Origin of the sequence: Alicyclobacillus acidocaldarius subsp. acidocaldarius Tc-4-1 (assembly GCF_000219875.1) — a bacterium.
Taxonomy (GTDB): Bacteria; Bacillota; Bacilli; order Alicyclobacillales; family Alicyclobacillaceae; genus Alicyclobacillus; species Alicyclobacillus acidocaldarius_A.
Map to the genome: position 1 here is coordinate 1,376,989 of NC_017167.1, position 57,671 is coordinate 1,434,659.

Consider the following 57,671-nt stretch of genomic DNA (forward strand, 5'->3'; position numbering starts at 1 on the left):
GGGCGGCGTGCTCCGGGGCGCCGTGAACTGCGCCGGGATCGCCGCGGTGGAAAAAATTCTCTCGAAGCGTGGCGTGCATGCGCTGGAGAGCTTCGCGCGCGTGATCCAGATCAATCTCGTCGGTACGTTCAACGTGTTGCGCCTCGTGGCGGCGCGCGTAGCCGAGGCGCCAGCGCTTGAAGACGGCGAGCGGGGGGTGATCATCAACACCGCGTCCATCGCGGCGTACGAGGGTCAGATTGGCCAGGCGGCCTACTCGGCGTCCAAGGGCGGCATCGTCGGGCTCACGCTTCCCGCGGCGCGAGAGCTGGCGGCGTACGGCATTCGCGTGGTGGCCATCGCGCCGGGCATCTTTGAGACGCCGCTTCTCATGGGCCTGCCCGAGGCCGCGCGCCAGTCGCTCGGGCAGCAGGTACCGTTCCCGCAGCGGCTGGGACGGCCGCGCGAGTACGCGTTCTTGGCGCGGCATATCGTGGAAAACCCCATGCTGAACGGCGAAGTCATCCGCCTGGACGGGGCGCTGCGGATGCAACCGAGGTGAATGGGCGGATACGAAAGGCGCGGGGTAGGTCCCCGCGCCTCGCACTTTTTTAGGTCAGCGCCCGCGACGCAGCGGTTCGTGATGACCCAAGTGCGTGCTCCGGACCTGCCGCAGGGTTTCGATGCGCTTCATGGCCATCTCGTCAGCGGCCCGATGCGTCGGAATGCGCCGCTCGGCCGAGAGCTTGTACAGGTTGAGCATAATCTCGTAAATTCGCTCGACCTTGGACCGAGCGCGATCCGGATGATACCCTTCGAGCTCGTCCGCCACGTTGATAAGTCCACCGGCGTTGATCACGTAATCCGGTGCGTACAAAATACCTCGCTCGTGCAACATGTCTCCGTGCCGCTCCTCGGCCAGTTGGTTGTTCGCTGAGCCTGCGATGATCTGCGCCCGGATCCGCGGAATCGTCTCGTCGTTCAAGACCGCGCCCAGTGCGCACGGCGCGACGATGTCGCAGTCAGCGCTCAGGATGTCTTGAGGAGCCAGCGCCTGTGCGCCGAATTCGTTGACCGCCCGTTCTACCTGCACAGGGTTGACGTCGGCCACAAGCAGTTGGGCTCCGGCCCCTCGCAGGAGGCGAGCTAGTTCGTACCCGACACTTCCCAGCCCCTGAATCGCGACGCGGCGCCCGGCGAGATCGTCCGTGCCGTAGAGATACTTGGCACTCGCCTGGATCCCGCGAAAGACGCCAAGGGCGGTCATGCCGCTCGGGTTGCCGCTCGAACCGTAACTCGGCGAGATGCCGCACACGTACGGCGTCTCGAGGTGAATGAGATCCATGTCCTGAACGGTGGTGCCGACGTCTTCGGCGGTGATGTAACGCCCGCCCAGGCTGTGGATATACCGCCCGAGGGCGCGAAACAGGGCCTCACTCTTGTCCTTGCGAGGATCTCCCATGATCACGGTCTTGCCGCCGCCGAGGTTCAGTCCGGCCGCGGCCGCCTTGTAGGTCATGCCACGCGCCAGGCGCAGCGCGTCGACGACCGCATCTTCTTCGGACGGGTAGGTCCACATCCGGCACCCGCCGAGCGCAGGGCCGAGCGTCGTGTCGTGGATGGCAATGACGGCGCGCAGGCCCGAGGCCTCGTCGTAGCAGAACACCACCTGTTCGTAGTCGTATTGGGCCATGCGGGTAAACAGTTCCATGTCGTTGAAGACCTCCCCACTGGAGTATACCGCTCCGGCGGTCCTACCAGAACGATAGGGCGGCGCTCGCGTAATTGCAATCGCTTTCAATCAAACTCAATTGTAGCATGATTTCTGATTCAAGACTACATCTTGTGGGCGACGCCGCGGTCGGTCGGATTCCTTGTTCGCGCCGTAGGCGGCGATGGATGGTTGTATGAGGATCCGAACGGGAGTATAATGACAATGATAGTGACATGTGCGGCTTATTCGCGCGAGGGGCGTGCGAACCCTGGCGCGGAGACAACGAATGGCGTGAAAGCGGATGGAACGGGTCGGGTGGTCCGTTTGAGCGCGTTCGATGCACAGAAAGACACGGCCTTGGTCTGAGCGGGCTTTTTTTGCATGTTGAGGGAAGTGCGAAAAGAGACCGGGCGGGCGGGTCGTGATCGTGTCGCTGAATTCCATAAGTGTGGCAACGGAGGTGCAAAATGCCAAGATCCAAATCGAGACTTTCCATCATCCCGCTCGGCGGAGTCGGGGAGATTGGAAAGAACATGACGTTGTATTGGTACGGGCAGGACATGATTGTGGTCGATGCGGGGCTGAAGTTTCCCGACGAAGATATGCTCGGCATCGATATCGTCATTCCGGATATCACGTTTTTGGTCGAGAATCGCGAGAAAATTCGCGGCATCTTTCTGACGCACGGACACGAGGACCATATCGGCGGGCTTCCGTACGTGCTTCGGGAGATCAAGGTGCCAGTGTACGGGACGCGGTTGACGCTCGGTCTCGTCGAGAACAAGCTGCGCGAGGCGGGCGTTCACGACGTGAAGCTCGTGACGATGGACGGCAAGTCGCGCGTTCAGCTCGGCCAATTCGCAGTGTCTCCGTTTTACGTGAACCACAGCATTCCGGACACGGTCGGGTTTGCCATCGAAACGCCGGAAGGTATTGTCATCCACACGGGCGACTACAAGTTCGATCAGACGCCAATTGACGGGCGGCACGCGGACATTCATAAGTTGGCGCAGTGGGGGGCGCGGGGCGTGCTCGCGCTCGTCGGCGACAGCACGAATGCAGAGCGGCCCGGTTACACGCCGTCCGAGATGACGGTCGGGATTCGAATTGACGAGATCATCAGTCAGGCCCCTGGGCGCGTCATTCTGTCCACTTTTGCGTCCAACATCCACCGCCTGCAACTGATGATTCGGGCGGCGGAGCGACATGGCCGCAAGGTCGCCATTGTCGGCCGCAGCATGGTCAACAATGTCCAGACGTCGCTGCAACTCGGGTATTTGGAGGCGCAGCCGGACACGCTGATCGATCCCGACGAGGTGAACAAGTTGCCGCCAGAAAAGGTGGTCATCCTCTCCACGGGCAGTCAAGGAGAGCCCATGTCCGCGCTTACGCGCATGGCTCGCGCCGCGCATCGGAAGATCGAAATCGTGCCGGGCGACACCGTGGTGTTAGCGAGTTCGCCCATTCCGGGCAACGAAAAGTTCGTGGCGAGGACCATCGATCAGCTGTTCCGCGCGGGAGCTCACGTGATTTACCGCGGCGTGCACGCCTCAGGGCACGGAAGCCAGGAAGAGCTCAAGTGGATGCTCCAACTCGTGCGCCCGAAGTACTTCGTCCCGGTTCACGGCGAGTTTCGCATGCAGCGAATTCACGCCGATCTCGCCATGCAACTCGGCATTCAGCCGGACCACATCTTCATCACGGAGATTGGCGATGTGGTCGAATTTGAAGACGGGCGCGCCCGACTCGGCGGCAAGGTGCCGGCTGGATCGGTGATGATCGACGGGCTCGGCGTGGGAGATGTCGGCAATATCGTGTTGCGAGATCGCAAGTTGTTGTCGCAGGACGGCATCCTGGTCGTGGTGGTCACGCTGTCCAAGACGACAGGACACATCCTGTCGGGTCCCGACATCATCTCGCGCGGGTTCGTCTATGTGCGCGAGTCAGAGGCGCTTTTGGACGAGGCGAATCGCCTCGTGGAGAGCACACTCAGCAAACTGGTCTCGGACAACGTGAGCGAGTGGTCTTCGCTGAAGACGGCGGTCCGCGATACACTCGGCAGGTACCTGTACGAACAGACGCGGCGCCGCCCGATGATCCTGCCCATCATTATGGAGGCGTGATGGCCAAGGGCTGCATCCGCGAAGTCAGGGCTATCCTCGGTCCGCACGAAACGCGGCGAGCGGGGATAGCCCTCGTCGTCTTTCAGCAGGACCGCCGTTCTAAGCCGGACCGAATCGGCGGTTGCGTATGGACGCGCTTCCCTTTGCCGATACTGGGACGGCGGGAGGCGGATGCGAACATGGAGACAAAGTCCACCTACGATGCGGTGATGAACGCGAAGACTACGGGCGGGGCGGATGCTCAGGAGACGAAGGACGCTCCCTCGTCCGTCGAGTCGCTCGGCGCGAACGAACCCGCCGCCGTGGTGACGGGCGACATCTATTGTTTGACGGTCATCGGCCAGATCGAGGGTCACATGGTGCTGCCGCCGCAGAACAAGACCACGAAATACGAACACGTCATCCCGCAGCTTGTCGCGGTGGAGGAGAGCGATAAAATCGATGGATTGCTCATCATCCTCAACACGGTGGGCGGCGACGTAGAGGCGGGCCTCGCCATCGCAGAACTGGTGGCGTCGATGTCGAAACCCAAGGTGTCCGTCGTGCTCGGCGGAGGCCACTCCATCGGCGTCCCCATCGCGGTAGCAGCGGATTACACGTTCATCGCTGAGTCCGCCAGCATGACCATCCATCCGATTCGCTTGAACGGCCTCGTGATTGGCGTGCAGCAGTCGTTTGAGTACCTCGAGAAGATGCAGGATCGGGTGATCCGTTTCGTGGTTGAACACTCGCGAATTTCGGAGGACATGTTTCGCCACTTGATGCTCAACACCGGCGAGATGGCGAAAGACATCGGCACGACGGTGGTGGGACGGGATGCCGTCAAGTATGGCCTGTGCGACGAAGTGGGCGGCCTGGGGCATGCGATGAAGAAACTGAAAGATCTCATTCGGGAACACAAGGAGTCCCGAACAGGTGCGGTGCTCGCGCAAGTTCCTCGGCCGGGGGTGATCCAGTGATGCTTTGGACGATCTTGGCAGAGAGTGAAATTTATAGCGGGTGGTGGGGCAGTGGGCCGCGCTTCGAAGAGTGGAAGGATGGACACCGCACGCTCATCGTCGCCCGGGACGAATCCGGCACGCCGAGACTTGTGCGGCTGATAAGCCCCATTGCAAGTGACTATCTCAGGCCTGAGTGGCAGCCGGGCACCGCGCTTCGCTGAAGGCGGAAGGCAGGAGTTTGAGCGCCCGGGTCGAATCATCAGTCTAAGGAAGGGACTGGTGAGGATTGGCTCGCAAGCAGCAGCAAAAGAATGTGCTGAAGTACGAAGTCACCGGTCTGGCGATGCTCACGGCCTGTGCGCTGGCGCTCGGGCGCCTGGGACTCGTGGGCCAGTTCCTGGCCGTCGTGAGCATCTACCTCGCTGGGAGCTGGTATTTTCTCATTCCCATTTTGGTGGGCTACGCGGCCGTTTACATGATGGTGCGCAGGAGTCGCTTCGTGTGGGACGGCCGCCATCTGGGTCTCTTGATCCTCCTCCTGTGCATGCTCGCTCTCATTGAGATGAATTTTTATTCCAATCTCGCGGATCAAGGGCTTCAGTCGTACTTTTGGTCGAGCGAGTGGAACGCGCTGCAGGCCTTGCGCGCCTACGTCTTTCATCCGACGTCCGGTGCGCCTCCGAGCGCCGGAGGGGGACTCATTGGCTTTTTCGTCTTTCAACTCTTACATCTCTTGTTCAATTCGCCGCAGACCTACGAGCTGGGGCCGCGTCTGGTGATTGTCGCGGGGGGGCTTATCGGGATTGCCCTCGTCTTCCAGGTGTCGCTCGTGAGCGTGGTTCGTCGCGGTTCTCGGTATACGGAGCAGGCTTTAGACCGCATGTGGTCCAACATCCGTCGGCAGGCTGGGCAGGTGTTTAGACGGGAGAAAGATCCTGAGCCCGAAGTGGTGGAGGATGCGCCGAGGGCCACACGGCCTGCAGTGGTGATTGACGGCGACGTGCTGGAGGAAGCGGAGCCGGAGGCTCCTCAGGTGGAGGCGGAGCCCATCATCCATGACTTTGCGGCTCGCGCCAGCCGGTCGGAGAAGGCCGACGACCTCCCGCCCTGGGGAGAGCCCGACGAACCTGTGGTCGAGACCGATGCCAAGGGACTTGTGGTCCGCTTCCCGTCGAAAGGCGAGCGGAAAAGGCCATCGCCCACGCGTGAGGAGGAGCGAAATTCGACCGTTGTGCCCGAGTACGAGGTGGGGCCGATGGTCCACGACGAGTCGTATCAGCTTCCTCCGCTCACGCTGTTCGATCCACCTTCGGGCAAGCACGCGCCTGTGGCGACGGCGAACGTGCAAGAGAATGCGCACAAGCTGCAGTCTACGCTCCAGTCGTTCAACGTGCAGGCTCGGGTCGTGGAAATTCACCGCGGGCCCACGGTGACGCGATACGAAATTCAGCCTGCGGCCGGCGTGAAGGTTGCGCGGGTCCTGTCGCTTCAGGACGACATCGCGCTCGCGCTGGCGGCCCGGGATATCCGCATCGAGGCGCCGGTGCCGGGCAAATCCGTGATCGGCATCGAGATTCCCAATGACGAGATCGCCGTGGTGACGCTCCGCGAGGTCCTGGAGTCGCCCGAATTTCAGAACTCGCCCGCGAAGCTCGCGCTCGCGCTCGGGCGCGACATCACCGGTGCACCGATTGTCGGGGATCTGCAGAAGATGCCTCACCTCCTGGTGGCGGGCGCCACGGGATCGGGCAAGAGCGTCTGCATCAACGGGATGATCGCGTCCCTCTTGGTGCGCGCCAAGCCCCACGAGGTCAAGCTGATGATGATCGATCCCAAGATGGTCGAGCTGAGCATCTACAACGGCATTCCGCACCTTCTGACGCCCGTCGTGACGGACGCGAGGCTGGCCGCGGGCGCGCTCAAGAAAATCGTGCAGGAGATGGAGAACCGGTATCGGCTGATGGCGGAGCGGGGCGCGCGCGACATCGATCGGTTCAACGAGATCATGCGCGAAGAAGGTCTCGAGCCGCTGCCATATATCGTCGTGATCGTCGACGAATTGGCCGATTTGATGATGGTGGCGCCGCACGACGTGGAAGACGCCATCTGCCGCTTGGCGCAAATGGCGCGCGCGGCAGGGATTCACCTCATTGTGGCGACGCAGCGCCCCTCGGTCGACGTCATCACCGGTCTCATCAAGGCGAACATCCCCAGCCGAATTGCGTTTGCTGTTTCGTCCATGGCGGATTCCCGCACCATCCTCGACATGGGCGGCGCGGAGAAGCTGCTCGGCCGCGGCGACATGTTGTACTATCCCGTGGGAGCGGCGAAACCGACGCGCGTGCAGGGCGCTTACGTGTCGGAACGCGAGATTGAGCGGCTCGTGGAATACGTGAAGAGTCAGCAGCACGCGGTGTATACGATGGATCTGAGTACCGCCATCGAAGAGGAACCGGAGGACGAGGGCGAGCCGGAACTCGACAGCCTGTTCATGGACGCGGTCGATCTCGTCGTGGACATGGGGCAAGCGTCCGTCTCCCTTTTGCAGCGGCGGTTTCGCATCGGATACTCGCGCGCCGCACGCATCATCGATCAAATGGAACAAAGCGGAATTGTAGGACCATACGAGGGCAGCAAGCCTCGCGAGGTGCTGATCACGAAAGAGCAGTGGCTGCAGGCCAAAGCCTCGTTCATGCGCCAGCATCAGGCCGAGTGAGGCATACACCCGTCCGCCCTCCCGTATACATGTCCTAGTCCAATACAAGGAGAGGACGACGGGTGGTACGCCAAAAATCGTCCATCACGCTCATGGCCGTGGCTTTTCTCGCGCTGTGTGGATACATGGGTTTGGAACACGCGTTGTCGGAGCGGGGAGCGGATCGCAACGCGTCTGGCGTTCGTGGCGCCGGCGAGGTCGTCATGTCCACTGAAGCCGCGCCGTCGGATGCCGAGATGGACACCATCGCCGCGAGTCTGGCGGACATTCCGGGGCTGTATGACCTCGCGGTGTTGCCCGACGATCGCGGCGACGGCCAGTTCGTCGTGTCGGCGATGGTGGAAGTGGAGACGGCCTCTGGGCAGTTGCCAGACCCGACGGTCGCGTTTCGCGATATGCGCGCGGATACGGACGCGTATTTGAGCGATCTGTACTTGTTGAAAGAGCCGATTGCGGAGGCCGAGATCACCTTCACAGAGGGAGGAACCATCGTGGGAACGGCCGGGCTGGGGCGGAGCGCCTACGCGCATTTGGCGGCCCGGACAGCCGGGGAAGATCTGGCTGGCGCGATGGAGGGTGCACATCAAGACGATACGAGCGTGGACGAAGCGTGCTGGATCGAACTGAAGCCCCTGGCGAACTGAGGACCTTTCGCTCCGAGCCAGAAGCAGTCAGAAGACAAAAGGGACGCCTAGGGGCGTCCCTTTTGTCGGCTTGCGCCGTCGATGAACCGCTGGGTGACGGAGATCTGCTCGCGGCGAAACGATCGCATCAGCGCGCGAACAACCGGCTCGTGACCTGTGCGCAGAAGCGCATCCACGATGGTCTGCAGCGTAAAATTCTCGTCGAGCGACTCACGCACATGCGGGTGGTCCTCGAGATGATCGAGCCAGGTCTCGTCGTAGTACTTCCCGCGCAGCTCTCGATAGGCCTCCTCATAGAGGTCGTAAATGTCGAACGGCGCGTCGATCTGCTCTAAATAAAAGTCAAGCTGGTACAGCGCTTTGGCTACGGACACGTGGTCTCCGCTGATATCCCCCACGGCGCCATCATCCTTTCGTATACCCTTATCATGTGAGAGAGACGCGTGAAAGGCAAGCGTGGAGATCTCCCTGGGATGAGACAAGCCGATCGCGAAGGTTTACAATAGGGTGAAGCGATGCTGGCGGAAGCCCGCGCAAAAGGAGTGGAGTGTCGACGGTGAAAGGAAAGTGGCGGTTCGCGGTGGCGATTTGCACTGTCGCGGCCAATGTCGCGGGCTGTGGTGCGCCGGATCTTGCGGCGATGCGCCCGACCGTTCACAAACCCGCCGTGCTCGTGGAGATCGTAGGTTCGCCTCCGTTTGCGCCGTCTGCATCCCAACTGGGAACGGCAGGCGCCACGGCAGTTGAGGTGGTGCACGTATCTTCGAGCACATGGCGGTCGGAGGCGGAGAAGGAGCTTGCGAGACGGAGACTGACAGGTCTCATGCTCGTATGCGACGACGCGAGCGTCGTCACGCCGGGCCTCGACGAGTTGGCGTCTTCAAATCCTTCCGTGCGCTTTCTGGTCGTCAGCGATTGGCCAGCTCCTCTAACGGAATCAAGCAATGTCGCGGAAGTGGCACAGGATCCCGTCGGCATCGCGTACAGCATCGGTGCGCTCTGCGGGGATTGGATGGTGGCCCTGGCGCCGGGATCGACGAGCGGCGCCGTATACAGCGGCGTGCCGAGTCTCGTGTATGTGCCGGAGGGGGCGAGCGCTGCTGAACAAAAGGCGTTCTTCGTCGGTCTGTACCAGACGAACGCGAACGTCCGGGTGGTTCCGCTTCCACAACAGGCCGCGCCTAGCTTGTCGAGCTATGGGTACGCGGTGGAACTCGGTGTTCTTGGGGGCGACGCATCTCCTGCGGCAATTCAGTCGCTTCGTGGTGTGACGCCCAACTGGGGCTGTTTCGGAACGGCGACGAATCCAGGCTGCGCCATTGCGCCGGGTCACCTCGACCCTTCGGAGGTGCTTCGGGCGTTCAAGGTCCTCGCATCGCCGGCGTCCTGGCGGTCTGGCGAGCACCTTGTGCTCGACTTGTCATCTGTCGCGCTATACGACAAGGGATTGCCGGCTTCGGTGATCACCGCGTGGGCCGCACTGCAGGTTCGAGCGGAGTTGGAAGCGGCGCGCGCGGACGCCGCCTTTTCCTCGCTGCCGGCCAACGTGAGATCGAACCTCGAGAATACATTTCACCTGTCGTAGGATGCGAGAAAGGTTGAGACGATTTGGCCGAGTATTACTTCCAGTATCACATTCGCCGAGATCGACCGGGGTTGTTGGGCGACATCGCTTCCCTGCTTGGCATGCTCGGGGTCAACATCGTACAATTATCGGGAGTGTCCGAGTATGGAAGAGGATTCCTGATCGACGTGGATCGGCCTGACATCCTCGATGTGCTTCGGACCATGCTCGAGTCCATGGAAGACATCGAAGTGACAGCGCTCCGGGAACCGACGCTTCGGGACAGGCTTGCGCTGCGCCACGGGCGATTTATCGAGCGGAGCGACACGGAGAAACGGACGTATCGGTTCGTTCGAGACGAACTCGGCGTTCTGGTCGACTTTTTGGGTGAAATTCTGAAGCGCCCCGGTCGACAGGTCATTGGCGTCCGTGGACAGCCGCGCGTGGGAAAGACCGAGGCGGTGGTGGCGGCGAGCGTCTATGCGAATAAGCGTTGGCTGTTTGTGTCGTCCACGCTGCTGAAGCAGACGATTATGCGCGAGCTTCCATCCGCCACGTTTCGCGCCGAACCCTTCGTCTACATTATCGACGGCGCGGTCTCCGTGATGCGCGGCGGCGAGGACCATATGCGCTGCGTGGACGAAATCCTGCGCATGAAAGCGCCGGTCGTGATCGAGCATCCCGACATTTTTGTCCGGCGGACGCGCTACACGTGGGATTTGTTCGACATGTTGATCGAATTGCGCCGAGATCCGCAGGAAGAAATTCGCTATGATATGTTCGAAGACGAAGCGGCCACGTGGGCTCAAGAATAGAGACGCCACAGGACAAGGGAGGGCGACGCGTGCACGAGCATTTGGGGCAAATTCTGCGCGCCAGGCGCGAATCGCTCGGACTCTCGGTCGAAGATATCGAGGAGCGGACGAAAATCCGGAAGCGCTATATCGAGGCGCTGGAATCAGGGCAGTGGGATGTCCTGCCCGGCCGCGTGTATGCGCGCGGTTTTGTCCGGAGTTATGCCGAAGTTCTCGGGCTGGACGGAAGCGAGCTTTTGGAAAAGTACGTGGACGGCGGTGAAGCGGGCAGCAGTGAGCCAGGCGTGAGGGCCGAGCCCTCTTCGCAGACTTCCGAAAACCGGGCCGCGGACCGAAAGCCAGCGGCGCGGATGGTAGAGCCGAGATCGCTCAACGAGATGGAGCGGACAAGATCCCGGGCCTATGAACGCACCGGGGCATCTCGACGGGAGACGTATGACCGGCCCGTCCGATCGGTGGGATCCTGGATCGGACAAGGACTTCTCATCGGCGGGGCGCTTGCGGTGGTTGGAGGGCTGTATGTTCTTCTGCATCAGCACCACGGTCAACCGAATCATGGAGCGAATACCACTACGCCGAGTCCGCAGAAGACGGAGGCGACCAAGCCTGCCACGCATAAGACGGCTCCGCCCAAGCACGCGACGCAGCCTGTCAAGAAGGCACAGCCTATGGTGGTGGCGTTGCCGTACGCCAACGGGACGTACTCGTACAAAGTGCTTAACGCCACGAGCCTCCAGGTGGTGGTGAGCGTCAATTCGGGCGAGCTGTGGTTCAGCGCGACTGCAGACGGACAGGCGGTGGCGCCGAACGTCATCCTGAATCAAGGACAGTCGAAATCGATCTCGGCGCAGAACAACGTTACCTTCCACCTAGGGCATGTCGAGGGGGTATCCATCACAGTGGATGGGCAGCCCATCCAGCTTCCGAACATCACGTGGGCGCCCGTGGTGGTCATCGAGCGAGGGTGACGAGGAATGGTCAGAAGCGTACACTGGAGGATGTAGAGGAGCGGGAACATGGCCAAAGAGGCTTCGTTCGACATTGTGTCCAAAGTGGATCTTCAGGAGGTATCGAACGCCGTTCAGCAGGCTCGGCGGGAGATTGAGACGAGGTTTGATTTCAAAGGTTCGAAGAGCGAGATCCGACTGGAGGGCGACAAGCTGACACTCATTTCGGATGACGAGTACAAACTTGAACAGTTGATGGACGTGCTCAAGACCAAACTTGTCAAGCGGAATGTGTCGCTGAAGGCGCTGAGGCCGGGCAAGGTCGAGCCTGCCTCCGGGGGCACGGTTCGCCAGGTGGTTGAGCTTGTGAATGGCCTCGACGCCGATCACGCCAAGCAGATCACCAAGCTCATCAAGGACTCGAAGATCAAGGTCCAGGCGCAGATTCAGGGAGATCAGATCCGCGTCTCCGGCAAAAGCCGCGACGACCTTCAGGCGGTCATTCAGATGTTGCGGAACGCCGATTTGGATGTTCCGCTGCAATTCACGAACTATCGCTCGTGATGGGGTGCCCGTGCGCAAATTGGACAAGAGGGGCGTGGGCCGTTGAATCTGGCAAATCGGATTACACTGGCCAGGATTCTGCTGGTGCCTGTCGTCTGCGTCATCCTGTTGGTCCCGTTCCACATCGGTTCGGTGACATTTCACGGACAGACCACCACCGCAAACGAGGTCCTGGCTGCGCTCGTCTTCATTGCGGCGGCGGCCACGGACGCACTGGACGGACGCATCGCGCGGAAGCGGAAGATGATCACAAACTTCGGCAAATTTCTCGACCCGCTGGCGGATAAGCTGTTGGTGTCGGCGGTGCTTATCATTCTGGTTCAAATGCAGCGCATGCCGGCCTGGGTCGCCATCGTGATCATCAGCCGCGAGTTCGCGGTCACCGGGCTCCGCCTCATCGCCGCGGGAGACGGGGTGGTGGTGGCGGCAAGCCAGTGGGGTAAGTGGAAGACGACTGCACAGATGGTGGGAATCGTGCTTTTGATGTTGAATAATTTCCCTTTTCCGTCATCAATGTTCCGATTGCCCAGGTGATGATCTACGTGATGGTGATCATGACTGTGGTGTCGGCGATCGACTATTTCTTGAAAAATCGAGAGATGATTTTGTCGCGCGCCTCGTGAGGCGCTTGTCAGGATGGAGAGGGTGGCTGTGTCCTTGGCAGAGCCTTGCCGCGCCGAATTGATTGCGGTCGGTACAGAAATTGTCATTGGGCAGATCCACAACGGGCATGCCCGAGAGATTTCGCAGGAACTTGCGAAGCACGGAATGTACGTGTACTATCACAGTGCGGTAGGAGACAACGAGGCGCGGATTATGGAGACGTTCTCCATCGCGTCCCGGCGCTCGAACGTCGTGATCGCGACGGGAGGACTGGGGCCGACGCAGGACGACTTGACGAAGGAATCGCTGGCGAAGTTTCTGGGAAGACGACTCGTACTTTCCCAGGAGGCGCTCGCCGAGGTCGAGTCCTATTTCAAACGAAGAGGCAGGCCCATGCCGGAGCAGAACCGGAAGCAGGCCCTCGTCATCGAGGGCGGTGAATGGATTCCAAACCCGAACGGGACCGCACCGGGACAGTATGTGTTTCACAACGGCGTGCATTACTTTCTTCTTCCGGGTCCGCCCCTCGAAATGCGTCCCATGCTGCAAAATTACGTGATTCCTCGCCTGGTTGACCACTTTGGCGGCACGCGCAAGTTGGTTTCCCGGATTCTCCATTTCTGCGGCATCGGCGAGTCGGATGTGGATGCAAGCATCGCCGATCTGACATGCAAGGACAACCCGACCGTGGCTCCGTACGCCGGGGAGGGCGAGATGGTGCTCCGCATCACGGCATCGGGTCCCACGGAAGAGGCGTGTTGGGAACTGATCCGTCCGGTCGAGGACGAGTTGCGCAAGCGGTTCGGGCCGTTTATCTACGGCGTCGACGACGACTCGCTGGCCTCCGTCGTCTTGCGGCGGCTCCACGAGACCGGCTCGACGTTGGCCGTGGCGGAAAGCTGCACCGGCGGCATGCTGGCCGAGATGATCACGGACGTGCCCGGCAGCTCAGCCGCGTTCGTGGGCGGTGTCGTGGCGTACGACAATCGGATCAAGGAGTCTGTGGTGGGTGTTCGCGCCGAGACCTTGGCGGCACACGGAGCCGTGTCGGAACAAATGGCGCGCGAGCTGGCGGAGGGCATCCGGGCGAAACTCGGGGCGACGTACGGCATTGGCGTGACGGGCATCGCGGGCCCCAGCGGCGGTACGCCGGAAAAACCGGTGGGTCTTGTGTACGTGGGGCTCGCGGGACCACGTGGGTCGCAGGTGTATGAGCTCAGACTGCGCGGTTCGCGCGCCCAGATTCGCATCCGCAGTTGCAAACAGGCGCTCTGGAGACTGTGGCAGGAGTTGAATGGAGATTCTGATGTGGGAAGAGACAAGACAGGCAGAGGAGAGAAAGGTTGAGAGTATGTCATCGTTTGAGTCTTTTGGGTTGAACCGCCGCGTACTGCAGGCGATTCACGATATGGGGTTTGAAGAGCCATCGCCGATTCAGGCGGCGTGTATTCCGGTCGTGCTGGAGGGCCGGGACGTGATCGGCCAGGCTCAGACCGGCACAGGGAAGACGGCGGCGTTTGGAATCCCGCTGGTGGAACGGGTGTCGACGGAGCCGCGCGTGCAGGCCATCGTGTTGACCCCTACGCGCGAGCTGGCGATTCAAGTGGCGGGTGAGATCCGCAAGATCGCGAAATACAAGCGTGTCCGATCCGTCCCGATTTACGGCGGGCAGTCGATTGTGCACCAAATCCGCGCTCTGAAGCAAGGCGTGCAGATCGTCATTGGTACCCCGGGACGGGTGTTGGACCACATCCACCGCGGCACGTTGTCGCTGAGCGATGTCCGGATGGTCGTGCTCGACGAAGCCGACGAGATGCTCGACATGGGCTTCATTGACGACATCGAAGCCATTTTGCGCGAGACGCCGAGCGAGCGGCAGACCATGCTGTTCTCGGCCACCTTCCCGAACGAGGTCAAGCGTCTCGCGCTGCGTTACATGCGTGATCCGCAGCACATCACGGTCAATCGCGGCGAGGTGACCGTGCCGCAGATCGATCAAGTGTGCTACAAGGTGCTCGAGCGCAACAAGCTCGACAGCCTCTGCCGCATCGTGGACAGCGAGGACATCCAGCTCGGGATCATCTTCTGCCGGACGAAGCGCGGCGTGGACGATCTCGTCGAGGCCCTGCTTGCGCGGGGGTACCTGGCTGACGGACTTCATGGCGACCTGAGCCAGGCCCAACGCGACAGAGTCATGCGGAAGTTCCGCAAAAACGAAATTGAGCTGTTGGTCGCGACGGACGTGGCGGCTCGCGGCCTGGACGTCGACGACGTGACGCACGTCATTAACTACGACGTCCCGCAGGATCCCGAGTCGTACGTGCATCGCATTGGCCGCACCGGGCGCGCTGGCAAGCGAGGTCTCGCGATTACGCTGGTGACGCCGCGCGAATACAAGCTGTTGAAGCAGATTGAGCGGGAAATCAAGCAGAAGATCACGGTCCGCGAGGTGCCGTCGCTGGAGGACGTGGCCGAGCGGCAGGCGGAGATGTGGCGCAGCAAAATCGTGGACGTCATCCGCGAGGGCGGCCTCGCGCCGTATCGCGCGATTCTGAGCGGCCTCGTGGACGAGCACGATCCCATCGATATCGCTTCAGCCCTGCTGAAACTTGCATCCTCAGGAGATGGGAACCGGTCGGAGGCGGACGAATACGACTTCGGAGACACGGGCGCGCGGCCGGGGATGGTGCGGTTCTTCGTCAATGTCGGCCGCACAGCTCGGATGAGCCCGCAGGACTTTGTGCGTGCCATTTCCGAAGAGGCCGGTGTGCCGGGCGACGCGGTTGGGCGGATCGACATGTTCGAGAAGTTTACGTTCATCGAGGTGGAGGAAGAGAGCGCGCCTTTCGTCTACGAGGCGCTGCGCCAAAGCCGAATCAATGGCACGCGGGTGAATTTGGAGCCCGCGAAGCCGCGCTCGTCGCGCCGCTGAACGCAGGTCGAGCAGGGGGAGAGCCGGACACGCGAGTGTCCGGCTCTTGCTTCGCCTAGGGGAACGGAAACGTCAATGCGAACGTTTGTTTGCGTTTTTCGCAGGAACGTGTACAATCGGATCGAAGGATTCCTGCGAGCGTTCGCGAATAGGTTCTCGTGTTCGGGAGCAAGCCGAGAAGAGGCTCACGGGCATACGCGCTTGAAGAAATTGAGGGATGGTGTGCCATGGGAGACAAAAAAGCGGCTTTGGAACAAGCCCTGCGAAAAATTGAAAAGGAGTTTGGGAAGGGCTCCATCATGCGGCTCGGTGAAGCGGCCGCAATGACGGTGGAGACCGTGCCGACGGGATCGATTGCGCTTGACATTGCGCTCGGCGTCGGAGGACTTCCTCGTGGCAGAATCGTGGAAATCTACGGGCCGGAGTCGTCGGGCAAGACGACCGTGGCGCTGCACGTTGTCGCGGAGGTGCAGAAGCTCGGCGGTCAGGCGGCGTTCATCGACGCGGAACACGCGCTGGATCCGGTGTACGCCCAAAAGCTTGGGGTCAACATCGACGAACTCTTGATTTCTCAGCCGGACACGGGGGAGCAGGCGCTCGAAATCGCAGAGGCGCTCGTTCGAAGTGGCGCGGTGGACGTGATCGTCGTAGACTCCGTGGCAGCCCTGGTCCCGAAGAATGAGCTGGAGGGCGACATGGGCGATTCGCACGTCGGATTGCAGGCGCGCCTAATGTCGCAGGCGTTGCGCAAGTTAGCGGGCGCCATCAGTAAATCGAAGACCATTGCCATCTTCATCAACCAGATCCGGGAAAAGGTCGGCGTCATGTTTGGAAATCCCGAGACCACGACAGGCGGGCGCGCGCTGAAATTCTACGCCTCTGTGCGGTTGGAAGTTCGGCGCGTTGAGGCCATCAAACAGGGGAATGACGTGGTGGGATCGCGGACGCGAATCAAGGTTGTGAAAAACAAGGTCGCTCCGCCGTTCCGCCAGTGCGACGTGGATATCATGTTTGGGGAAGGGATCTCGCGCGAGGGCAGCCTGATCGATATTGCTACGGAAATCGACGTCGTTCAGAAAAGCGGAGCCTGGTATTCCTTTGGCGAGGAGCGCCTTGGACAAGGGCGTGAAAACGCCAAGCAGTACTTAAAGGAGCATCCGGAGATCGCGGAGCAAATCGAGGCGGCGGTTCGCGAGTACTTCCACGTGAATCCGGCAAAACCGCTGGTGGCCGCCGCTGCGGAGGATGCGGACGATGGTGCAGACGCCTTCGACGACTTCGACGCCTTCTGATGATGAATCGTTCGTTCTCATTCGCCGCACGGAGGCCACGGGCAAATGGCGCTCCCTCATTTGCGCGGAGTTCGAAGGTGCGCCCTCTCTGTACCTGACAGCCGAGGACTGGGTCGATTGCGGGCTCAAGGTCGGGATGAGGATCTCCGTGAAGCAGTACGCGGATCTGGAGAGGAGATCGAAGGTAGCGCGAGCCCTGCGTGAGGCGCTGAAACTGTTCGAGGTTCGCCCGCGCTTGGAAGGTGAGTTAAGTCGGGCGCTCCTGCGCAAGGGCTGGGAGCGTGAGGTCATCGAGGGGGCGATGGCCCGCCTGCGCGAGAAGGGGCTTCTCAATGACGAGAAACTCGTCCGGGATCTCGTGGATGTTTGGGGAGGGACGAGAAGCCGCCGGGAAATTCGCGCGAAATTGAGATCTCGGGGGGCGCCGACTGCGCTCGTGACCCAAGCCCTGGAGTCGTGCGTCGACGATGAACGAGAGCGAGAGGCCGCGCTCAGGCTCGCGGAGAAATCCTTTCGCCGCGCGGCTGGCCGCCTTGCGGACGTGGATGAACGCCGGATCCTGATGCGCCTTGTGCGGAAGGGATTTTCACCTTCCCTTGCGCGCTGGGCGGTGCGTGAAGCCATCAGACGGCTGGGTGAGCAGGAAGTCGACCCACGAGCGTAATCGCCTTTTCTTGACACCGTTTTGAAACAACACGTAGAATAAAAGTGCGTATCACCTACGGCCTCTAGCTCGAAGACGTCATGGTTCCGATGCGAACAGGTGATCGTCGACCGGAGCAAGGAGGCGCCTCATTGGAAGTCGCAGTCTGGCTGTTGATTGTGGTTTCGCTGGTTTGTCTAGGCTTGGGCTTAGGTGTAGGTTACGTGGTCCGGCGTATGGTCGCCGAGGCCAAGATTGGCGCCGCAGAAGCGCGCGCCTTGGAAATTATAGAAGCCGCGCAGCGGGACGTCGAGGCTCGGCGCAAGGAAGCGGTCCTTGAAGCCAAGGAAGAGGCTCACCGCATCCGGCAGGAGGCCGAGAAGGAACTGCGCGAGCGACGCAACGAGATTCAACGGATGGAACGCCGAATCCTGCAAAAAGAGGAGGCGCTCGATAAGAAGCTCGAAGTCCTGGAGCAGAAGTCGGAGGAGCTTCGCCGCGAAGAACTAGCCATCCAGGCGCTCAAAGACGAGGCTGAGGCTCTGCGTCAGGAACAGGTCCGGGAGCTCGAGCGAATTTCCGGTTTGACGCGAGAAAGCGCGAGGCAGCTCATCCTGGAACAGGTTGAGCGCGAGGCGCGCCATGATGCGGCGGTCATGGTCAAGCAGATTGAACAAGAAGCCAAGCGCGAGGCGGATCGGCGGGCGAGGGACATTGTCGCCAACGCCATCCAGCGGTGTGCGGCGGATCATGCTTCCGAGATCACCGTGACGGTGGTCAACTTGCCGAATGACGAGATGAAGGGCCGCATCATCGGACGAGAAGGCCGTAATATCCGAACCCTCGAGTCGCTTACGGGCGTGGACTTGATTATCGATGACACGCCGGAAGCGGTCATTCTGTCAGGGTTTGACCCCATCCGTCGCGAGATCGCCAAAATTGCACTTGAGCGACTGGTTGCCGATGGGCGCATCCACCCTGCGCGGATCGAGGAGATGGTAGAGCGGGCTCGCCGGGAAATCGAGGACGTCATCCGCGAGCAGGGAGAACAGGCCACGTTTGACGCGAATGTCCATGGCCTGCATCCCGACCTGGTGAAACTTCTCGGTCGCCTCCGCTTCCGCACGAGTTACGGGCAAAACGTGCTGAAGCATTCCATCGAGGTTGCGCATCTCGCAGGGATGATGGCTTCCGAGCTCGGGCTCGACGCTGCCCTTGCGCGCCGAGGTGGATTGCTGCACGACATCGGCAAGGCGGTCACGCACGAGGTGGAGGGGTCGCACGTGGAGATCGGCGTTGATCTTGCGCGTCGATACAAAGAGCATCCCGTCGTGATCAACTGTATCGCCGCACACCACGGCGACGTGGAGTTCACCTCACCGATTTCCGTGATCGTCGCGGCGGCAGACGCCATCTCGGCGGCTCGCCCGGGTGCGCGCCGCGAAACACTGGAAGTGTATATGAAACGTCTGGAGAAGCTCGAACATATCGCGGATTCGTTCGCGGGTGTCGAGAAGAGTTATGCGATTCAGGCGGGTCGCGAGATCCGCATCATTGTAAAACCCGAATTGGTCGACGATGCTGAGTCTGCGCTGGTTGCGAAGGAGATATCCAAGAAGATCGAGAATGAACTCGACTATCCCGGCCAGATCAAGGTGACGGTAATTCGAGAAACTAGAGCCGTTGAATACGCAAAATAGGGCAGCCTGGAGGCTGACCCTATTTTTATACATCTGTTCGCGTTTCCAGCGAGCCGTGCGCTGTTGGGCGACGTTTGACCCCTCTTGTCCGTTGGCATAAAGGGCTTTCTGGCGAATATCGTATAGTGTCCTACTGCCGACGGAACAGAGGAGGTCATCTCACCGTGGATGTGTTAAAAGTCTCGGCAAAATCCAATCCCAATTCGGTCGCAGGCGCCCTCGCCGGCGTCGTGCGCGAGCAAGGTTCGGCAGAGATTCAGGCCATTGGCGCGGGCGCCCTCAATCAAGCCGTCAAGGCCGTCGCCATCGCGAGGGGGTTCGTCGCACCAAGCGGAATCGACCTGGTCTGCGTACCTGCCTTTACGGACATCAAGATTGATGGCGAAGACCGAACTGCCATTCGCCTCCTCGTAGAGCCTCGTTGAGAAAGGATGAACTTCAGTGGCGCGAATGCTTGTGGCCGACGCACACGTAGACGTCCTGATGAAGTTGGCGGAGGGCAACGTGGCGTTTCTGGACGACTCGCCCCATCTGCGCGCGAATTATCATTCCCTGCGCGAAGGTGGTGTCGCCACACAAGTGTTCGCGCTCTACGTCGATCCGTCCTTGGACTCGTACACGCAACTCGCGCAAGTTTTACGGCAGATCGACGCCTTCTACCAGCAAATTGCTATCCTGGCCGACGTTCGGGCGGTGCGTTCCAAGGAAGATCTACGCATCGCCCGCCAACAGGGACAAATGGCCGCCATCTTGTCACTTGAGGGCGGCGGCTGCCTGCGCGGGCGCGTCGAACTCCTTCGCGTACTGTACCGGCTCGGCGTTCGAGGCGTCGGTCTGACGTGGAACGACGCGAACGAGTTGGCCGACGGATGCGGCGAGTTGCGAGGCGCTGGGCTCACCCGCGCTGGGCGCGATGTGCTGCGTGAGATGCAGCATCTGTCGATGTGGATCGATCTCGCCCATCTGCATGACGCGGGTGTGCGCGACGTGCTCCGGCTCACGGATGGACCCGTCATGGCGTCGCACGCGAACGCGCGTGCTGTCCATCCTCACCGCAGGAATCTGACGGACGATGTCATTCGCGAAATCATCCGCCGGGACGGGTGGATGGGGTTGACGTTTCATCCATCATTCGTCGGACCGGATCCGGTCGGGGTGGACGACGTGTTCCGCCATTTGGATCACGTGCTCGATCTCGGAGGGCACCGCCACGTCGGCTTTGGATCGGATTTCGACGGCACGTCTGCGGACATTCCCGGCCTCGCGGCCAGCCGGGACTACCGCACGTTCGCGGAACGCCTGTGCGACCGGTACGGCCAAGACCTCGCGCAGGACTTCCTCTTCCGCAATTTTGAAGCGTTTCTGTTGCGTCAGCTTCCTTCTACGTCGCTGCTCTGACGGAATCGCCAAATCGCCGCCTGAGGCGGCCTATGGTTGGATTGCGCCACCGACGTTTGCGGCAAAACCGAAACCTCTGCAAGTCTGGGAGAACCCTCCGGAAATCCTCCGCTTAAACCCTGTGGGCCATCGCCCAATTTTTCCCCTCCCGTGTTCATCTCGGCGCACCTCCATTCGCCCATGCATACGATGTGCTGTGAGCGCGACTGGGCAGAAGCCGCCGGGCGCGATGCCCGCTGGCTCCTTGCCTCGCAATCGGTCCGATCCCTGCGAGCGCAGGTCCGCTCGATTTCTGCACAGAGGAGGTAGCCGCATGGTGCTGTCCAGTAAAGACCTCAGCTACCGGGAAATCATGGCCAATGCTGTGTGTGGCCGCGGCAACAAGTACTCTCAGACCACGTACACGGTTCGCCCGGCCCACCGCCCGAGCACAATCGGAGGCTGCTGGGTGATGAACCACGTGTACGAGGCGGAGTTGGTCGGCGACTACGTCGAGGTCCGGGGCCGGTTTGACATCAATGTATGGTACTCGTACAACGGCAACACGGACACGGCGGTCGCCAAGGAGACCGTCACGTACACGGAACAGATTGCCCTTCGCGACATCGACGACGCCTGTGTGCGCGACAGCCGCGAGGTGTGCGTGCACGTGATCCAGAGCCCGAACTGCCTGGACGCCACCCTGACGGGCAACGGCTCCGAGGTGTTGGTGCGCGTCGAGAAGGAACTCGGCGTCGAGGTGATTGGTCAGACCAAGTTGTGTGTCGTCACGGTCGACCTCGCGGACAAGAAAGACGCCGACTTCTTCGAAGAGGAGAGCCAGGTCGAGGAAGTCGAGATTGAAGACTGAAGCCGCGACCGCATTCGAGGGGGCAGGCGCCCCCTCCCTTTGTGTCCGGAGGAGGTGCGCGCATGGGGGATGACGTTGCACGCGCACAACTGACCATCTACGCGGACGGCCCCTTTCCGGGGTCGCGGAAGTTCGGCGAACAGACGCGGTTGTTCCAAGATCTCACCCTCCTCGGGCGCGGTGGGGGCGTGGACGTACAAGTCCTGACGCCAGGCGATCTATCGGCCGGACGCGCGCATGTGTTTACGGGCGCCGAGTGGGAAGTAGCGCCACGCAGGGACGTCGGCATGGTGTTGCGCCGGTCCGGCGTCTTCCACCGCCAACCAGCCGTCGCCGTAAGGGAATTAGTCGCGCTTCGCCGACAGGGGCTTCTACATACACTCCCTCGACAAAGTGGGCATAAATGGAAACTGTACACCTGGCTTCGCGTACACCAGCGCCTACGACCTCATCTCCCGCCCACCTGGTTGTGCGCTCGGATGGAGGACCTCGTGGCGCTTCTCACCAGGCAGGATGACATGTATGTCAAGCCGCTCAACGGGACGCAGGGCCAGGGCGTCCACCGCGTGCGGAGGCGAGCGGGCCGCATCGAGCTATGGCCTGCGTCGGGCTGCGAACCTATCGTGGTGGCGACGCCGTCCGATCTCTCACGCGCTTGGCCCACTCGTTCGTGGCTGCCATCCGTGGCTCAGCAAACCATCCCCCTCGCTCGTACGGGAAACAGGCCATTTGACCTTCGATGGCTCGTCTGCGACGGTGACCAACCGCGGATCATCGCCAGGGTCGCGCGCGTTGCCAAGCCTCAGGCGGTCACCACCAACATTCACACGGGCAGTGAACCGCGGGCCGCGGATGCTGTCCTCGCCGAGGTGTTCGGGCCGCAGCCGGCGAGCGATCTCGTCGACCAGTTGGACGAGATCGCCATGACCATCGCGCAGCTCGCTCGCGAGCGATTTGGGCCGTATGCCGAACTGGGGCTGGATCTCGCGGTGAGCGAGGACGGCCACCCGTACTTCATCGAGCTCAACCCCACGCCCGGCCGCAAAATGCTGCGCCGGCTGGATCCCAAGGTGCATCGTCTGTCACTCCAAGCGTTACTGGAATATGCTATCCAAGTTCGACAGCGGCGCGGGGGATGACTGCGGGGGTGAGGAAGATGGTGCAGCGGCCGCTCATTGGCATTCTGGATCACCCGCGATGGGACGTACGCCGGGAGACCCTCCGAGAGAGTGATCAAATGGCAGGGATTCGACGGATGGTCGAGATCGCGCAATCGCTGGGGGCGGAGGCGTTCGTGTTTGGCTTAGGGGACGTCGATCTCCAGGCGAGGCGCATCCGCGGCTTCTCTCGTGCAAACGGCCAATGGGTGGAGCGCGTTTATCCGTTTCCCGACGTGATCTACGACCAGCTGGTCTCTCGCAAAATCGAGCGAAACGAGGCCTATCGATCGATTCGACAGGCGCTTTCATCCGCGTACAGGGATCGGTTCTTCAACGACGGCTTCTTTGACAAGTGGCAGATCTACGAATGGTTGCGGCGCTCTCCCGTGCGTTCGCACGTGCCTGAAACCATTCGTCACAGGTCTCTCGCTCAGGCGGCGGCCTTTGTCGCCCGCCACCACGTCACGTTTCTCAAGCCCCTTCACGGGAGCCTCGGTCTCGGCATCGTTCGCTTTGCGCTCGAGAAAGACGGGTCCGTTTCGTACGAATGGAAGCGATCGCGGGACGGCGTCGTCCGCGGCACCGCCGCTTCACCCGCCGAGGCCGTGCAACTGTTCCGCACGCAATTGCGAAGGCGGCCGTATATTTGGCAGCAGGGTATCGATCTTGTCGCGCTCGACGGACGGCCTGTCGATGTTCGCATCCTGCTGCAGCGCGACGGCACCGGCGCTTGGAAGCGCACCAAGATGTTTGCCCGGGTCGCGAAATCCGGGGACTTCACTTCCAATCTCGCGACGGGCGGCGGCGCCATGCCTGTGGACCGCGCGATTCTCGGCGCCTTTCCTGACGAAGCGAAGAAGCGTGTGCGCGCTTCGATCCGCCGCATCGCCGAGGCGGTGGCGGAGGCGGTTGAAGCGGGCGCGGGACGCACCTTTGGCGAACTCGGTATCGATCTCGGCGTCGATCGGCGCGGTTTCGTGTGGGTCATTGAGGTCAACTCCAAGCCGCGCAAAGCACCTGCGTCGGCGAGCGGCCGCGACGACCTGGTCGAACTTTCGTTCAGGCGACCGATGGAATACGCGCTGTTCCTTGCGCGCCGGCCGTCGTGAGTCGCGCCGAACCAGGGGGGAGTGCAGATGGCGTACTATCTGTTGTTTAAAAACCAGCCCTCGGCCAGACGGCTCATGGCAAGCGTGCCTCGCCTCTCCAGGTACACGGCGAGCAATCGAATGACGGATCGCGACGTATTGGTTCGATGGGGAATGATGGAGGAGAGCGATCCGGCCCACGGCACCGTGCTGAACAGCAGCGAAGCCCAGCGCCGCATCGCTTCGCGCGCGCAGATGGCGAAGTTTTAAGGCGGGTGGGCGTGCGCGTCGCGCCGCGCGTGAATCGAGACGGGCTTCCCACGACGTTCAGCCGTCAATACCGCATCCCGATTTTCGACTTTGTGCCCATCGGCTGCTTTCGCTCGGACTCGGGGGTGGACTGGACCTCATCCCGCATTTCGCGGATCCACGATTCGTTCGAGGAGGTGCCGCTCGACAGCGATGGACAGACGCGCCGTGCCACCTACTTGGCGACGCGCACGCTGCACGCGCTGGGGCTCGACTTTGGCCTCGTCTCCATTGGCGTCTCCGATCGCGGCTTTCTCCAGGTACTGGACGTGAGCGCCGCGCCCATCTTGGAGGGCCGCTTACTGGAGTTATACCGGGATGCCATCCAGCGCTTCGTCGAGCGGGAAGAAGAGTGGCGCCGCCTAGGTCCGCCGACCGTCACGCTTGGCGCCGATGTCGAAATCATGCTGAGAAATGGGCAAGGGAAGATGGTACTTGCAAGCAAGTATTTTCCTAGAAAGGGCCGGATAGGATGCGACGACCGAAGCGTCCAATTCGACGGCCGGCGCTTGCCCCTGATGGAGCTTCGACCGGCACCCGATTCATCACCCGAGGGTCTCTTGCTGAACCTGCGTGCGTTGATGCAGGAAGCGAGCGAGATCATCAATCGACCTGGCGTCGAATGGCGAGCGGGCAGTGCTCCGTTTCGGCCGTACTGCACGGGAGGGCACATTCACATCTCCGGGGTGTCGCTCGGCGCGCGGTTGGTCCGGGCGCTCGATCACTACGTCGGGTTACCCCTCATGGCCGTCGAAGACCCCGTCCGCGCTCAGTGGCGTCGGCCCAAGTACGGATTTTTGGGCGACGTGCGCCAAAAGTCGCACGGCGGATTCGAGTACCGGACGCCCGCGAGCTTCGTATGTAGTCACGCGGCTACCCGTGCCGCGTTTCACCTCGCTCACCTGGTCGCTCGTCATCACCGCGAACTTCCTTTGTACGACATCTACTCTCCGCAACGTCAATTGGCGTTTTACAGTGCTGACCGCGAGGCGCTGCGGCCCATCCTGCTGCGCAACATCGACGCCATCCGTGCGCACCCCGAGTACGCCCAGCATCAGGACGCCATCGAACCGCTGTTTGCGATGATCGAACGTGGCGAGACCTGGGACGAGACGGTGGACGTTCGCCAGGAGTGGGGAGTACCCCTCCGCCGCGCGCAGGGGCCGAAACGGACACATGTCTCCGCAGCCCGAAGCGTGTAGATTGCACGTCGCGTGAGGTGGGGGTCATGAGTGAGGCATTCCGTGGAAATGTCCACAACGGCCAGGCGAGAGACGTCTCGTGGCGGCATGATGGCCCGGCCTTTGCCATTCTCACCGCGGAACATCCAACTGGATTCGCCGGATCGCGGCGTTATTTCCGTGATATTCTTGCAGCGGGACAAAAGCGAGGATTCCTCGTGTACGTGATCACGCCAGAATATGTTTCGGAAGAAGCTTACTGGAAAGGGTACGTGAGGTTGGGTTTTCGCAATTGGCAACGGATGTGGTTGCCTCGCCCGCTTGCAGTGTACAATCGCATCCCAAACCGGGCGCTCGAAGCGAGCGCTCCGGTGCAACAGGCGCGCGCCACGCTCCAGGCGATGGGCATCCCGTTCTTCAATCACCGTTACTTCAACAAGGCCAAGATTTACGAGGCCGTTCGCCGCGCAGGGCTCGGCCAGCACCTCCCGGAGACAAGGATGTTTGCGGGTGCGGACTCGCTGATGGACCTTTTGAGCCGCCACCAAGCGGTCTATTTGAAGCCCGTGGGCGGCAGCATCGGGCGCGGCATCGTGCGCGTGGAGCGCCGGGGCGACACCTTCGAGGTGTGGGCGCAGCGCGCCCATCGGGCGGAGCATTGGACGGTTCACGAGTTTCGAGAGTTGGACGAAGCCCTTCGTCGAGCGCGTCTCCCAGGCGCCTACGTGGCGCAGGCTGCCGTGCCTGTCATTCGCTTCGAGGGGCGACCGTGCGACGCGCGCGTTCTCCTTCAGCGCCCAGGGCCGAGCTGGCAGGTTGTCGGTTATGGGATTCGCGTCAGCGGTGCAGAAAGCATTACGAGCCACGTCCCGAACGGCGGCCATATCGCAGACCGGTGGACCGTGCTGCGCGAAGTGTTCGGGTCCCGCAGTGAAGAAGTCGATGCCAGGCTCGTCTCGTTCACCCGATCCGCCGCAGCAGCGATTGAGCGGTCGATGCCAGGGCACGTGCGCGAAATGTCCATCGACGTCGGCCTCGACGAAGCCGGACACCCATGGTTGTTCGAAGCGAACGCGAAGCCGATGCGATTTGACGAGCCCGACATCGCTCGCCGCGCGAGCGCGGGCGTGATCGAGATCTTGCGGGACCTCGCCGGCATCTCGCGTTAGACGAGCGGCCACGGCAGCAGAAAGCGCTGCTTGCCTTTGGTCACATATTGAATTTGGTGCAGGGGAATATAGTGCCACTTGCTGTCGTACACCAGCAGAGCTCGATGGGATTGGAGAATCTCGTCGATCTCAGGGAAATCGCTGGCGTACGATTTTTTATTGGGCGCGACCACGGCGCCGTCCAGCGGGTGCTCGCGGAAGGCCACGTGCACCTCGAAGGTAGGAACGTTCACTTTCTCCGACATGACGAGTTCCTCACCACGTTTATACACTTTACTGCTTATGGTATCATGTGAGATTAGATGTGCAAGACGCAACCATCATTCCAGACGACGGAGTGTTGAGATATGGAGAACTTGATTCGCCTCGCGCGCGAGGGAAGGCTCGAAAAGGGCCTCGGCCTCGTGTTTGGACAGACGCATCGGCCCAATCAGTCGGTGCGCGTGTCGTACGATGCCGATGCGCTCACGCGCGCGTATCGAGTGGGTCGGAAGCCAAGCGGAGAGCCGTACCGGTTTTTGATCCGGACGTACGGCTGCCAGATGAACGAGCACGACACGGAGGTCATGGCGGGCCTTCTGACCGCCATGGGCTATGAACCGACGCAGGATGTGGAGGAGGCCGATTTCATCCTCTTCAACACCTGCGCGGTTCGGGAAAACGCGGAGGAGAAGGTGTTTGGCGAGATCGGCCGGCTGCGGCCCCTCAAGCGTCAAAACCCCGAGCTCATCTTCGGCCTGTGCGGCTGTATGGCCCAGGAGAAGGGCGTGCAGCGAATGGTGCGTGAGAAATATCCGTGGATCGATCTTGTGTTCGGCACGCACAACATCCACCGCCTGCCGGCGCTCCTCTATGCCGCCCGCGCGTCACAGGAGACGGTGATGGAGGTCTGGGACAACGCCCCAGAGACGGTGGAGGACTGGCCGAAGCTGCGCAAGGACCGGGTTCGCGCGTGGGTCAACGTGCAATACGGGTGCAACAAGTTCTGCACGTACTGCATCGTCCCGTATACGCGCGGCGTCGAGCGCAGCCGCCTGCCCGAGGACGTCCTGCGCGAAGTGGCGGAGTTGGTTCAGGAGGGGTACCAGGACATCACGCTGCTCGGGCAAAACGTGAACGACTACGGCGTGGATCTCGGCACGACCAACTTCGCTCGCCTCTTGCGTCAGGTCAATGCGGTGCCAGGGATCGGCTGGATCCGGTTTACGACGTCCAATCCGTGGAACTTCACGGACGAGCTCATCGACGCCATCGCCGAGTCGGAGAACGTCGTCGAACACATTCACCTGCCCGTGCAGTCCGGCAACAACGAGATTTTGCGGCGGATGAACCGCTCGCACACGCAGGAGTACTATCTGCGCCTGGTTGACAAGATTCGCCGAAGAATTCCCGGCGTTTCGATCACGACCGATCTCATCGTTGGCTTCCCCGGCGAGACGGAGGCGCACTTCCAGGACACGCTGCGGCTGGTGCAAGAGGTGGAGTTCGACAACGCGTTCACGTTCATCTACTCTCCTCGGGAGAACACCCCGGCGGCGCGCTGGAAGGACGACACGCCGCTCGAGGAGAAGAAAGAACGCCTCCTGCGGTTGAACGAGGTGCAGAACGAGATCAGCCGGCGGCATAACGAGAAGCTGCGCGGCGCGCTCGTCGAAGTGCTCGTCGACGGCGAGAGCAAGACGAATCCGGACGTGCTCTCGGGTCGCACGCGGACGAACAAGTTGGTCCTGTTCCGAGGCGACAAGTCGCTCATCGGGCAGCGCATCCGCGTGCGCGTGACGGAGCCGCAGACGTTCTTGTTGAAGGGCGAGATCGCGCAGGTGGAAGAGGTGGTCTCGTGATGGCTCTTGCTACGCATGTCGGCACGGACACCATTCTGGCTGTCGCGGATGAACTCGCGGAGATGATCCGGCAGTCCGACGAGTGTCGATCGTACTGGCACGCGAGAGAAAAGATGGAGCGCAATCCGCGGGCGCAGCGCCTGTTTGACGAGCTCAAGAAGAAGACGAATGGGCTATGGACGCTCAGGGACAGGCTCGGGGAATCGCATGAAAAATACCTGCGCATGAAGCGGGAGATCGATGACCTCTGGGAGCGCCTGTACGAGATTCCCGTTGCGCTGCAATACAAGGCTGCTCAGGACGAGTTGAACGCCCTCGTGCAGGAGGTCGTCGAGGTGATTTTGGCGAATTTGCACGGGACGCTCCCTGTCGAGCGGGGGCCGCGCATGTGCGGGAGCGGCGGGTGTTCAGGAGGCTGTGGCGGATCCTGCCACGCGAGGGCGGGAGCGTGAGGAGGTCGACTCGTGAGCCTGACGCCGATGATGCGGCAATACCGTGAGATCAAGTCGAAGCTCGGCGGCGATACGCTTTTGATGTTCCGCCTGGGAGACTTCTACGAGCTGTTCTTCGAGGACGCCGTCATCGCGAGCCAGGCCCTCGACATCACGCTCACGGGGCGCGACGCGGGCGAGGCGGGGCGGGTGCCGATGTGCGGCGTGCCTCATCACGCGCTGGACGGGTACCTCGAGCGGCTCATCGAGCAAGGGTTTCGCGTGGCGATCTGCGATCAGGTCGAGGATCCGAAGGCGGCGAAGGGCCTGGTGCGCCGCGAGATTGTCCGCATCGTCACGCCGGGCACGGCGGTGATGGAGGAGTCGGACGCGCGCTACCTCGCGGCGCTCGCGTTCCAAGGCGACGAAGTCGGCCTTGCGCTCGTCGACGTCGGCGCCGGCGACGTGTGGTTCGGGGCCGGGAGCGCCGAGGATGTGCGCGATCACGTCGCCAGATTTCGGCCGCGCGAGATCCTGCTCGAAGGCGCGCAGGCGTTTCCCAGTTGGCTCGAGGAGACGGTGAATCGGCACGGAGCCATCGTGACACGCGTCCCCGCCCCGTCGGGCGACGCGTTTCTCATGCACTATGATGTGACGTCGCCGGAGGCGCTCGGCCTGCGGGCGGGATCGGCCGCGGTATCCGCCTGCAACATGGCCTTTCAATACCTGAGGGACACGCAGATGGCCGCGCTCCGCCATCTTGCCCCGCCGCGGCCGCTCCTCGAACCGGGGCGGATGTGGCTTTCGGAGCGCACGGTCGAACATCTGGAACTCGTGCCAATGGGAAGCGGCCGGGATCGGAGGACCTCCCTGTACGACGTCATCCGCGAGACGGTGACGGCCGCCGGATCCCGCCTGTTGCGCACGTGGATTCTGCGGCCGCTCACCGACCGCCGGGCCATCGAGGAGCGGCTCGACGCCGTGACGGCGCTCGCCGACGACTCGCTCCTTCGCGCGGAAATTCGCGAGGCGCTGAAGGGCATGCACGACCTGCCGCGGCTTCTCGCAAAGTGCTCCATCGGCCGCGCCACGCCCCGCGATTTGCTCTCACTGGCGCACGCCATCGAGAAAGGCGAGGCGGCCGTGGCGCTTTTGCCTCTGGAGGGCCCGGCGCTTTTCAGCCGCCTGACCCGAGATCTGCCCGACTTTCGGCCGCTTGCCGAACACATCCTGGGCGAACTCGTTGACGATCCGCCCGCAACGGCCACCGAGGGCGGCATCTTCCGGGACGGCGTCGATGCCGAGATCGACCGCCTGCGTTCGCTGCAATCGGAGGGCCGCAGCTGGCTGCGCGACTTCGAAGCGCGAGAGCGTGAGCGCACGGGGATCAAGTCGCTCAAAATCGGGTACAACAAAGTGTTTGGCTATTACATCGAGGTGTCCAAGGCGAACTTGTCGCTCGTGCCCGCGGATTATGAGCGCAAGCAGACGCTCGCATCCGGCGAGCGCTTCACGCACCCCGAGCTCAAGGCGAGGGAGGCCGACATGCTCACCGCCGCGGAACGCGTGGTGGAGCTAGAGCGCGCGCGCTTCGAGTCGTGGATCCATCGCGTTCGGGAGCAGGCGAGCGAACTTCAACAGTTTGCGGAGGTCGTGAGCACCGTCGACGTGCTCGCGGGGCTGGCCGAGCTGGCCGTGAAACGCGGCTATGTCCGGCCCGAGGTGACCGAGGACGTCGGTATGGAAATCCGTGAGGGCCGCCACCCGGTCGTGGAGGCGTCGCTCGGAGCGGAATTTGTGCCGAACGACCTCGTGCTCACGCCGGATGCGCCCATCGTCCTCCTCACGGGCCCGAACATGGGCGGCAAAAGCACCTACATGCGCCAGGCGGCACTCATCGCCATTCTCGCGCAGATGGGCTCGTACGTGCCCGCCCGCTCGGCCCGCATTGGCCTCGTCGATCGCGTCTTCACGCGCATCGGCGCGTCGGACGATCTCAGCCGCGGCCAAAGCACGTTCATGGTCGAGATGACGGAACTCGCGGAGATCCTGCGCGAGGCGAGTGGGAGGAGCCTCGTCCTGCTCGACGAAATTGGGCGGGGCACGTCGACGTATGACGGATTGTCCATCGCCGAAGCCGTGCTGGAGGATTTGGCCGAGCGGCGCCATCGGCCGCTCACGCTCTTCGCGACGCACTACCACGAGCTCATCTCGTTTTCGGAGCGGTTCTCCTGCGTCCGCAATCAGTCCATGGCGGTGGAGGAGACGGACACGGGCATTCGCTTCCTGCACACCGTCGTGATGCGCCCGTCCGACCGAAGCTACGGCATCCAGGTGGCTCGGCTCGCGGGCTTGCCGGATCGAGTCATTCGGCGCGCCATGGAATTTTTGGCCGCGCGGGAGGTCACACCCGAGGTGGCGGCGGCTCGGGACGACCGGCGCGAGCGGCGCCGAGAGCCGCAGGTGCGTGAAGACGGCCCGGTCGCGCTCGATTTGTTTGCCGCTCCGTATCGCGATCTCGTCGATTGGCTGGCCGCGCAGGACGTGATGCGCATGACGCCGCTTGAGGCGATGCAGGTGTTGCACGAGGCCGCGGAGAAAGCGAGGGATCTCGTCGGATGGGCAAAATCCAGGTAATGCCGAAGGTGATGGCAGACCAGATTGCGGCCGGCGAGGTCGTTGCCCGGCCTGCGTCGTGCGTCAAGGAGCTCGTCGAGAACAGCCTCGACGCGGGTGCCACGCGCATCGAGGTTGCGCTTGCCGAGGGCGGGATCGCCTGTGTGACCGTCGTGGACGACGGGGAGGGCATGTCAGCCGAGGATGCCGCCTTGGCTTTCCACCGCCACGCCACGAGCAAGGTGCATGAACCGCGCGATCTCGCCCGCATCCGCACGCTCGGCTTTCGGGGCGAGGCGCTCGCGGCCATCGCGTCGGTCGCGCGCGTTCGCCTCATCACGCGGGCCCGCGGGGAGGAATCGGGGGTCCTGGTGCGCGTGGAAGGCGGTCACATTCACCCACCCGAGCCCATCGGTGCGCCGTTTGGCACGACCATGGAGGTGCGGGATCTGTTCTTCAACACGCCTGCACGTCTCAAGTATCTCCGCAGCGCGCACACGGAGCAGGCGCGATCGGTGGAAGTCGTGCAGCGCGAAAGCCTCGCACATCCCGAGGTGGCCTTTGTGTGCCGCACCGAGCGCCAGGTTCTGTTCCAGACGCCGGGGCGCGGCGATGCGCGCGAAGTCTGGGCGGCGCTCTACGGGGTGGGCGAAGCGCGCATGCTTCTCGAGGCGCGCGGCGCGACGGATGATTATACCCTGCACGGATACGTGGGCCGACCGACGCAGGCCCGCTCCTCCCGGCAGCACGGTTACCTCTTCATCAACGGCAGGCCCGTGCGCAATCTGGTCGTACAGCAGGCCGTGGAGCGCGCCTATGGCGAGCGGCTGATGGTGGGGAGATATCCCGTCTATGCCCTGTACCTCGAGATGGACCCGGCGCTGGTCGATCCCAATGTCCATCCACAAAAATGGGAGGTCCGCCTGAGCGAGGAGCGCGACGTCTGCCAACTCGTCGAATCGGCCGTTCGGGAGGCCCTGGATAACGCGATGCTCACGGCGTCTCCACGCGTGCGGACGAGCGCTCCGATCGGGTCCCCCGTGCCACTCAAGTTGCCGGAGGAGCCAGAGCGCTTGCCGGAGGTGCCGGAGCGCACGCGCGAGATGCAGCAGAGTCCGTCGCCCGGCGCAGATCCCAAGGAGCCCCCGCGTCACCTGGCGCGCTCGCTTTCATTCGGCCAAGGCACAGGCCGAACGGCCGCGCCGAGAGAGGTTTGGGAGTCTGCGCTCGCGGTGCGCGAATCGGCGGCTTCGCAGCTCGAGGCTGAGCCCAAGACGGAGGCAAACCACGCCGAGGACAAGCGCGAGGTCCAGCAGGAGCGGCCCACGGACTGGAGGCTTCGCCCTATCGGGCAGGCGCTCCGCGCCTACATCCTGGCTGAAGATGGGAATGACCTGTATATCATTGATCAGCATGCCGCGCACGAGCGCGTGCTGTACGAGGATCTGCTCGACGCATGGGAACACGGCGACATTCAGCCCATGCCGCTTCTGACACCTCTTGAACTTTCGCTTAGGCCGTCGGTTTTCGAGGAGGTCATGGCCTGCCGAGAGGAACTCCTCGCGCTCGGAATCGAGATCGACCCGTTCGGCGCCCACACCGTGCTGGTGCGCACCATTCCCGATTCGTGGCAGGGGCTCGACTACGCCGCGCTCCTTCGCGACGCGCTGGATGACCTCGCGTCCATGGGGGCAAAGGCGACCGCCCCTGATATCATGCACCGGCTAGCGACCCGGGCGTGCAAGGCGGCCGTCAAAGCGCACGACGTGCTCACCATGCCGGAGATGGAAGCGCTCTGTCGAAGATTGACCCGCGCGCGGGATCCCTATCATTGCCCGCATGGTCGCCCCGTGTTTCTGCGCATGACCGAACGGGAATTGGCGAGATCGTTTCGGAGGATCGTATGACACAGGCTTGCAAGGAGAATATGCGGATCCTTGTGACCACGCCGCTTCGCCCCAAAGCCGATCAGGTGACGCGCGCGTCGGAGATGGCGGCTTGGTTTGGCGGCGTCGCTGTGCCAAGACGCGGCCAGAGCATCGCCCATTTCCTCGCCGACGCGGACGCCGCCGTGGTGGTGGCCGATCCGGCCGTCGTGCACGTGCGCGGCGTCGAGCACCCGCTCTTTTTCCACCCGAGCATGGCCCATCAACGGCTGAGGAGGCTCGAGCAGGGAGAACATGATCGCCTGCTCGCACTTGCCGGGGTTTCGCCGGGCGACGTGATCGTCGACGCCACGTTGGGGCTTGGCACCGACGCACTGGTCTTCGCCGCGGCCGTCGGGCCGGAAGGGCGCGTCATAGGTCTCGAGCGCTCGCCAGTGCTCTACGGCTTGCTCCGCGCCGTGCAGGTTTACGGGTGTGAGGCTCATCCGCGCGAAGCCGCGCTCCTCAAGCGGGTGGCGCTCGTTCCTGGCGATCACGCCGATTGGCTGAAGGCCCAGCCCGACGACAGCGCGGACGTCGTGTACTTTGACCCGATGTTTCGCGAGCCCGTGCGCCAGTCCGCGCACATGCAGCCCATTCGGCCCGTCGCCTGGGAAGCGCCGCTGTCGCGTGAGGCCCTGGAAGAGGCCAAGCGCGTCGCACGGAGGGCCGTGATCGTCAAGGAGCGGCCCAAATCGGGCGTATTCGAGGCGCTGGATCTTGAGCCCGACCGCACCGCGGGCCGATTCGCGTACGGTGTATGGAGGAAGCCACGATGACCGACAGGAAACCCATTGTCTGCGTGGTCGGGCCGACGGGCGTCGGCAAGAGCGAACTCAGCGTCGAGATCGCGCTGCGCTACAGTGGAGAGGTCGTCTCGGCGGATTCCATGCAGATTTATCGGGGCATGGACATCGGGACGGCGAAGCTTCGCCCGGACGAGATGCGCGGGGTTCCCCATCACCTGCTTGACATCGCCGACCCTGCGGAGAAATTCACGGTTGCGCAGTGGAAGCGGCAGGTGGACATGGTCATCGACGAGATTGTCGCGAGGTGCCGCCTTCCCGTGGTGTGCGGCGGCACGGGATTGTATGTCCGGGCCCTCCTCGACGATCTCGACTTTTCGCAGACGCCGGAGGACGCCCATCTGCGCGAGGCGCTCGAGCGGCGCGCGGACGAGGAAGGCGTGGAGGCGCTGTACGAGGAACTGCGCGCGAAGGACCCGGAGCGAGCCCGGATGATTCATCCGAACGACCGGAAGCGGATTGTTCGTGCACTCGAGGTCGCGATGGTGCGGGGCACAGGCATGTCGGAAGACTACGACTGGACGCCGCGGCAAGGGCGGTACGAGGCGCTGGTCATCGGTATCACGATGCCGCGCGAGGCGCTGTATCAGCGCATCGACCGGCGGGTGGAAATGATGTGGCGCCTCGGGCTGGTGGACGAGGTCAAGCGCCTGCTTGCGGCCGGCGTGCCGATGGATGGGACGGCCATGCAGGCCATAGGCTACAAGGAAGTGGTCGCGTATCTGTCCGGTGCTGTATCGGAGGAGGAGGCAATTCGCATCATACAACAGAACACAAGGCGGTTCGCCAAGCGGCAGTGGTCATGGTTTCGGCGCGATCCGCGAGTGCACTGGTTTGCAAAAGGCAGCGATGGACTGTTTTCGACGGACGAGATCGCGCGATTGTGGGCACATGTCGACCACTTTTTGCAGGATATCGGATGGTCGACTGCGAATAGATCCAGCACCTGCAGATTGGAGAGTGAATCGTAGCATGTCGAAGTCGTCAGTCAACATTCAGGACACATTTCTCAATCAGGTGCGCAAAGAGCGAATACCGGTCATCGTGTACCTGGTGAACGGTTTTCAAATCCGCGGACTGGTCCGCGCGTTCGACAACTTCACCATCGTCGTGGAGACGGACGGCAAGCAGCAGCTCATCTACAAGCACGCCATCTCCACGTTCGCGCCCATGCGGGCGGTATCGCTCGTGCAACCCGAACCAAGTGCGGAGGCTGATCAGCCGGCGGAATAACGAGGATTGGGCGAGGACTGTTGTGCGTCGGTGGGTGATGGATTTGGCGACGAATAAGGGTTGACAATCCGAAGCGCCCCGTGCTATATTGATCCTCGCCGCGACAATGCCAGCGTAGCTCAGTAGGTAGAGCAACTGACTTGTAATCAGTGGGTCGCAGGTTCGATTCCTGTCGCTGGCTCCAAACGGTGGAGGGTGGCACAAGGTTCATCCTCCACAGATTCCACGCAGGGGCGTAGTTCAGCTGGTAGAACGGCGGTCTCCAAAACCGCATGTCGTGGGTTCGAATCCTGCCGCCCCTGCCATTTTTCCCCTTCATTCCTCGTGCTCCCATAGCTCAGTTGGTAGAGCGCATCCATGGTAAGGATGAGGTCACCAGTTCAAGCCTGGTTGGGAGCTCCAGAGGGCGTTTAGCTCAGTTGGGAGAGCATCTGCCTTACAAGCAGGGGGTCGGCGGTTCGAGTCCGTCAACGCCCACCATACTGCTAGTCGCGAAATCCCTTGTACTGCAAGGGATTTTTGCTTTTGATACACGTTGTGAAATGAATCGTACGGTAGGACGAGAGCTCTGAAAAAGTCATTGTTCATTGGGCGATTTCACGGTATTCTTATATGTGTATAACACATCGGATTGGTGGTGATCCCTTTGTCTAAAAGAAGCATCCTCGTCCTACATCGAAATCGTCAACAGCAACACTTGCTCGCTCATCTCGATGGAGCGATCGCTGGCTCACTTGTTGAAACCTACCGCACTTGTGGCAAACCCAATTGCATCTGCCATTCCGGGCAAAAACACGGGCCGTACTACCTGCTGACGTGGTCGGAGAATGGCCGGACGCGTACCTGCCACGTCCCCGCCGACAAAGTGGATGTCGTACGCACTGGGGTTGAGCGTTTTCGCGCCGCGCGAGAGGCGCTACAGAAACTGGGCGAGTACAATCGCCGTCTGATGCTGGAGGACTGATCCTCATGCTCACGCGCTTCCCGGATTCACGTTCGCTATGGGATGACTGGTTGATTCGAAAGCTGTTGCCGGAGAATCACATTCTTCTTGCCATTGACCAACATATCGACTTTCTTTCGTGGAAGAAGAAACCCGCGATCTGTATAGTCTCCATCATGGCCGTCCCGCCTATGCGCCTGAACAGCTCCTGCGTGTGCTGTTTCTCGCGTACTTCTACAACCTGTCAGACGTACGGGTTGCAGAGGAGCTGCGGTACAACCTGTTGTATCGTGCCTTTGCCCACTTTCTCTGGATGACGATACCCCTGACGACTCCACCCTGGTCGTGTTCCGCCGCCGACTGGGACCTGAACGATGCGCCCGGCTATTGGACCGCATCGTGGAACAGGCCCGCCAAAAGGGGCTTCTTGAAGGGAACGGCAGTGTGTGGATGCCACGGTGATTTCGGCGAATGCAGCCGTACAAAACCGGAAGGAGTTACTCCGTGCTGCACGGCGGCGTCTGTTCCGTGCTTGGGAGCGCATAGATGCCAAGACCGCTGCGGAGACGGCGAACCAGCTACAAGAAGAGTACACGAATGCATCCGAGCCGGACCTGGCCAAAGAGGAGAAGTTGACCCAACACTTGCTCGACGCGGTTGATGCTGCGGGCCATACGGAATTGCAGTCTTTGCGGGACACGGTGGCACAGATTCTGTCGGGGGAAGGGGGTGTGACCAACTTGATCGACCCGGACGGCAGGTGGGGATTCAAAAACAAACGGACTCCGTTTTTGGTTACAAAGCCCACGCGTCCATGGATGCCTCTGGGATTGTCACTTCTGTTCAAATATTGAGCGGGAACGAACACGAAGGAGAGCACCTGCCAGAACTGCTTGAACAGGACGTCCGCAAAGGGCATCGGTTTACTTCGGTGGTGGCCGACAAAGGCTATGACTCGATCGGGAATCGAAACGCCATTCGCAGCCATGGCGCAAAGCCGGAGATTCCTTCACGAAACGCCGGTGTCCTGGCGAAGACACGATTCCGTTATCGGCCTCGGAAAGACACCTTTGTGTGCCCAGGACGGAAGGAGACGAGCGGAAAACGCCTTTCAAAGGCGGGTTTCTGTACTACTTTCGCAAACCGATTGCCAAACTGCCCATTGAAACCGCGTGTCTGGGAAAGAAGGAAACCCGGGAGCGAGTGTATCTCAGCGACCGGGTTCGGGAGTCCTTGTCAACATCGGTTGTAAAATCCCCAATAACATCGGATGAGAATTCCCCAAGATCATCGGCCTCAATTCCTCAAAATCATCGGGATGAATTCCCCACACCCCATGTCGAATCGTGGCACCTGTCATCCATTCATGGGAGGTGCCCGTTATGAGGGAGGACGAGAGGATGGAAATCAGGCAACTCTACGAGGCAGGCGTCAGCATCTCGGAGCTGGCCAGAAGATTCGGCTATGACCGAAAGACCATTCGCAGTGCACTGAATTCATCGGTGGAGGAGAAGCAGGGCGCAAGAGCGTCGCGTGGGGAGCGAAAGAAAGGTTCCAAACTCGAGCCCTACAAAGATTACGTGAAGCAGCGCATGCAACTTGGTGTGCTCAACGCTGAACGAATTCTACGAGAGATTCGGGAGCAAGGCTATACCGGCGGGATCACCGTCCTGCGTGAGTTCATGCATCCGCTTCGTCCGGTGGTCTCGCCAAGGCCACTGAGCGCTTTGAGTCGGATCCTGGTGAACAAGCCCAGATCGACTTGGGCCTTCCCCTACTACGATTCGCACGGTCAGCGACGAACGATTTGGGCTTTCGCCATGGTACTCGCCTACTCCCGCATGCTCTACGTTGAGTTTATCAAAGCGGCGGACCAGCTGCATATCCTTCAGGCCCTTCGCAACGCGCTGGAGTTCTTTGGCGGTGTGCCTCGGGTGATTCTCAGCGACAACTGTTCGTCTTTGGTCGTCGCCAATGACGGTCAGGGTCACGTGGACTGGCAACAGGCGTATCTCGATTTTGCCAAGTTCTACGGATTCGTGCCCAAGGCATGTCGGCCCCGCCGGAGCCAGACCAAAGGCAAGGTAGAACGGCCCATTCGCTATATCCGGGACAACTTCTGGCCAGTTGCCTTTGTGGACGAAGCGGATTTGAACCGACAGGTCGCATGGTGGCGCGATCACGTCGCCAACGTCCGCATCCACGGAACGACACATGAACAGCCCATCGTGCGGTTTCAAGCTGAGAAGCTGCAACCGCTACCGGCCACCCCATATGTGTTGGCTTGTGCAGGTCTTCGGAAGGTGATGAGTGACTGCCGGGTCTCCTGGAACACGAACTTGTACACTGTTCCCTGGTCGTATGTGGGCCACACGGTCCTGGTTCGGGAATTCGAGTCTGGCCGCCTGCAAATCGAGTACGGCGGACAGGTGATTGCAGAACATTGCGTGCTGTCCGGCAAGCATCAAATCTCCACGGATCCCGAGCACTACAAGAACCTCCCTCGGGACACCGCGAATCCAGCGCGGGGTAAGACAGCGGGATGGCAAGTCGATCCGGACGTGGAGCAGCGCGAGCTTAGGGTCTATGAACAGATCGCCATGGGAGGTCATGTGCAATGAGCGAGGCATTGGTGGTCGCTCAGGTCGAGGAACAACTGTTGGACCTGGGCTTGAAGCGAGCTGCTGCCGTCTTGCCGGCGTGCGTGGAGTGGGCCGCCGGGCAAGAGGCGACCTATGTCGCATTTCTCCAGCGTTTGCTGGAGGCTGAGCAGGAGGAGCGGCACAGCCGGGCCATGCAGGCTCGGCTGCGCTTGGCGAACTTCCCGTTCCACAAGACACTCGCCGACTTCGACTTCTCGTTCCAGCCATCTGTGGATGAGCGCCAAATCCGAGAGCTCGCAACGCTAACGTTTGTCCAAGAATGCGGAAACGTGATTTTCCTAGGGCCTCCAGGGGTGGGAAAGACGCATTTGGCCGTGGCCCTCGGCATGGAGGCGATTCGCCAGCGGATGAGCGTCTACTTCGTCACCATGCAGAAACTCGTGAGCGATTTACGCCGAGCCTACCAAGAAGGGCGGCTGGACAGGCGGCTCCGAGTCTATACGCAGCCAAAGATTCTGATCTGTGATGAGGTGGGCTACTTGCCTCTTGACGCGCTCGACGCCGCGAACTTTTTCCGGCTGGTCTCAGAGAGGTACGAGCGAGGGTCGTTGCTCATCACGTCCAACACGAGTTTCACGAATTGGGGAACGCTCTTTGGCGACCAGGTCCTGGCCGCCGCCTTACTCGACCGTTTGTTGCATCATGCAACGACCGTGAATATCCGTGGCAACAGTTACCGCATGAAAGACAAGCTGCGAGCTGGCGTTACGCACGGATTCTCGGCAACAAGAGACGAAGCGAACACATGTGTGGGGAACGAATCGCGATGATTTTGGGGAATCGAATCCGCTGTTTTTGAGGAATCGGGCGCGATTTTTTTGGGGAGTTTTAATCCGCTGTTGACAGGTGTTAGGTTAAAACAGTGGACACAGCGAATCGAGAATGTAAGAATAAGTCGATTCGAGGTGAGCCACGTGACACAAAAATACGACAACGACTTTAAACTCCATGCTGTTCAACTCGCTTTGGAAGGCCACAAGGCAGCAAGTGAAATCGCACGCGATCTCGGGATATCTGTGAAGAGTTTGTACGGGTGGATCGCGAAGTATCGCGAAGATCCTGAAACCCCGTTCGTCGGAAGCGGAAACCTGAGACCGGAAGCGAAAGCGATGCGCGATCTGGAGCGGGAAAATCGCAAATTGCGAGAGGAGAATGAGATCCTAAAAAAAGCCATGCGCATCTTCACCAACGACCGGAAGTAGTGTATGCCTGGATCCACAAGCACCGCTCCGAATTTCCGGTTCAGAAGATGTGCAAAGTCCTTGGCGTATCTCGGAGCGGCTACTACGCATGGCGCGGACGGCCCGAAAGTCTTCGGGCCAAGCGCAGGAAGCGACGGATTCGTCGCATTCATGAGCTGTTCCTGCAATCTCGTCGATTGTATGGGAGTCCAAAGATCACAGCGCTCCTACGTCGGGACGGGGAACGCATCGCACAAAAGACGGTAGCGCGTCTCATGCGAGAGCACGGGCTTCGGAGTCGTACCGTACGCAAGTACAAAGCGACAACCGATTAGAAGCATCGTCATCCCGTGCATGAGAACGTCCTCCATCAGCGTTTTGTGGCAGAACGGCCAGGACAGGTCTATATGGCAGATATCACTTACATCCCCACGGATGAAGGATGGGTGTATCTTGCCAGCGTTGAGGATCTGTACAGCCGTAAGATTGTGGGTTGGAGCGCAGGTGCGAGGATGTCCAAAGAGCTCTGCATCCGCGCGTTGGAGCAAGCACACAAACACAGGCAGCAACCCGACGGCGTTGTCCTGCACCATTCGGATCGTGGAGGCCAGTATGCGTCGCAAGCGTATCAGAACCGGCTCAGAGCCTATGGGATGACGGCAAGCATGAGTCGGAAAGGGAATTGTTATGACAATGCTTGTATGGAATCATTCCACAGCGTGCTCAAGCGAGAACTCGTGTACCTCGAGAGATTCCGGACGCGAGCTGAGGCCATCCGACGGATCTTCGAGTACATCGAAATCTGGTACAACCGACAACGGATCCACGGTGCAGTTGGATATCGGACGCCCGATGACGTCGAGCGCCAATACTTCGAGGCGAAGTTGAAAGGTGTCGGTGCAGATGGCCAAGTGAGTGCTTGACGTGGAGAGGCGGGCATGATAGCCTGGCCGGTCTTCCAAGGGCGAGCGTGGCTCGGCTGCGGTCAAACGCGACATCATGCCCGCGGAGGCTCCATGTCAAGCACGGCCCAGGCAGCGCATCGGGCAGGAAATCTTGTACATTCTCGGTTTTGATGTGTCCATTGTATTGACTCAATACCACAAGATACCGGTGACTAGGTCCAATGAGCATTTCCAATGTGACATGACCAAGGTGTGGTGCGGGAAAGACGGATGGGGTTATCTGTTTGCCGTGATTGACGCCTATGACCGAGAGATTGTGGGATACTCGTTTTCCCGATTCTGTCGTACGGAGGACTTGCTGAATGCTGTGGATATGGCGCTGGATTATCGTTTCCCAAACGGCGTTCAAGGTGCCGGTTTGACGCTTCGAACGGACAACGGCTGCCAGATGACAAGTCGACGTTTCATCGAAGCGATGAAAGCCTGCCAAATCAACCACGAGCGGACAGGTTTCAACAACCCCGACGCTGACGGATACATCGAGCGATTCTTCCGGTCGCTGAAAGAAGAGGAGGTCTGACTGCAGGAATACAGCAGCTTTGCCGAGGCGAAAGCGGGGATTGAATCGTATATTCGCCGATGCGGAAGACGATGTGTTGGCGTTCATGGCGTTGCCTTTCGAGCACTGGCGACAGATCTGCTCGACCAATCCGCTGGAGCGCCTGAATCGGGAGATGCGGAGGCGGATGGACGTCGTGGGCATCTTCCCCCAACCGGGACGCGGTGTTGCGACTGGCAGGCGCGATTTTGCAGGAGCAACACGAAGAGTGGCTCGTGGCACGGCGGTACTTCAGCTTGGAGTCGATGGCCAAGCTCAAACCGAACAAGCCCCAGCTCGCAGCGGCAGCCCTGTTACAAAAATAGACACATGAGGCGAGGTGGTGCTAACCCACGCACATCGAGGCTTTGGCCCTAACGACTTAGAATCGACCGGCGAGCGCTCCGTCAAGGGCGCCCGAGGGGCGAGCGAAGCGTCCCTTGACGAAGCGTGAAGGCGGTCGATAAGGTTCCCAAGGGTCAAAGCCGACCATGTCACACACATGAGACACGCACGGTGAAATTCCACCACTTGACGAGACACTACCTTGCGTACGGTACGACTCCGAAGCCCGTGCTCTCGCATGAGACGCGCTACCGTCTTTTGTGCGATGCGTTCCCCGTCCCGACGTAGGAGCGCTGTGATCTTTGGACTCCCATACAATCGACGAGATTGCAGGAACAGCTCATGAATGCGACGAATCCGTCGCTTCCTGCGCTTGGCCCCGAAGACTTTCGGGCCGTCCGCGCCATGCGTAGTAGCCGCTCCGAGATACGCCAAGGACTTTGCACATCTTCTGAACCGGAAATTCGGAGCGGTGCTTGTGGATCCAGGCATACACTACTTCCGGTCGTTGGTGAAGATGCGCATGGCTTTTTTTAGGATCTCATTCTCCTCTCGCAATTTGCGATTTTCCCGCTCCAGATCGCGCATCGCTTTCGCTTCCGGTCTCAGGTTTCCGCTTCCGACGAACGGGGGTTTCAGGATCTTCGCGATACTTCGCGATCCACCCGTACAAACTCTTCACAGATATCCCGAGATCGCGTGCGATTTCACTTGCTGCCTTGTGGCCTTCCAAAGCGAGTTGAACAGCATGGAGTTTAAAGTCGTTGTCGTATTTTTATGTCACGTGGCTCACCTCGAATCGACTTATTCTTACATTCTCGATTCGCTGTGTCCACTGTTTTAACCTAACACCATCGAGTGCCTCCTCTACTGATTGTTTGGCCACTTTTAGTAGAGTGCACTCGATGGCTTTCTCGCCAAGATCAAGCTCAGAATTTACACCACCAATTGAGACTTTAACTGTGAATGTTCAGTAAAAATCTGTTCACAATATGGTAGAAGACTTTTCACGATTGGTTGACAACATGGAGCTTGTGTGAGCTATGATACACTACGGTCGTACCGATGACGGATCGTTAATCATCAATTTGTGGTTGAAGGGGTCTTCTCGATGGCGAAAACACCGATTACTGTTGCGTACGGCGATGGAATTGGTCCCGAAATCATGACTGCGACCCTGCGCATTTTGGAAGCTGCGGGTGCAGAACTCGACATTGAGACGGTCGAGATCGGCGAGAAGGTGTATAAGCGCGGCATTGACAACGGCATGGATCCGAAGGCTTGGGAAAGCGTACGGCGGACGCGCGTGCTCCTCAAGGCGCCTATCACGACGCCGCAGGGCGGAGGCTACAAGAGCTTGAACGTCACGCTGCGCAAGGCGCTCAACTTGTACGCCAACGTGCGCCCGACGGTTGCGTACAGCCCGTTCGTGGAGACGACGCATCCGAAGATGGATCTCGTCATCATCCGCGAGAACGAGGAAGACCTGTACGCGGGTATCGAGCATCGTCAGACGCAGCAGGTGTATCAGTGCCTGAAGCTCATCACGCAGCCCGGCTCTGAGCGGGTCATCCGGTACGCGTTTGATTATGCGCGTGCAAATGGGCGCAAGAAGGTCACGTGCTTTGTCAAGGACAACATTATGAAGTTCACCGACGGGCTCTTTCACAAGGAGTTCGAGCGCATCGCGGCTGAGTATCCGGATCTCGAGCACGAGACGATGATCGTGGACATTGGCGCGGCCCGCCTCGCTAACACGCCGGAGCGGTTCGATGTGGTGGTCATGCCGAATCTGTACGGCGATATCTTGTCTGACGTGACAGCGGAGTTGTCGGGCTCGGTGGGTCTGGCGCCGTCGGCTAACATTGGCGACGGGTTTGCGATGTTCGAGGCGATTCACGGTTCTGCACCGGACATCGCAGGCCAGAACATCGCCAATCCGTCCGGGCTCTTGCTCGCCGCCGTCATGATGCTGATTCACATCGGGCAGCCGGCCGTGGCGGAAGAAAATCCACCTCGCCTGGCTCCGCACCATCGAGGACGGCATTCACACGCGCGACATTTACCGCGAGGGTTCCAGCAAAAGCTGGTGGGGACCGACGCGTTCGCGGACGCCGTGATTGAGCGCTTAGGCGAGCGCCCGCAGATTCTGAAGCCTGTGTCGTACCGTCAAGATGCGGCTGGAATCGCAAGGCGCGCGTGGCAACCGGGGCCGAAGGCGGAAAAGCAGCTCGTCGGCGTGGACGTTTTCCTCGACTGGGGCCCGGGGGCGCCTGACGATCTCGGCAGCAAGTTGAGCCAGAACCACGTAAATGAATTGAAACTCGAGGTCATCACGAATCGCGGCATCAAGGTGTGGCCGAACGGTCTACCGGAGACGTTCTGCACGGATCACTGGCGTTGTCGGTTCCGCAAAGAAGGCGGCGCGCCGGTTCAGCCCGCGGAGGTTGTGGAGTTGCAGCGGAGGTTGATTGAGGCCGGATTCGACGTCATCAAGACCGAAAATCTCTATACCTTCGACGGAGTTCCGGGGTTCTCGGCGGTGCACGGCTGATCGCAAGGATGGCGTAGCACGAGGGTCATATGAACAGGGGCGTTCTCGAGTGGTGCGGCACTCGGGGATAGCCCCTGTTCTGGTTTGGCGATCAGATGCCATACATGAAAACACCTTGGTTTCTACAAATTAGGGGGTGAGAGAGCGGATTGCGAGGTGTGGGTGAGCTTGAGACAGGAGGTTCTGGCACGCAGGGCCGCGGAAGTGGCGAAACAGATGGCCAAACGCCTCGAGCCGTGTCCTGATCTCCGCGTGCAACCCTGGTCGACGCAGCGCGACACGGGCGTCGTGGTGTGGCTCGAAGGGCTGGTGGACGCCGACAAGCTGCAGGAGGCACTGCTCGCGCTGCGCGACGCTGGGGGCGCCCGCGGGCGCAGGGAGATCCCGCATCCGGGCGTTGCCACGCAACAGGTGGAAACGCTCTCTGCTGCCGTTCGAGCTGTCCTCGACGGATGTGCCGTGATCGCCCGAGACGGGGCCAGTTCGGCGCAGGCATGGCGGCTCGATCGAGTGCCGGCCAGGTCCGTGGACCGCTCGGAGAACGAACCCACCCTACACGGCCCGCAGGAAGCGTTCATCGAACGTCTGTCCGTCAATCTGGCCTTGGTGCGCAAGCGCCTTAAGTCGCCACGGTTGAAGATTGAGACGTTCATGGTCGGCGAGACGTCGCCGTGCGAGATCGCAATTTTGTATGAAGAAGGCGTGGTGAAGTCCGACCTGTTGTGCGAGGTGCGGCGGCGGATCTCGCAAATTCGCGTCGACTATGTCGCGGACATCAACGAGGTGCGCGAGTTCATCAACGACCCGCGCTTCTCGGTGTTTCCGACGACGGAGGAGACGGAGCGGCCGGATTGCGTGGTGGCAGGGTTGATGGAGGGGCGGGTGGCCATCATCGCGGACGGATCGCCGACGTGTCTGATGGTGCCTGTGACCTTCGCCATGAATCTGAGTTCGCCCGAAGACTACTACATGCACTATTCGCTTGCCTTGCCGCTTCGCCTCCTGCGGCACCTGATGTTTTGGAGTTCCGTGCTGTTGCCCGCATTGTACGTGGCGCTCTTGACGTACAACCAGGACTTGTTGCCGACGCCGCTCTTGGTGAGCGTGGCGGCACAACACTCGGGCATTCCGTTTCCGACGGTCATCGAGGCGCTCGGCATGATGGTGGCCTTCGAGGCGCTTCGCGAGGCCGGAACCCGTTTGCCGCGGGCAGTGGGGCAATCTGTGAGCATCGTCGGCACGCTCGTCATTGGCGACGCGGCGGTTCGTGCTGGGCTCGTATCCCCGGGCATGGTCATCATTGTCTCGGCCACGGGCGTGGCATCGTTCACGCTGCCCGCCCTCGGCCTGGTGCAGGCCGCGCGGCTGCTTCAGTTTCCGTTCGTGCTGGCCGCGGGGCTGTTCGGCCTGTACGGGGTGCTCATGCTGGGCATCGCGCTTTTGGGCCGCATGGCGTCTCTCCGATCGTTCGGCGTGCCGTATCTCGCGCCCATCGCCCCAACTTTCATCCGCGATATGAAGGACGTGATCATCCGCGCGCCGTGGTGGATGATGCAGGGAAGGCCGCGCCAGTTTCAACCGGTGAAGCGCGATCGTGTCCCGAAACATCCCGCGCGCAAGCAGTCGCCGCGGTGGAGGTGGCGTCCATGGTGAAATGGGTGACCGTGCGCAAGCGCCCGAGCGCGATCACGGCCGCCTTGCTTTGCGCCGCCTTTGTGACCGGGTGCGATTACAACGACATCGATCACCTGTACATTGCGACGGGCATGGGCGTGGATCGAGAGGGACACAGTGTGCGGCTGTCCATGGATCTCGTCCAACCCGGAGGCGCGGACAACCCGGCGACGGGCGAGAACGCTAACTCGCAGGGCAACGCGCCGGATTGGATTGTGTCGGCGGACGCGCCGACGTTTGAAGAGGCCATGAGCAGTCTCCAAGCGAAGCTCTCCCATTCGCTGTACCTGCAGCACAACGCGCTTGTGCTGTTTTCGGAAGATGCCCTTCGCGACTTCGCGCCCATCGCGGACGCGCTCGAGCGAGATCGGCAGTTGCGCCGCAGCCAGCTCTGGGTCATCACGCCGACGTCCGCTGAGTCCGTGCTGCGGGAATCCACGGGGCAGACAGAGCCTATCTCGCTCGTCATCCGAGATCTCGTGGATGAGGCATCGCGCAGGGAGGCGTGCCTCGCGAGCGACGAGCTCCACGTGGTGAAGGCGCTGCTTCGGCCGTCGGGTGTCGCACCGCTCGCGGCCATCGAAGAGGGACCTGGCGGATCGCCCGAAGTCAAGGGACTGGCTTACCTGCAGCGAGATGGAAAGTTGGCCATCGTCGATCGCGGCCGGTTGCTGGACAACGCCTGGTGGTTGGGGCGCACTTTGGATGTGCGCGAGGTGGTTCCCTGGGCAAAGGGCGGACGCCAGGGCGCCATCGGGGTGCATTGGCTGCGCACTTCGACGCGGCTCGTAGTGGACACTTCCGGTCAATCCCCGAAGGTGCGCGTGGTCTGGCGCGGGACGGGCGAGATTGAGCGTTGGCAAGCGAGCGAGAAGATGAGCGCGAACACGTTTGCGGCACTGGAGCAAGCCATCCGCGAGGACGTCGAACATCGCCTCGCCAAGGCCCTCGACCAGGCCCGAGCCGTCGATATGGACGCCTTTGGCTTGACCAACGCGTGCGCGGAGAAGGGCATCCAACTGCGCGACGGGGCGTGGAAGCGCCTCCAGGTCGAGTATGACATCGAACCTCACATCGTTCATGGCCAGCTCGCCAGCACAACCCCGTTTGCCCAGGAGGCGAAGGGAAGGGAGGGCTCTTCATGACGAGCGTTTGGGCCGTCCTGTGGGCCATTCTCGGCGCTGTCGTGGACTTTCGCAGATGGGTGCCCAAGTCGTGGCGCGAGTGGGTGGCGTGGTTCCTGTTGACCGCACTGGCCATTGGAGTCGCGGTTGCGGCCGATGTCCATCTGTGGCCTCGTCTGGGCCCGCTTCATCTGTTCGATCTCGCATTTTCCGGTCCGAGCTCGTGGTTGTACGGGGGGCGGGCCGGGCCGCAGGAGGCGTGACTCGTGATTCAGATCTCACGCTATCAACTCATCCTCATGCTCATCTGGACTGTGCTGGGGACGGGCATCGTCACCATGCCCGGTACCATCGCTCAATTCACGCTCCGCGACGCATGGATTTCAGGCTTTGGATTGCTCCTGGGCGCCGTGATATGCGCGGTCCTTTCGCTGGCACACGTGCGCCTGTTTCCCGGGCGAACCCTCACCCAGGCCGCCATCGACGTGCTCGGTCCCACGCTTGGCCGCGCCTACGGGATCTGGTATCTCGCGTACGGCTTTGTCACGATGGCCACCATCGGCCGCGAGATGAGCGCCTTCATCGGCATCTCCATCTTGCCGAACACGCCGGATTTTCTTCTGAGTGCCATCGCGTTTGCGGTATCCATGTACCTGGCGTACCTCGGCATCGAAGTGGTGGCGCGCGTGAACGAGTTCATCCTGCCGCTTGCCGCCGTCGTCTCCCCGGTCTTGTTCCTTCTCGCGGCTCGGTTGTTTGACACGTCGTCCTTTCGACCGCTCCTCGGCGATCCCGCCGGCGCCGCCTGGCGCGCAGCTGTCGTGCCTGCATTTGCCTACGGCCTGGAGTTTGCCATCGCGCTGCAGTGGGTTCCAGTGCTCCGCTCGCCTCGCACGCTGCCGTGGGACATCCTCGTTGCGGGAGCCATTAGTGCCTTCGTGCTGTCGGTTCTCGTGACGCTCACCGTGGGCGTCCTCGGCGAACCTGCCAGCTATTTGAACTACCCGGTCCTCGAACTCGTTCGAGCCATCCGACAAGGCAAGTTCGTCGAGCGCCTCGACACGCTGTACGTCATGGGCGTGTCCATCACGCTCGTCCTGAAGCTCGCAGCCTTTCAACTCGCCGTGGGCGAGGCGGTGAAGGACATGAGCGGATCGCCCGAGCGGACGTGGATCCCCGTCCCCCTCGCCCTTCTGGGGTGGTCGCTGTCCAATTATCTGTTTCGAAATGTGTTTGATGTTACAAACTTCATCCTCCGGGATGTCCCGAGCTATTTCCTTGTGACCGTCGTCCTCCTTCCCGGCGCGCTGTATGCCCTTCGCGCTGCGCAGATGGTCAGAACCAAACGCCCGGGCGGGTTCCGAAGCACATAAAAACGCGAAATCCAAGGCATGGATAGGATGGGACATGTACATCAAGAGACGGAGGAGATACCATGCGACAGTCGGCCGAGCCCCTGGTGAGCCAGCCCATCAGCCGAACACTGGAGCACAACGTCAATTATATTAACCAGCTCCTCGGTATCGGCACCACGTGGGACATCATGGCCAAGCCCTTCCGGTACGGTCGCCTGAACATGATGTCGTATGTGACGAACGGCTTCTTTCTCACGATGAACGTCGTCCTCGTGCTCGACAGCTTTCACCGAAACGTCGAGGCGTTTGAGCGCGAACACGAGGGTCAGGCCTACGACATCGAGGAGCTGGTCTTCTACCTGAATACGCACATCGACTTCGTGCAGGTCCAGGTGATCGATCAGATGTCGGACGCGGTCCGCTTCATCCTCTCCGGGCCGCTTGTGACGTTCATCGACGGGTACGACAAGGTGCTCGTCGTCGACACCCGCGTGTATCCGATGCGCGGGATCGAACCGCCGATGATCGAGCGCGTGGTTCGCGGGAATCACGACGGATTCACCGAGACTATGCTGATGAACACGACGCTCATCCGGCGCCGGCTGCGCGATCCTCGCCTTCGCAACGAGCTGTATCAGGTGGGCGACCGCGGCCAGACCGACGTCAGTCTCATGTACCTGAAGGACGTGGCCGATGAGGAGACGGTGTCAGCCATTCGCGAACTTCTCCGCAGCGTCAAGACGGGCGGCATGATGATGGGCGAGCAGCAGTTGGTCGATCTCATCGGCAAGGTGAAGTGGAATCCGTATCCCATCGTCCGCTACACGGAACGGCCGGACGTTGCGGCCACGGCGCTCATCGAGGGACACGTCGTGATCGTCGTGGACGCCACGGCCGAGGTGATCATCGCGCCTACGACCTTCTTTCAACACATTCAGCATCCGCAGGAATACCATTCGTTTCCGCTTGTGGGCACGTATCTGCGCTGGATCATTGTCATCTCGGTCTTGATGAGCGTGTTTCTGCCGGGCATCTTCATGCTCGCGAATCAGCACCCAGGGTTCCTTCCTTCCTGGGCGAAGTTCTTCATGGCGAGTCGGAACGATCCGCTCCCGCTCTGGGCGCAACTGCTGTTGGCGGAGTTTGCGCTCGACGTGCTTCGGCTCGCGGTCCTGAACGTGCCCGTCACGCTTTCGAATGCCATCGGCATTGTGTCCGCCTTGCTGTTTGGCCAGTTTGCCACGCAGATCCAACTGCTTCAGCCTGAGGTGCTGGTCTACATGGGCTTCGTGATGCTGGCGCAGTACGCGACCTCGTCCTTCGAGCTGGCGTCCGCCAACCAGATGGCGCGCATTTGGATCATGCTCTGGACCGCGGCGCTCAATTGGGGCGGTTTCCTGCTGAGCACGGCGTCCTGGTTCCTCCTGCTTCTGACCACCAAGTCCTTCGGCAAGCCCTATTTGTGGCCACTCCTTCCGTTCACGTGGAGGGACGGGATGCGGGACGTTCTCATTCGCTGGCCGTCGAGCGATTTGGGCGGCGTGCCGACGATTCTCCGCAATCGGCGGCGCGCCCGTTGACTGCGAGGGCGAGGCGGGATGGCGATCCGCAGCCTTTTTGGTATAGTGGTCGTGGTCCTACTTCGCTGGGGGTGATGCCATGATTTTGGTGACTGGCGCGGCCGGATACATCGGCTCGCACACCTGTGTGGCGCTCGTCGAGTCCGGTTATGACATCGTCGCCATCGACAATTTTGCGAATTCCAAGCCCGAGGCGCTGCGGCGCGTCGCCGAGATCACCGGCAAGTCGTTTCCCGTGCACTCGGTGGACATGCTCGACGCCCAGGCGCTCGAGGAGGTCTTTCGCGCCTATGCGTTTCAAGCCGTCATTCACTTCGCCGGACTGAAGGCCGTCGGGGAGTCGGTGGCGCAGCCCCTTCGCTACTACCGAAACAATCTCGGCAGCACGCTGAATCTGCTCGAATCCATGCTGCAACACGGCGTGAACAAGATCGTGTTCAGCTCGTCCGCAACGGTCTATGGCGCTTCAAATGACATGCCCTTGAAGGAAGACATGCCCATCGCTCCGGTGAACCCGTATGGGCAGACGAAGGCGATGATCGAGCAAATCTTGCGCGACGTCGCCGCGGCAACCGAGGGCTTTGGCGCGGCACTTCTGCGCTATTTCAACCCTGTCGGGGCTCATCCTTCCGGGCGGATCGGCGAAGATCCGCAGGGCATTCCGAATAACCTGGTCCCCTACGTGGCCCAAGTGGCTGTGGGCAAGCGGCCGGAGGTCGTTGTGTTTGGCGGAGACTATCCGACGCCCGACGGCACGGGCGTGCGCGACTACATTCACGTGATGGACTTAGCGTCCGGGCACGTGCGCGCACTCGACTGGGTGTTGTCGCACACGGGTGCAGAGGCCTTCAATCTTGGGACTGGAAAAGGTTCCAGTGTACTCGAGGTCATTCAGGCCTTTGAACGCGCAAGCGGGAGGAACATCCCATATCGCATCGGCCCAAGGCGCCCCGGCGATGCAGCGGTGAGCTACGCCGATCCGTCCAAAGCAGAGCGCGAGCTCGGTTGGAGGGCCACGCAGGATCTCGACGCGATGTGCCGGGATACCTGGCGCTGGCAGTCGCAAAATCCAAACGGTTACGATCCGGCCTGAACCCGCGTCAGCGCGCGCCGAGAAACGGCAATCGGCTCAAGGCGCGCGCCAGCGGTTCACCCACCACGGGGATCCGCGCAATGTCGCCGACGGTGGCAAGCCCGAGGTACATCGCGGCGAGCACGTATGTGATCATGCCGGCGAGGGTGCAGAGCGCAAACTGGAACCAAGCGGCCTGTAGCGCCGCATGATGCTGCACAGCGCCCATGGGAAGCCACGCGATGGCGGCGGCTGTGGCCATCTTGACGCTCATCCGGAGATCGAGGTCGAGCTTGTGATACCGCCTCACGGCGAGCATGCCGAGCACCGCGGCGACGATGCCGCTCGTGGCCACGGCCGAGGCAAGTCCGCGGATCCCTTGATGTCCCACGGCGACGAACTCGTAGATGCACGCCAGGCGAATGGCGCTGGACAGAAACGTGATGACCGTCGAGACGAACGCTCGGTTTAGTCCCTGGAGGACGGCGAAGAGCGGATCACTGAGGTAAAAGAACAGGCACGAGGGCGCGAGATATGCGAGCAACTGGCCAGCCGTCGGATTTCGATACAGCGCGGTCGCGGCGTCCTCGCCGGAGGCGATGAACAGCGCAGCGGAAAACAGCGCGACGAACATGGCGGCGTGGATGGATTGGGCGATGCGGCGCGCGACGAGCCGGTCATCGTGGAGCGCTTTGGCTTCGGAGATGGCTGGCACGATGACGGAGGAGATGGCGCCGGACAACACGGTCGGCATGAACAGGAGTTCCATGGCCATGCCGAAAGCGCCGTACATCGCGGTGGCTTCGCGCCGCGACACCCCCGCTTCTAGAAACGCCTGGTACATGACCGTGGGCTCCGCCGCGAACGCGATGACGCCTAAGACATTGGACAGCATCGTTGGCACGGCGACTTGGGCGAGATCGCGAACGACGCCGCGGGCAGGCCGCGCCATTGGCTGAACGGTCACGAGCAGGCGGCGATGGCGAAGCGCGTAGGTGGCGAGCATGGTGAGATAGCCCGCGAGTTCGCCCATGCCCCCGCCGATGACAAGCGCGAGAGCGCCGTACCGGACGCCCCAAGGGCTCATCCAGATCATGAGCGGCACCGACGCCGCGGCGCGCACCGTGGTCTCTACGATCCACGCGAGCGCAGGCGGCGTCTGATTTTGAATCCCCATGTAAAAGCCGCTCAGCACCGAGGAAAGGCACACAATAGGGATGCGGAAGACCATCACGAAGAAGGCGGGGATGGCTCGAGGGTCCATGAACCGATGCAGGTGGGGCGACAGTGCAAACGCGAGGCACACCATGGCCAAGCCGGAAGCGGCGCTCCACGCGTTCGCCGTGATCCACGCCTTGCGCGCGCGCGCGACGTCTCCAACGGCGAGATTTTCTGCGATCACCTTGGAGACCGCGGGTGGGAGTCCAAAGGTGGCCAGGGTGACGAGCAGGAGGTACGGGGGACTGATGGTTTGGAACAGGCCGAAGCCTTGAACTCCCATGGTTCGGGCCATGACCATCTGAACGGCGAGTGCCATCGCGCGGGTGACGATGCCGGCAAAGGCGAGCACGGCCGCACCGTGCAAGAACGACTGTCGGCTTCTGGTCATCGTTTCCACCCCACATCTCCGTCACCGAAAGGGTATGTCACATCGTCTGGACAAAGACCTCGAATTTCGAGGATCGGCGGAAGGCAGGTTCAGTTCCACCAATCGCTTGAAGTGCGTTTGAACTCGGCGCGCTACCCTCGTACCCGAAGAGGGCGGTGTACGGGCATCCCTTCCGGGCTCCGTACCTTGCCCAGAGGACAAGAGATACGGGGGAAGCGGAAGATGAAAGCCAAGATGGCGACGATGTCTGCCGCGATTTGGCTCGCGGCAGTGGGTGTCACAGGATGTGGTGCAGCGGGCGGGCCTGAGGCGAAGGGCGCCGCCGATGTGGCGGTGCGGGCGCTGACCAACGAGGTCCAGACGCCTTCTACGGCAACGTCGACGCCCGCCGAGGAAAGCAACGGAACGTTGACGCCTGGCGGCCAGTCGGGCAACCCGGCAGCAGCGGAGAGCCAGCCGTATGCCGTGGTCAATACGCACGTGCCTCCGAAAGTGTACGGGATGCGGAAATTCCCGTACCCGTACGACGCGATGCTCGCGATTTCGTCCGATGCGGACAGCGAAACCTTGCGAAAGTTCAATCTGATTCACGAGTTCATCAATACCACGCAGATGACGCCGCTCGGCAAGGGGCTCGGGCTCGACTTCGCGGACTCGTTCTTCATGTACAACGGAGACAACCTGCCCGGCTACGTGGACATCGACCACGAGCCGATGTCGGACGAACTGAGTTGGTTTAAGGGCGTGTCGAATCAGCCTTACGCCGCAGCCATCCTGAATCATTACATCCACGTCGGCTGGATCGACACCATGCACACCTTTGGCGACTTCAGCGAGCGGAACCAGAATGAGACGTTGTTTTCCCGCAAGCTCGCCATTCAGGCGATTGACGCGCTGAAAGCGGACGGGGATGTTCTCACCGTATGGACGGACCACGGCAACAAGTCGAATGTGGACAACTTCGGCGACTACGGGCGAAGCCCATTCTATGACTATCAACAGGGCGCCAATCCGTGGTCGAAATATTATCACACTGACATCACTATCCCGTATGGCATTCGGTTCGTGTGGCCGGACGGCGCGAGCGACCAGTTCGGCATGAGTTCGATGATCTATCCGCTCCGGCTGCCGGATGGTCGGGAGGTGTGGGGATTCTGGCGCTATACGTCCGAGGGATTTAACGCCAAAGGAGATCCGGAGTGGAACTGGACGCCGTTTGGGCTCGATGAGCAGTTGTCTCCTGCACACCTGGAGGAAATTGAGATTCATCACGATTACGCCATTGTGGCGCAGCACCTCTGCGGAACGACTTATCCGGGCGTGTTGCCGCAATCCGCGGTGCAGGCGCTCCGGCGTCTGGCGCAGCAGTATTACGAGGGGAAGATTCTCGTGACCCGGACGAGCCGCCTGCTCAACTACAACGTGGTTCAACAGTACGTGTCCTACCGCGTGACCTATGAGAAGGGAAAGGCGTACATTCACATCCTGGCCATTCTCGATCCCGTGTTTGGCGCATATGTGCCAACGGTCGACGACGTTCGCGGTCTGACCTTTTACACCTCAAATCCTGCGGAGACGGTCATCGAAATTCGCAACACGCCCATTCCGGCCGATTTGGTTCAAGAAAACCGCTCAGACGGTGTGGCGCCGAGCATCGGCATCAAGTGGTGGCCTGTCGACACCACCAATTACGTGGAGACCGCCCCAGGCGTTTATTAAACGAAGCTCCATGGAGGCCGTATCCCCGCTCTTCGCGGGGACGGCCTTTCTTCATGCGTTTGGCATGGGCGATCACCCATGCGCCTACCGGCGCATACCTTGTGGCGTGGGTCGGCGCTGCCGGCCAAGTGAGGGGTGACACGCGAATGACTCCACAAAACACGGGGCGCAGAACCACGCGAGCGGTGGACACCCGGAAAGCCGCGGGCGTGATCGACCTGTACGAGCGAGGGCATATCGATCTGAACGATGCGCTCGCGAGGATTTCGGGCGTCGACGACTCAATGAGCTCGGTCGCGCCGCCGATCGACAAGCGGCGCATGCATGAGCTTCTGCGCGAACTCGACGATCTCGTCGGGCTCGACGAGGTCAAACGGGTGGTGCGCGAGATCTTCGCGCTCGTATACGTGCAGCGGTTGCGTAAGGAGCATCGGCTCAAGGCCGATGCGACGGTGCTTCACATGATTTTCTACGGGAACCCCGGCACCGGCAAGACCACGGTGGCGCGCATCCTCGCGCGCATGTTTCACGAGTGCGGCCTGCTGGAGAAGGGGCATCTGGTGGAGGTGGAGCGCGCGGACCTCGTGGGCGAGTACATCGGCCACACGGCGCAGAAGACGAGGGAGCAGATCCAAAAGGCGCTCGGCGGGGTGCTGTTCATCGACGAGGCGTACTCGCTCGCACGCGGGGGCGAGAAGGACTTTGGCCGCGAGGCCATCGACTGCCTGGTGAAGGCGATGGAAGATCACAAGCACGAGCTCATCGTGATCCTGGCCGGCTACGAGCGCGAGATGCGCTGGTTTCTGAGCACGAACCCGGGCCTGCCGAGCCGGTTCCCCATCCAGATCCGTTTTCCCGATTACGGCGTGGATCAGCTCGTGCAGATCGCGACAAAGACCCTCGCTACGAGAGACTACCGCATGACCGCCGAGGCCGAGTGGGCACTTCGCAACCTGCTCCAGAATGCGCTACGCCAACCTCGGCTCGAGCCGTTCTCGAACGCGAGATACGTTCGCAACTTGGTGGAGCGGGCCATTCGAAGGCAGGCCGTGCGCCTCTTTGAAGAATCGAGGCCGAAACGGGACGCGCTCATGCTCATTGAGGCGCGGGACTGGCAAGGAGATGAGGCGGGATGAGCGACGTCGTCGTAGTCGGCCGGGCCAATGCAGGAAAGACCTCCGCGTGTCTTCGCCTGGCACGTGCCCTTGGGGTCGAAGACTTGGTTTGGATGGTCGAGCGGACCGACGGGGTACGAGAGAAGCGCAGGCTGCCCATCCGCGAGGCCGAGCGCTGGCTCACGTCTGGGGAGCCCCACTCGACGACGGCGCTCCAGACGCTCACCATTCCAGTGGCGAGGGGGAAAGTGTCCCGTTCGGTCGACATCGTCGACAGCGCTGGCCTGGCGGAGGGTCACGCCCGGGACGAGAGGGTCCGCCGCGCGATGGGCCAGACGCTGCGCGCGCTGATCTCGGCAAAGGCGGTGCTGCACGTGGTGGACGCGGCGGACGTCGGCCGCGCGCTCGAGGCCCGCGAAACACCATTTCACGCGCTCGACGAACAATTGGTGGCCATCGGACGAACCAAGGCGTTTTATCTCGTCCTCGCGAGCAAGATCGATCTGCCGTTGGCTGAACGAGGCGTGGCGTGGCTGCGGGAGCGCCTGCGCGACGCGCGGGTGATTGCGACGTCCGCCAAAACGGGCGCGGGCTTCGACGAGGTGAAGCGGTATGTATGGAAGTTGGCTTGATCTCGCCCGCCTGTTTGGCGCGCTGCTCCTGACGGGCCTCGCCGTCAAGTGGATGGACGACGTGCTGGACGTGGATTACGACCTGTGTCAGGGGCAGCGCACGCTTGCCGCGCGCTTCGGCCGCGCGGCTCTCCCGTATGCGATGGTCGTCATGGCGTGTGCCGTCGCGCTCGCCCAGGCGCCGGCCATTGCCGCGTTTCTGGGCGCGTATGCGGTTGGGATGTTCGCGCGGCCGTTCGAACGATTGCCGTCCCATCTGCCGGCGTGGGCGGAATGTCTCATCGCCCTCGGCCTATGTGCGCTCATCGTGGGCTGGCGCGGCGCACTTTGGTCAGCGTCCTTCATGCTCGCCGTGGACTGGCTGGATGATCTCGTCGATCGGTTTCGCGATGCAGAGACGGGCCAATGGAACGCGGTGATTCGCTTTGGCCTCGTGGAGGTGCTACTCACGATTCTCGGCGCGATGGCCGTCGCCATCTTTTCTGAGGTGATGTGGAGCCTCGTCGGACTCGTCGCCTTGGCGGCGGTCACCGTTGTCTCCGAAACGACGACGGCCAAACTGGTGCCTGAAGACAGGAGGGAAGGGCCATGGTCGCGTCTCTCGTGATGGGGCTTGTGCTCCTCCTCGTCGCCTTGGTGTATCACGCAGGGAGGCGCGCGGGATTTAAAGCAGGCCGACAGGTGGGTCGCGCCGAGGCGCCACTTCTTTTGCGCATGCGCTATCAGCTTGATGCGCGCTGCCCAATCTGCGATGATAGCGAAGGACTAGCGGGCGAGGAGGCAGAACGCGAGCGCTGTGGAAGCTGAGAAAGCCGTACTCCTGATTTGGCAGCGGGCTGACGAAGCGCCAGACGACGTGGCGTACCGCGCGGAGGAATTGACGGGGCTCTGCGAGGCGGCCGGAGCTCAGGTGGTGGGAACCATCGTTCAGCGGCGCCGAGCGCCGGACCCTCGGTGGTACCTGGGGCAAGGAAAGGTCGAGGCTTTAGGCCTCCTGGTCGAGTCGACGAATGCGGACCTCGTGGTGGCGGATGGCGAACTGAGGCCCACGCAGGCCCGCAACTTAGAGGATGCCGTTCATCGGCGCGTGGTCGATCGCACCGTGCTCATTCTCGACATCTTCGCGCGCAGGGCCGTGAGCCGGGAGGGCAAGCTTCAGGTCGAGATCGCCCAACTCAAGTACCTGTTGCCCCGGCTTTCCGGGCGCGGAGCGGAATGGTCTCGGCTCGGCGGTGGCATTGGCACGCGGGGGCCGGGCGAGACAAAGCTCGAACTTGACCGACGGCGGATTCGGGCGCGCATTGCCAAACTGGAGCGCGATCTCGCCGATCTCTCCGCCCACCGCTCGAGGCTTCGTCAGCGGCGGGTCCGCGACAGCGCGGTGGTGGCGCTTGTGGGCTACACGAACGCCGGCAAGA

The 57,671-nt window shown here is 61.5% G+C and carries 52 protein-coding genes, 4 tRNA genes and 5 pseudogenes (2 of these 61 only partly in view); 55 read left to right on the forward strand and 6 right to left on the reverse strand.

Annotated features, from left to right (window positions below; all coding sequences use genetic code 11):
- A protein-coding gene (locus TC41_RS06455) for a 3-hydroxyacyl-CoA dehydrogenase (RefSeq protein ID WP_014464208.1) crosses the window boundary here: on the forward strand, positions 1–541 show its 3' portion. Its footprint begins 218 nt before the window's first position; 541 of the gene's 759 nt are visible here — the last part of the coding sequence; its start codon lies off the left edge, out of view; it ends in the stop codon at positions 539–541.
- A gap of 54 nt (positions 542–595) precedes the next feature.
- On the opposite strand, the gene TC41_RS06460 is transcribed toward TC41_RS06455, so the two are convergent.
- Positions 596–1,690 (reverse strand): Glu/Leu/Phe/Val family dehydrogenase, encoded by a 1,095-nt coding sequence (locus TC41_RS06460; protein ID WP_014464209.1) that lies wholly within the window; start codon positions 1,688–1,690, stop codon positions 596–598.
- Between the two features lie 470 nt (positions 1,691–2,160).
- On the opposite strand from TC41_RS06460, the gene TC41_RS06465 reads away from it, so the two are divergent.
- The 5 genes from TC41_RS06465 (at position 2,161) to TC41_RS06485 (ending at position 8,117) form a co-directional block, all read left to right on the forward strand.
- Entirely contained in the window at positions 2,161–3,816 is a 1,656-nt protein-coding gene (locus TC41_RS06465; RefSeq protein WP_014464211.1) for a ribonuclease J, read from the forward strand.
- Positions 3,817–3,995: 179 nt separating this feature from the next.
- A complete protein-coding gene (locus tag TC41_RS06470) occupies positions 3,996–4,775 on the forward strand; it encodes a ClpP family protease (RefSeq protein WP_014464212.1) in 780 nt (259 codons plus the stop codon).
- Entirely contained in the window at positions 4,775–4,978 is a 204-nt protein-coding gene (locus TC41_RS06475; protein ID WP_014464213.1) for a YlzJ-like family protein, read from the forward strand. The genes TC41_RS06470 and TC41_RS06475 overlap by 1 nt, the downstream gene beginning before the upstream one ends.
- Before the next feature lie 65 nt (positions 4,979–5,043).
- Positions 5,044–7,473 carry an FtsK/SpoIIIE family DNA translocase gene (locus tag TC41_RS06480; protein ID WP_014464214.1) on the forward strand — a complete coding sequence of 810 codons (2,430 nt, stop codon included), beginning with the start codon at positions 5,044–5,046 and terminating at the stop codon, positions 7,471–7,473.
- A 62-nt stretch (positions 7,474–7,535) separates the two neighbouring features.
- A complete protein-coding gene (locus TC41_RS06485) occupies positions 7,536–8,117 on the forward strand; it encodes a hypothetical protein (RefSeq protein WP_014464215.1) in 582 nt (193 codons plus the stop codon).
- A gap of 47 nt (positions 8,118–8,164) precedes the next feature.
- On the opposite strand, the gene TC41_RS06490 is transcribed toward TC41_RS06485, so the two are convergent.
- Positions 8,165–8,515 (reverse strand): hypothetical protein, encoded by a 351-nt coding sequence (locus tag TC41_RS06490; protein ID WP_014464216.1) that lies wholly within the window; start codon positions 8,513–8,515, stop codon positions 8,165–8,167.
- Positions 8,516–8,673: 158 nt separating this feature from the next.
- Here TC41_RS06490 and TC41_RS06495 point away from each other — a divergent pair, with 158 nt between their 5' ends.
- The 18 genes and pseudogenes from TC41_RS06495 to TC41_RS06575 all read left to right on the forward strand — a co-directional run bounded on the left by TC41_RS06495 (position 8,674) and on the right by TC41_RS06575 (position 26,332).
- A complete protein-coding gene (locus tag TC41_RS06495; protein WP_148260136.1) occupies positions 8,674–9,702 on the forward strand; it encodes a hypothetical protein in 1,029 nt (342 codons plus the stop codon).
- 23 nt (positions 9,703–9,725) lie between these two features.
- Complete coding sequence (locus tag TC41_RS06500; protein WP_012810807.1) at positions 9,726–10,496, forward strand: DUF3388 domain-containing protein; 771 nt, start codon at positions 9,726–9,728, stop codon at positions 10,494–10,496.
- 29 nt (positions 10,497–10,525) lie between these two features.
- A complete protein-coding gene (locus tag TC41_RS06505; protein ID WP_041695131.1) occupies positions 10,526–11,464 on the forward strand; it encodes a helix-turn-helix domain-containing protein in 939 nt (312 codons plus the stop codon).
- A gap of 48 nt (positions 11,465–11,512) precedes the next feature.
- Complete coding sequence (locus TC41_RS06510; protein WP_014464219.1) at positions 11,513–12,007, forward strand: YajQ family cyclic di-GMP-binding protein; 495 nt, start codon at positions 11,513–11,515, stop codon at positions 12,005–12,007.
- 42 nt (positions 12,008–12,049) lie between these two features.
- A pseudogene (gene pgsA / locus TC41_RS06515) lies at positions 12,050–12,630 on the forward strand (CDP-diacylglycerol--glycerol-3-phosphate 3-phosphatidyltransferase).
- 28 nt (positions 12,631–12,658) lie between these two features.
- Positions 12,659–13,957: a competence/damage-inducible protein A gene (locus tag TC41_RS06520; protein ID WP_041695740.1), complete on the forward strand. Its 1,299-nt coding sequence runs from the start codon at positions 12,659–12,661 to the stop codon at positions 13,955–13,957.
- Between the two features lie 4 nt (positions 13,958–13,961).
- On the forward strand, positions 13,962–15,542 hold the full coding sequence (locus TC41_RS06525) for a DEAD/DEAH box helicase (RefSeq protein ID WP_014464222.1): 1,581 nt from the start codon (positions 13,962–13,964) through the stop codon (positions 15,540–15,542).
- 227 nt (positions 15,543–15,769) lie between these two features.
- Entirely contained in the window at positions 15,770–16,834 is a 1,065-nt protein-coding gene (gene recA / locus TC41_RS06530; RefSeq protein ID WP_014464223.1) for a recombinase RecA, read from the forward strand.
- Complete coding sequence (locus TC41_RS06535) at positions 16,797–17,498, forward strand: regulatory protein RecX (protein WP_014464224.1); 702 nt, start codon at positions 16,797–16,799, stop codon at positions 17,496–17,498. Before recA ends, TC41_RS06535 begins: the two co-directional genes overlap by 38 nt.
- Positions 17,499–17,629: 131 nt before the next feature.
- Positions 17,630–19,177: a ribonuclease Y gene (gene rny / locus TC41_RS06540; protein WP_041695132.1), complete on the forward strand. Its 1,548-nt coding sequence runs from the start codon at positions 17,630–17,632 to the stop codon at positions 19,175–19,177.
- 164 nt (positions 19,178–19,341) lie between these two features.
- Positions 19,342–19,602, forward strand: a complete 261-nt coding sequence (locus TC41_RS06545) for a stage V sporulation protein S (protein WP_014464226.1) — start codon at positions 19,342–19,344, stop codon at positions 19,600–19,602.
- Between the two features lie 25 nt (positions 19,603–19,627).
- Positions 19,628–20,575 carry a dipeptidase gene (locus TC41_RS06550; protein ID WP_041695741.1) on the forward strand — a complete coding sequence of 316 codons (948 nt, stop codon included), beginning with the start codon at positions 19,628–19,630 and terminating at the stop codon, positions 20,573–20,575.
- Between the two features lie 313 nt (positions 20,576–20,888).
- Positions 20,889–21,425, forward strand: coding sequence for an outer spore coat protein CotE (cotE, locus tag TC41_RS06555; protein ID WP_014464228.1), 537 nt, complete (start codon positions 20,889–20,891; stop codon positions 21,423–21,425).
- A gap of 62 nt (positions 21,426–21,487) precedes the next feature.
- A complete protein-coding gene (locus TC41_RS06560; protein WP_014464229.1) occupies positions 21,488–22,564 on the forward strand; it encodes a YheC/YheD family protein in 1,077 nt (358 codons plus the stop codon).
- 17 nt (positions 22,565–22,581) lie between these two features.
- Positions 22,582–23,694, forward strand: a complete 1,113-nt coding sequence (locus TC41_RS06565; protein ID WP_014464230.1) for a YheC/YheD family endospore coat-associated protein — start codon at positions 22,582–22,584, stop codon at positions 23,692–23,694.
- A 27-nt stretch (positions 23,695–23,721) separates the two neighbouring features.
- Entirely contained in the window at positions 23,722–23,943 is a 222-nt protein-coding gene (locus TC41_RS16785) for a hypothetical protein (RefSeq protein WP_237700049.1), read from the forward strand.
- An 11-nt stretch (positions 23,944–23,954) separates the two neighbouring features.
- Positions 23,955–25,184 (forward strand): putative amidoligase domain-containing protein, encoded by a 1,230-nt coding sequence (locus tag TC41_RS06570; RefSeq protein WP_237700050.1) that lies wholly within the window; start codon positions 23,955–23,957, stop codon positions 25,182–25,184.
- Between the two features lie 26 nt (positions 25,185–25,210).
- Positions 25,211–26,332, forward strand: a complete 1,122-nt coding sequence (locus tag TC41_RS06575) for a YheC/YheD family endospore coat-associated protein (RefSeq protein ID WP_014464233.1) — start codon at positions 25,211–25,213, stop codon at positions 26,330–26,332.
- Here the strand turns inward: TC41_RS06575 and TC41_RS06580 are convergent.
- Positions 26,329–26,577, reverse strand: a complete 249-nt coding sequence (locus TC41_RS06580; RefSeq protein ID WP_008340032.1) for a hypothetical protein — start codon at positions 26,575–26,577, stop codon at positions 26,329–26,331. The genes TC41_RS06575 and TC41_RS06580 overlap by 4 nt on opposite strands.
- Positions 26,578–26,679: 102 nt before the next feature.
- Here TC41_RS06580 and miaB point away from each other — a divergent pair, with 102 nt between their 5' ends.
- The 18 genes and pseudogenes from miaB to TC41_RS15750 form a co-directional block, all read left to right on the forward strand.
- On the forward strand, positions 26,680–28,173 hold the full coding sequence (gene miaB / locus TC41_RS06585; protein ID WP_014464235.1) for a tRNA (N6-isopentenyl adenosine(37)-C2)-methylthiotransferase MiaB: 1,494 nt from the start codon (positions 26,680–26,682) through the stop codon (positions 28,171–28,173).
- A complete protein-coding gene (locus TC41_RS06590) occupies positions 28,173–28,625 on the forward strand; it encodes a RicAFT regulatory complex protein RicA family protein (RefSeq protein ID WP_014464236.1) in 453 nt (150 codons plus the stop codon). Before miaB ends, TC41_RS06590 begins: the two co-directional genes overlap by 1 nt.
- A gap of 12 nt (positions 28,626–28,637) precedes the next feature.
- Positions 28,638–31,241: a DNA mismatch repair protein MutS gene (mutS, locus tag TC41_RS06595; protein ID WP_014464237.1), complete on the forward strand. Its 2,604-nt coding sequence runs from the start codon at positions 28,638–28,640 to the stop codon at positions 31,239–31,241.
- A complete protein-coding gene (gene mutL / locus TC41_RS06600) occupies positions 31,241–33,127 on the forward strand; it encodes a DNA mismatch repair endonuclease MutL (protein WP_014464238.1) in 1,887 nt (628 codons plus the stop codon). The genes mutS and mutL overlap by 1 nt, the downstream gene beginning before the upstream one ends.
- A gap of 20 nt (positions 33,128–33,147) precedes the next feature.
- Positions 33,148–33,924, forward strand: a complete 777-nt coding sequence (locus TC41_RS06605; protein ID WP_014464239.1) for a class I SAM-dependent methyltransferase — start codon at positions 33,148–33,150, stop codon at positions 33,922–33,924.
- Positions 33,921–34,922 (forward strand): tRNA (adenosine(37)-N6)-dimethylallyltransferase MiaA, encoded by a 1,002-nt coding sequence (gene miaA, locus TC41_RS06610; RefSeq protein ID WP_014464240.1) that lies wholly within the window; start codon positions 33,921–33,923, stop codon positions 34,920–34,922. The genes TC41_RS06605 and miaA overlap by 4 nt, the downstream gene beginning before the upstream one ends.
- Before the next feature lies 1 nt (position 34,923).
- On the forward strand, positions 34,924–35,184 hold the full coding sequence (gene hfq, locus TC41_RS06615) for an RNA chaperone Hfq (RefSeq protein ID WP_014464241.1): 261 nt from the start codon (positions 34,924–34,926) through the stop codon (positions 35,182–35,184).
- Between the two features lie 108 nt (positions 35,185–35,292).
- Positions 35,293–35,368: transfer RNA gene (locus TC41_RS06620), tRNA-Thr, on the forward strand.
- A gap of 45 nt (positions 35,369–35,413) precedes the next feature.
- Positions 35,414–35,489 (forward strand) — tRNA-Trp (locus TC41_RS06625).
- 21 nt (positions 35,490–35,510) lie between these two features.
- A tRNA-Thr gene (locus TC41_RS06630) sits at positions 35,511–35,586 on the forward strand.
- Between the two features lie 2 nt (positions 35,587–35,588).
- Positions 35,589–35,664, forward strand: a tRNA-Val gene (locus tag TC41_RS06635).
- 157 nt (positions 35,665–35,821) lie between these two features.
- Positions 35,822–36,148, forward strand: a complete 327-nt coding sequence (locus TC41_RS17245) for a DUF6788 family protein (protein WP_374952868.1) — start codon at positions 35,822–35,824, stop codon at positions 36,146–36,148.
- Positions 36,149–36,153: 5 nt separating this feature from the next.
- Positions 36,154–37,369, forward strand: a pseudogene (locus tag TC41_RS17380) (IS5 family transposase); the annotation flags it as partial.
- A gap of 158 nt (positions 37,370–37,527) precedes the next feature.
- Positions 37,528–38,748, forward strand: coding sequence for an IS21 family transposase (gene istA, locus TC41_RS06645; RefSeq protein ID WP_014464247.1), 1,221 nt, complete (start codon positions 37,528–37,530; stop codon positions 38,746–38,748).
- On the forward strand, positions 38,745–39,560 hold the full coding sequence (istB, locus tag TC41_RS06650) for an IS21-like element helper ATPase IstB (protein WP_006446313.1): 816 nt from the start codon (positions 38,745–38,747) through the stop codon (positions 39,558–39,560). The genes istA and istB overlap by 4 nt, the downstream gene beginning before the upstream one ends.
- Before the next feature lie 144 nt (positions 39,561–39,704).
- A pseudogene (locus tag TC41_RS06660) lies at positions 39,705–40,894 on the forward strand (IS3 family transposase).
- 76 nt (positions 40,895–40,970) lie between these two features.
- Complete coding sequence (locus TC41_RS06665; protein ID WP_148260138.1) at positions 40,971–41,456, forward strand: DDE-type integrase/transposase/recombinase; 486 nt, start codon at positions 40,971–40,973, stop codon at positions 41,454–41,456.
- Positions 41,457–41,514: 58 nt separating this feature from the next.
- Positions 41,515–41,800 (forward strand): annotated as a pseudogene (locus TC41_RS15750) (transposase); the annotation flags it as partial.
- Here the strand turns inward: TC41_RS15750 and TC41_RS17250 are convergent.
- Together TC41_RS17250 and TC41_RS17255 are read right to left on the reverse strand one after the other, a co-directional pair.
- On the reverse strand, positions 41,751–42,311 hold the full coding sequence (locus TC41_RS17250) for an IS3 family transposase (protein ID WP_081462254.1): 561 nt from the start codon (positions 42,309–42,311) through the stop codon (positions 41,751–41,753). The pseudogene TC41_RS15750 and the gene TC41_RS17250 sit on opposite strands and share 50 nt — an antisense overlap.
- 49 nt (positions 42,312–42,360) lie before the next feature.
- A pseudogene (locus TC41_RS17255) lies at positions 42,361–42,582 on the reverse strand (helix-turn-helix domain-containing protein); the annotation flags it as partial.
- Between the two features lie 348 nt (positions 42,583–42,930).
- Between TC41_RS17255 and TC41_RS06675 the strand changes: the two are divergent.
- The 7 genes from TC41_RS06675 (at position 42,931) to galE (ending at position 51,199) form a co-directional block, all read left to right on the forward strand.
- Positions 42,931–44,373, forward strand: a complete 1,443-nt coding sequence (locus TC41_RS06675; protein ID WP_237700051.1) for an NADP-dependent isocitrate dehydrogenase — start codon at positions 42,931–42,933, stop codon at positions 44,371–44,373.
- A gap of 216 nt (positions 44,374–44,589) precedes the next feature.
- Positions 44,590–46,026, forward strand: a complete 1,437-nt coding sequence (locus TC41_RS06680; protein ID WP_081462315.1) for a spore germination protein — start codon at positions 44,590–44,592, stop codon at positions 46,024–46,026.
- Positions 46,020–47,192: a Ger(x)C family spore germination protein gene (locus tag TC41_RS06685; RefSeq protein WP_014464256.1), complete on the forward strand. Its 1,173-nt coding sequence runs from the start codon at positions 46,020–46,022 to the stop codon at positions 47,190–47,192. The genes TC41_RS06680 and TC41_RS06685 overlap by 7 nt, the downstream gene beginning before the upstream one ends.
- On the forward strand, positions 47,189–47,434 hold the full coding sequence (locus TC41_RS06690) for a hypothetical protein (RefSeq protein WP_014464257.1): 246 nt from the start codon (positions 47,189–47,191) through the stop codon (positions 47,432–47,434). The genes TC41_RS06685 and TC41_RS06690 overlap by 4 nt, the downstream gene beginning before the upstream one ends.
- Positions 47,435–47,437: 3 nt before the next feature.
- Positions 47,438–48,544, forward strand: a complete 1,107-nt coding sequence (locus TC41_RS06695; protein WP_014464258.1) for a GerAB/ArcD/ProY family transporter — start codon at positions 47,438–47,440, stop codon at positions 48,542–48,544.
- 62 nt (positions 48,545–48,606) lie between these two features.
- On the forward strand, positions 48,607–50,106 hold the full coding sequence (locus tag TC41_RS06700) for a spore germination protein (protein WP_014464259.1): 1,500 nt from the start codon (positions 48,607–48,609) through the stop codon (positions 50,104–50,106).
- A 79-nt stretch (positions 50,107–50,185) separates the two neighbouring features.
- Positions 50,186–51,199: a UDP-glucose 4-epimerase GalE gene (gene galE, locus TC41_RS06705; RefSeq protein ID WP_014464260.1), complete on the forward strand. Its 1,014-nt coding sequence runs from the start codon at positions 50,186–50,188 to the stop codon at positions 51,197–51,199.
- Positions 51,200–51,206: 7 nt separating this feature from the next.
- Here galE and TC41_RS06710 read toward each other — a convergent pair whose 3' ends face one another.
- Positions 51,207–52,787: a putative polysaccharide biosynthesis protein gene (locus TC41_RS06710; protein ID WP_041695744.1), complete on the reverse strand. Its 1,581-nt coding sequence runs from the start codon at positions 52,785–52,787 to the stop codon at positions 51,207–51,209.
- 222 nt (positions 52,788–53,009) lie between these two features.
- Here TC41_RS06710 and TC41_RS06715 point away from each other — a divergent pair, with 222 nt between their 5' ends.
- From TC41_RS06715 to hflX, 6 genes are all read left to right on the forward strand, one after another.
- Positions 53,010–54,506, forward strand: coding sequence for a hypothetical protein (locus tag TC41_RS06715; protein WP_014464263.1), 1,497 nt, complete (start codon positions 53,010–53,012; stop codon positions 54,504–54,506).
- Positions 54,507–54,652: 146 nt separating this feature from the next.
- Positions 54,653–55,642, forward strand: coding sequence for an AAA family ATPase (locus TC41_RS06720; protein ID WP_014464264.1), 990 nt, complete (start codon positions 54,653–54,655; stop codon positions 55,640–55,642).
- Entirely contained in the window at positions 55,639–56,253 is a 615-nt protein-coding gene (locus TC41_RS06725; RefSeq protein WP_041695135.1) for a GTPase, read from the forward strand. Before TC41_RS06720 ends, TC41_RS06725 begins: the two co-directional genes overlap by 4 nt.
- Complete coding sequence (locus TC41_RS06730; protein WP_014464266.1) at positions 56,234–56,860, forward strand: hypothetical protein; 627 nt, start codon at positions 56,234–56,236, stop codon at positions 56,858–56,860. The genes TC41_RS06725 and TC41_RS06730 overlap by 20 nt, the downstream gene beginning before the upstream one ends.
- The gene (locus TC41_RS06735; RefSeq protein WP_041695136.1) at positions 56,842–57,060 is read left to right on the forward strand and encodes a hypothetical protein; all 219 of its coding nucleotides are present in this window, start codon (positions 56,842–56,844) and stop codon (positions 57,058–57,060) included. The genes TC41_RS06730 and TC41_RS06735 overlap by 19 nt, the downstream gene beginning before the upstream one ends.
- Positions 57,050–57,671 carry the 5' portion of a GTPase HflX gene (gene hflX, locus TC41_RS06740; RefSeq protein WP_014464267.1) on the forward strand. It continues 476 nt past the right edge of the window, so the window shows 622 of its 1,098 coding nt (coding positions 1–622); the start codon lies at positions 57,050–57,052; its stop codon lies off the right edge, out of view. Before TC41_RS06735 ends, hflX begins: the two co-directional genes overlap by 11 nt.

Bases quoted from the DNA above. Each gene is read 5' to 3' on its own strand.
- TC41_RS06735 (WP_041695136.1), top strand. From the start codon at position 56,842: ATGGTCGCGTCTCTCGTGATGGGGCTTGTGCTCCTCCTCGTCGCCTTG.
- TC41_RS06575 (WP_014464233.1), top strand. From the start codon at position 25,211: ATGAGTGAGGCATTCCGTGGAAATGTCCACAACGGCCAGGCGAGAGAC.
- TC41_RS06720 (WP_014464264.1), top strand. From the start codon at position 54,653: ATGACTCCACAAAACACGGGGCGCAGAACCACGCGAGCGGTGGACACC.
- TC41_RS06460 (WP_014464209.1), bottom strand. From the start codon at position 1,690: ATGGAACTGTTTACCCGCATGGCCCAATACGACTACGAACAGGTGGTG.
- TC41_RS06605 (WP_014464239.1), top strand. From the start codon at position 33,148: ATGCGGATCCTTGTGACCACGCCGCTTCGCCCCAAAGCCGATCAGGTG.
- TC41_RS06710 (WP_041695744.1), bottom strand. From the start codon at position 52,787: ATGACCAGAAGCCGACAGTCGTTCTTGCACGGTGCGGCCGTGCTCGCC.
- TC41_RS06690 (WP_014464257.1), top strand. From the start codon at position 47,189: ATGACGAGCGTTTGGGCCGTCCTGTGGGCCATTCTCGGCGCTGTCGTG.
- hfq (WP_014464241.1), top strand. From the start codon at position 34,924: ATGTCGAAGTCGTCAGTCAACATTCAGGACACATTTCTCAATCAGGTG.
- miaB (WP_014464235.1), top strand. From the start codon at position 26,680: ATGGAGAACTTGATTCGCCTCGCGCGCGAGGGAAGGCTCGAAAAGGGC.
- TC41_RS06475 (WP_014464213.1), top strand. From the start codon at position 4,775: ATGCTTTGGACGATCTTGGCAGAGAGTGAAATTTATAGCGGGTGGTGG.
- TC41_RS06525 (WP_014464222.1), top strand. From the start codon at position 13,962: ATGTCATCGTTTGAGTCTTTTGGGTTGAACCGCCGCGTACTGCAGGCG.
- galE (WP_014464260.1), top strand. From the start codon at position 50,186: ATGATTTTGGTGACTGGCGCGGCCGGATACATCGGCTCGCACACCTGT.
- TC41_RS06675 (WP_237700051.1), top strand. From the start codon at position 42,931: ATGGCGAAAACACCGATTACTGTTGCGTACGGCGATGGAATTGGTCCC.
- TC41_RS16785 (WP_237700049.1), top strand. From the start codon at position 23,722: ATGGCGTACTATCTGTTGTTTAAAAACCAGCCCTCGGCCAGACGGCTC.
- TC41_RS06550 (WP_041695741.1), top strand. From the start codon at position 19,628: ATGCTTGTGGCCGACGCACACGTAGACGTCCTGATGAAGTTGGCGGAG.
- cotE (WP_014464228.1), top strand. From the start codon at position 20,889: ATGGTGCTGTCCAGTAAAGACCTCAGCTACCGGGAAATCATGGCCAAT.
- TC41_RS06580 (WP_008340032.1), bottom strand. From the start codon at position 26,577: ATGTCGGAGAAAGTGAACGTTCCTACCTTCGAGGTGCACGTGGCCTTC.
- mutL (WP_014464238.1), top strand. From the start codon at position 31,241: ATGCCGAAGGTGATGGCAGACCAGATTGCGGCCGGCGAGGTCGTTGCC.
- istA (WP_014464247.1), top strand. From the start codon at position 37,528: ATGGAAATCAGGCAACTCTACGAGGCAGGCGTCAGCATCTCGGAGCTG.
- recA (WP_014464223.1), top strand. From the start codon at position 15,770: ATGGGAGACAAAAAAGCGGCTTTGGAACAAGCCCTGCGAAAAATTGAA.
- TC41_RS06730 (WP_014464266.1), top strand. From the start codon at position 56,234: ATGTATGGAAGTTGGCTTGATCTCGCCCGCCTGTTTGGCGCGCTGCTC.
- TC41_RS06560 (WP_014464229.1), top strand. From the start codon at position 21,488: ATGGGGGATGACGTTGCACGCGCACAACTGACCATCTACGCGGACGGC.
- TC41_RS06565 (WP_014464230.1), top strand. From the start codon at position 22,582: ATGGTGCAGCGGCCGCTCATTGGCATTCTGGATCACCCGCGATGGGAC.
- TC41_RS06685 (WP_014464256.1), top strand. From the start codon at position 46,020: ATGGTGAAATGGGTGACCGTGCGCAAGCGCCCGAGCGCGATCACGGCC.
- istB (WP_006446313.1), top strand. From the start codon at position 38,745: ATGAGCGAGGCATTGGTGGTCGCTCAGGTCGAGGAACAACTGTTGGAC.
- TC41_RS17250 (WP_081462254.1), bottom strand. From the start codon at position 42,311: ATGCCTGGATCCACAAGCACCGCTCCGAATTTCCGGTTCAGAAGATGT.
- TC41_RS06680 (WP_081462315.1), top strand. From the start codon at position 44,590: ATGGCCAAACGCCTCGAGCCGTGTCCTGATCTCCGCGTGCAACCCTGG.
- TC41_RS06700 (WP_014464259.1), top strand. From the start codon at position 48,607: ATGCGACAGTCGGCCGAGCCCCTGGTGAGCCAGCCCATCAGCCGAACA.
- TC41_RS06470 (WP_014464212.1), top strand. From the start codon at position 3,996: ATGGAGACAAAGTCCACCTACGATGCGGTGATGAACGCGAAGACTACG.
- TC41_RS06665 (WP_148260138.1), top strand. From the start codon at position 40,971: ATGCCCGCGGAGGCTCCATGTCAAGCACGGCCCAGGCAGCGCATCGGG.
- TC41_RS06725 (WP_041695135.1), top strand. From the start codon at position 55,639: ATGAGCGACGTCGTCGTAGTCGGCCGGGCCAATGCAGGAAAGACCTCC.
- TC41_RS06715 (WP_014464263.1), top strand. From the start codon at position 53,010: ATGAAAGCCAAGATGGCGACGATGTCTGCCGCGATTTGGCTCGCGGCA.
- miaA (WP_014464240.1), top strand. From the start codon at position 33,921: ATGACCGACAGGAAACCCATTGTCTGCGTGGTCGGGCCGACGGGCGTC.
- TC41_RS06510 (WP_014464219.1), top strand. From the start codon at position 11,513: ATGGCCAAAGAGGCTTCGTTCGACATTGTGTCCAAAGTGGATCTTCAG.
- TC41_RS06535 (WP_014464224.1), top strand. From the start codon at position 16,797: ATGGTGCAGACGCCTTCGACGACTTCGACGCCTTCTGATGATGAATCG.
- TC41_RS06465 (WP_014464211.1), top strand. From the start codon at position 2,161: ATGCCAAGATCCAAATCGAGACTTTCCATCATCCCGCTCGGCGGAGTC.
- TC41_RS06590 (WP_014464236.1), top strand. From the start codon at position 28,173: ATGGCTCTTGCTACGCATGTCGGCACGGACACCATTCTGGCTGTCGCG.